The sequence below is a fragment of the Alkalihalobacillus sp. MEB130 genome, from assembly GCF_032335535.1.
Taxonomy (GTDB): domain Bacteria; phylum Bacillota; class Bacilli; order Bacillales; family Bacillaceae_D; genus Halalkalibacter.
Window position 1 is genome coordinate 57,672 of sequence record NZ_JAOANA010000009.1, and the last position, 57,671, is coordinate 115,342.

Annotated in this window: 52 protein-coding genes and 1 pseudogene (1 of these 53 only partly in view); 15 read left to right on the forward strand and 38 right to left on the reverse strand. The window is 37.7% G+C overall.

Going from position 1 to position 57,671, the window contains the following annotated elements:
- From dctP to N0O92_RS10915, 14 genes are all read right to left on the reverse strand, one after another.
- A protein-coding gene (dctP, locus tag N0O92_RS10850; protein ID WP_315614675.1) for a TRAP transporter substrate-binding protein DctP crosses the window boundary here: on the reverse strand, positions 1–654 show its 5' portion. It extends 363 nt beyond the left edge of the window; only the first 654 of its 1,017 coding nucleotides appear in the window; its start codon is at positions 652–654; the stop codon falls past the left edge of the window.
- A 49-nt stretch (positions 655–703) separates the two neighbouring features.
- Complete coding sequence (locus N0O92_RS10855; RefSeq protein ID WP_315614676.1) at positions 704–1,678, reverse strand: TauD/TfdA family dioxygenase; 975 nt, start codon at positions 1,676–1,678, stop codon at positions 704–706.
- 165 nt (positions 1,679–1,843) lie between these two features.
- Entirely contained in the window at positions 1,844–3,160 is a 1,317-nt protein-coding gene (locus N0O92_RS10860) for a TRAP transporter large permease (RefSeq protein ID WP_315614677.1), read from the reverse strand.
- Complete coding sequence (locus tag N0O92_RS10865) at positions 3,161–3,682, reverse strand: TRAP transporter small permease subunit (RefSeq protein WP_315614678.1); 522 nt, start codon at positions 3,680–3,682, stop codon at positions 3,161–3,163.
- 212 nt (positions 3,683–3,894) lie between these two features.
- Positions 3,895–4,872 (reverse strand): catechol 2,3-dioxygenase, encoded by a 978-nt coding sequence (locus N0O92_RS10870; protein WP_315614679.1) that lies wholly within the window; start codon positions 4,870–4,872, stop codon positions 3,895–3,897.
- A 516-nt stretch (positions 4,873–5,388) separates the two neighbouring features.
- Positions 5,389–6,519 (reverse strand): acyl-CoA dehydrogenase family protein, encoded by a 1,131-nt coding sequence (locus N0O92_RS10875; RefSeq protein WP_315614680.1) that lies wholly within the window; start codon positions 6,517–6,519, stop codon positions 5,389–5,391.
- A gap of 512 nt (positions 6,520–7,031) precedes the next feature.
- Positions 7,032–7,979, reverse strand: coding sequence for an ABC transporter permease (locus N0O92_RS10880; RefSeq protein ID WP_315614681.1), 948 nt, complete (start codon positions 7,977–7,979; stop codon positions 7,032–7,034).
- A gap of 4 nt (positions 7,980–7,983) precedes the next feature.
- A complete protein-coding gene (locus N0O92_RS10885) occupies positions 7,984–8,982 on the reverse strand; it encodes an ABC transporter permease (protein ID WP_315614682.1) in 999 nt (332 codons plus the stop codon).
- Between the two features lie 16 nt (positions 8,983–8,998).
- Entirely contained in the window at positions 8,999–10,477 is a 1,479-nt protein-coding gene (locus N0O92_RS10890) for a sugar ABC transporter ATP-binding protein (RefSeq protein ID WP_315614683.1), read from the reverse strand.
- A 107-nt stretch (positions 10,478–10,584) separates the two neighbouring features.
- Positions 10,585–11,577: a sugar ABC transporter substrate-binding protein gene (locus tag N0O92_RS10895; protein WP_315614684.1), complete on the reverse strand. Its 993-nt coding sequence runs from the start codon at positions 11,575–11,577 to the stop codon at positions 10,585–10,587.
- Between the two features lie 165 nt (positions 11,578–11,742).
- The gene (locus tag N0O92_RS10900) at positions 11,743–12,708 is read right to left on the reverse strand and encodes a transketolase family protein (RefSeq protein ID WP_315614685.1); all 966 of its coding nucleotides are present in this window, start codon (positions 12,706–12,708) and stop codon (positions 11,743–11,745) included.
- Positions 12,708–13,577, reverse strand: a complete 870-nt coding sequence (locus N0O92_RS10905) for a transketolase (protein ID WP_315614686.1) — start codon at positions 13,575–13,577, stop codon at positions 12,708–12,710. The genes N0O92_RS10900 and N0O92_RS10905 overlap by 1 nt, the downstream gene beginning before the upstream one ends.
- A 35-nt stretch (positions 13,578–13,612) precedes the next feature.
- Complete coding sequence (locus tag N0O92_RS10910) at positions 13,613–14,659, reverse strand: zinc-dependent alcohol dehydrogenase (protein WP_315614687.1); 1,047 nt, start codon at positions 14,657–14,659, stop codon at positions 13,613–13,615.
- Positions 14,660–14,676: 17 nt separating this feature from the next.
- A complete protein-coding gene (locus tag N0O92_RS10915) occupies positions 14,677–15,462 on the reverse strand; it encodes an SDR family oxidoreductase (RefSeq protein WP_315614688.1) in 786 nt (261 codons plus the stop codon).
- 276 nt (positions 15,463–15,738) lie between these two features.
- On the opposite strand from N0O92_RS10915, the gene N0O92_RS10920 reads away from it, so the two are divergent.
- Positions 15,739–17,355 carry a helix-turn-helix domain-containing protein gene (locus N0O92_RS10920; protein WP_315614689.1) on the forward strand — a complete coding sequence of 539 codons (1,617 nt, stop codon included), beginning with the start codon at positions 15,739–15,741 and terminating at the stop codon, positions 17,353–17,355.
- A 32-nt stretch (positions 17,356–17,387) separates the two neighbouring features.
- On the opposite strand, the gene N0O92_RS10925 is transcribed toward N0O92_RS10920, so the two are convergent.
- The gene (locus N0O92_RS10925) at positions 17,388–18,848 is read right to left on the reverse strand and encodes an aldehyde dehydrogenase family protein (protein ID WP_315614690.1); all 1,461 of its coding nucleotides are present in this window, start codon (positions 18,846–18,848) and stop codon (positions 17,388–17,390) included.
- A 336-nt stretch (positions 18,849–19,184) separates the two neighbouring features.
- Between N0O92_RS10925 and N0O92_RS10930 the strand changes: the two genes are divergently transcribed.
- The 5 genes from N0O92_RS10930 (at position 19,185) to N0O92_RS10950 (ending at position 21,792) form a co-directional block, all read left to right on the forward strand.
- Positions 19,185–20,042 (forward strand): sensor histidine kinase, encoded by an 858-nt coding sequence (locus N0O92_RS10930; RefSeq protein ID WP_315614691.1) that lies wholly within the window; start codon positions 19,185–19,187, stop codon positions 20,040–20,042.
- Positions 20,026–20,649 (forward strand): accessory gene regulator ArgB-like protein, encoded by a 624-nt coding sequence (locus N0O92_RS10935; protein ID WP_315614692.1) that lies wholly within the window; start codon positions 20,026–20,028, stop codon positions 20,647–20,649. Before N0O92_RS10930 ends, N0O92_RS10935 begins: the two co-directional genes overlap by 17 nt.
- Positions 20,650–20,654: 5 nt before the next feature.
- Entirely contained in the window at positions 20,655–20,774 is a 120-nt protein-coding gene (locus N0O92_RS10940; RefSeq protein WP_315614774.1) for an AgrD family cyclic lactone autoinducer peptide, read from the forward strand.
- A 182-nt stretch (positions 20,775–20,956) separates the two neighbouring features.
- Positions 20,957–21,415: a hypothetical protein gene (locus N0O92_RS10945; RefSeq protein WP_315614693.1), complete on the forward strand. Its 459-nt coding sequence runs from the start codon at positions 20,957–20,959 to the stop codon at positions 21,413–21,415.
- Positions 21,416–21,624: 209 nt separating this feature from the next.
- Positions 21,625–21,792: an aspartyl-phosphate phosphatase Spo0E family protein gene (locus tag N0O92_RS10950; protein WP_315614694.1), complete on the forward strand. Its 168-nt coding sequence runs from the start codon at positions 21,625–21,627 to the stop codon at positions 21,790–21,792.
- Positions 21,793–22,083: 291 nt separating this feature from the next.
- Here N0O92_RS10950 and N0O92_RS10955 read toward each other — a convergent pair whose 3' ends face one another.
- The 9 genes from N0O92_RS10955 to N0O92_RS10995 form a co-directional block, all read right to left on the reverse strand.
- Complete coding sequence (locus N0O92_RS10955; RefSeq protein ID WP_315614695.1) at positions 22,084–23,043, reverse strand: aminoimidazole riboside kinase; 960 nt, start codon at positions 23,041–23,043, stop codon at positions 22,084–22,086.
- 83 nt (positions 23,044–23,126) lie between these two features.
- Entirely contained in the window at positions 23,127–23,747 is a 621-nt protein-coding gene (locus tag N0O92_RS10960) for a DUF624 domain-containing protein (protein ID WP_315614696.1), read from the reverse strand.
- Positions 23,748–23,775: 28 nt separating this feature from the next.
- A complete protein-coding gene (locus N0O92_RS10965; RefSeq protein WP_315614697.1) occupies positions 23,776–25,215 on the reverse strand; it encodes a glycoside hydrolase family 32 protein in 1,440 nt (479 codons plus the stop codon).
- A gap of 38 nt (positions 25,216–25,253) precedes the next feature.
- The gene (locus N0O92_RS10970; protein WP_315614698.1) at positions 25,254–26,099 is read right to left on the reverse strand and encodes a carbohydrate ABC transporter permease; all 846 of its coding nucleotides are present in this window, start codon (positions 26,097–26,099) and stop codon (positions 25,254–25,256) included.
- A 15-nt stretch (positions 26,100–26,114) separates the two neighbouring features.
- Entirely contained in the window at positions 26,115–27,041 is a 927-nt protein-coding gene (locus N0O92_RS10975) for a carbohydrate ABC transporter permease (protein ID WP_315614699.1), read from the reverse strand.
- 60 nt (positions 27,042–27,101) lie between these two features.
- Positions 27,102–28,403, reverse strand: a complete 1,302-nt coding sequence (locus N0O92_RS10980) for an ABC transporter substrate-binding protein (protein WP_315614700.1) — start codon at positions 28,401–28,403, stop codon at positions 27,102–27,104.
- A 242-nt stretch (positions 28,404–28,645) separates the two neighbouring features.
- Positions 28,646–29,884 carry an ABC transporter substrate-binding protein gene (locus tag N0O92_RS10985; protein ID WP_315614701.1) on the reverse strand — a complete coding sequence of 413 codons (1,239 nt, stop codon included), beginning with the start codon at positions 29,882–29,884 and terminating at the stop codon, positions 28,646–28,648.
- Between the two features lie 31 nt (positions 29,885–29,915).
- Positions 29,916–31,085: a response regulator transcription factor gene (locus N0O92_RS10990; RefSeq protein WP_315614703.1), complete on the reverse strand. Its 1,170-nt coding sequence runs from the start codon at positions 31,083–31,085 to the stop codon at positions 29,916–29,918.
- Complete coding sequence (locus N0O92_RS10995) at positions 31,075–32,835, reverse strand: cache domain-containing sensor histidine kinase (protein WP_315614704.1); 1,761 nt, start codon at positions 32,833–32,835, stop codon at positions 31,075–31,077. Before N0O92_RS10995 ends, N0O92_RS10990 begins: the two co-directional genes overlap by 11 nt.
- Positions 32,836–33,270: 435 nt before the next feature.
- On the opposite strand from N0O92_RS10995, the gene N0O92_RS11000 reads away from it, so the two are divergent.
- Positions 33,271–34,689, forward strand: coding sequence for an amidohydrolase family protein (locus N0O92_RS11000; protein ID WP_315614705.1), 1,419 nt, complete (start codon positions 33,271–33,273; stop codon positions 34,687–34,689).
- Between the two features lie 46 nt (positions 34,690–34,735).
- Here the strand turns inward: N0O92_RS11000 and N0O92_RS11005 are convergent, their stop codons facing one another.
- Both N0O92_RS11005 and N0O92_RS11010 read right to left on the reverse strand, forming a co-directional pair.
- The gene (locus N0O92_RS11005) at positions 34,736–35,557 is read right to left on the reverse strand and encodes a sulfite exporter TauE/SafE family protein (protein ID WP_315614706.1); all 822 of its coding nucleotides are present in this window, start codon (positions 35,555–35,557) and stop codon (positions 34,736–34,738) included.
- A gap of 26 nt (positions 35,558–35,583) precedes the next feature.
- Positions 35,584–36,606 (reverse strand): ABC transporter substrate-binding protein, encoded by a 1,023-nt coding sequence (locus N0O92_RS11010; RefSeq protein WP_315614707.1) that lies wholly within the window; start codon positions 36,604–36,606, stop codon positions 35,584–35,586.
- Between the two features lie 246 nt (positions 36,607–36,852).
- Between N0O92_RS11010 and N0O92_RS11015 the strand changes: the two genes are divergently transcribed.
- Positions 36,853–38,043, forward strand: coding sequence for a helix-turn-helix domain-containing protein (locus tag N0O92_RS11015; RefSeq protein ID WP_315614708.1), 1,191 nt, complete (start codon positions 36,853–36,855; stop codon positions 38,041–38,043).
- Positions 38,044–38,191: 148 nt separating this feature from the next.
- On the opposite strand, the gene N0O92_RS11020 is transcribed toward N0O92_RS11015, so the two are convergent.
- From N0O92_RS11020 to N0O92_RS11030, 3 genes are all read right to left on the reverse strand, one after another.
- On the reverse strand, positions 38,192–38,677 hold the full coding sequence (locus N0O92_RS11020; protein ID WP_315614709.1) for a hypothetical protein: 486 nt from the start codon (positions 38,675–38,677) through the stop codon (positions 38,192–38,194).
- Between the two features lie 215 nt (positions 38,678–38,892).
- Entirely contained in the window at positions 38,893–40,224 is a 1,332-nt protein-coding gene (locus tag N0O92_RS11025) for a 6-phospho-beta-glucosidase (protein WP_315614710.1), read from the reverse strand.
- Positions 40,221–41,198 carry an N-acetylglucosamine kinase gene (locus N0O92_RS11030; protein WP_315614711.1) on the reverse strand — a complete coding sequence of 326 codons (978 nt, stop codon included), beginning with the start codon at positions 41,196–41,198 and terminating at the stop codon, positions 40,221–40,223. The genes N0O92_RS11025 and N0O92_RS11030 overlap by 4 nt, the downstream gene beginning before the upstream one ends.
- Before the next feature lie 252 nt (positions 41,199–41,450).
- On the opposite strand from N0O92_RS11030, the gene N0O92_RS11035 reads away from it, so the two are divergent.
- Positions 41,451–42,191 (forward strand): GntR family transcriptional regulator, encoded by a 741-nt coding sequence (locus N0O92_RS11035; RefSeq protein ID WP_315614712.1) that lies wholly within the window; start codon positions 41,451–41,453, stop codon positions 42,189–42,191.
- 183 nt (positions 42,192–42,374) lie between these two features.
- Here N0O92_RS11035 and N0O92_RS11040 read toward each other — a convergent pair whose 3' ends face one another.
- Complete coding sequence (locus tag N0O92_RS11040) at positions 42,375–42,944, reverse strand: cell wall hydrolase (protein WP_315614713.1); 570 nt, start codon at positions 42,942–42,944, stop codon at positions 42,375–42,377.
- Positions 42,945–43,234: 290 nt separating this feature from the next.
- On the opposite strand from N0O92_RS11040, the gene N0O92_RS11045 reads away from it, so the two are divergent.
- Together N0O92_RS11045 and N0O92_RS11050 are read left to right on the forward strand one after the other, a co-directional pair.
- The gene (locus N0O92_RS11045) at positions 43,235–44,827 is read left to right on the forward strand and encodes a spore germination protein (RefSeq protein ID WP_315614714.1); all 1,593 of its coding nucleotides are present in this window, start codon (positions 43,235–43,237) and stop codon (positions 44,825–44,827) included.
- A gap of 5 nt (positions 44,828–44,832) precedes the next feature.
- Positions 44,833–46,011, forward strand: a complete 1,179-nt coding sequence (locus tag N0O92_RS11050) for a Ger(x)C family spore germination protein (RefSeq protein ID WP_315614715.1) — start codon at positions 44,833–44,835, stop codon at positions 46,009–46,011.
- A 165-nt stretch (positions 46,012–46,176) separates the two neighbouring features.
- On the opposite strand, the gene N0O92_RS11055 is transcribed toward N0O92_RS11050, so the two are convergent.
- The 7 genes from N0O92_RS11055 to N0O92_RS11085 all read right to left on the reverse strand — a co-directional run bounded on the left by N0O92_RS11055 (position 46,177) and on the right by N0O92_RS11085 (position 53,887).
- Positions 46,177–47,262, reverse strand: coding sequence for a GerAB/ArcD/ProY family transporter (locus tag N0O92_RS11055; RefSeq protein ID WP_315614716.1), 1,086 nt, complete (start codon positions 47,260–47,262; stop codon positions 46,177–46,179).
- Positions 47,263–47,317: 55 nt separating this feature from the next.
- Entirely contained in the window at positions 47,318–48,394 is a 1,077-nt protein-coding gene (locus tag N0O92_RS11060) for a GerAB/ArcD/ProY family transporter (RefSeq protein ID WP_315614717.1), read from the reverse strand.
- A gap of 346 nt (positions 48,395–48,740) precedes the next feature.
- Entirely contained in the window at positions 48,741–49,769 is a 1,029-nt protein-coding gene (gene iolG / locus N0O92_RS11065) for a bifunctional inositol 2-dehydrogenase/D-chiro-inositol 1-dehydrogenase (RefSeq protein ID WP_315614718.1), read from the reverse strand.
- 55 nt (positions 49,770–49,824) lie between these two features.
- Positions 49,825–50,763 (reverse strand): sugar phosphate isomerase/epimerase family protein, encoded by a 939-nt coding sequence (locus N0O92_RS11070; RefSeq protein WP_315614719.1) that lies wholly within the window; start codon positions 50,761–50,763, stop codon positions 49,825–49,827.
- Between the two features lie 87 nt (positions 50,764–50,850).
- A complete protein-coding gene (locus N0O92_RS11075; RefSeq protein WP_315614720.1) occupies positions 50,851–51,819 on the reverse strand; it encodes a sugar ABC transporter substrate-binding protein in 969 nt (322 codons plus the stop codon).
- 439 nt (positions 51,820–52,258) lie between these two features.
- A complete protein-coding gene (locus N0O92_RS11080; protein ID WP_315614721.1) occupies positions 52,259–53,161 on the reverse strand; it encodes a helix-turn-helix domain-containing protein in 903 nt (300 codons plus the stop codon).
- Between the two features lie 108 nt (positions 53,162–53,269).
- Positions 53,270–53,887 (reverse strand): hypothetical protein, encoded by a 618-nt coding sequence (locus tag N0O92_RS11085; protein ID WP_315614722.1) that lies wholly within the window; start codon positions 53,885–53,887, stop codon positions 53,270–53,272.
- Between the two features lie 166 nt (positions 53,888–54,053).
- Here N0O92_RS11085 and N0O92_RS11090 point away from each other — a divergent pair.
- The 4 genes and pseudogenes from N0O92_RS11090 to N0O92_RS11105 all read left to right on the forward strand — a co-directional run.
- Positions 54,054–54,948: pseudogene (locus N0O92_RS11090) on the forward strand (NADH-dependent flavin oxidoreductase); the annotation flags it as partial.
- A gap of 124 nt (positions 54,949–55,072) precedes the next feature.
- The gene (locus tag N0O92_RS11095) at positions 55,073–55,387 is read left to right on the forward strand and encodes an ArsR/SmtB family transcription factor (protein ID WP_315614723.1); all 315 of its coding nucleotides are present in this window, start codon (positions 55,073–55,075) and stop codon (positions 55,385–55,387) included.
- Between the two features lie 85 nt (positions 55,388–55,472).
- Complete coding sequence (locus N0O92_RS11100; RefSeq protein ID WP_315614724.1) at positions 55,473–55,901, forward strand: DMT family transporter; 429 nt, start codon at positions 55,473–55,475, stop codon at positions 55,899–55,901.
- Positions 55,902–55,914: 13 nt separating this feature from the next.
- Entirely contained in the window at positions 55,915–56,379 is a 465-nt protein-coding gene (locus N0O92_RS11105) for a DMT family transporter (RefSeq protein ID WP_315614725.1), read from the forward strand.
- A gap of 86 nt (positions 56,380–56,465) precedes the next feature.
- Here N0O92_RS11105 and N0O92_RS11110 read toward each other — a convergent pair whose 3' ends face one another.
- On the reverse strand, positions 56,466–57,449 hold the full coding sequence (locus N0O92_RS11110) for an NAD(P)H-dependent flavin oxidoreductase (protein WP_315614726.1): 984 nt from the start codon (positions 57,447–57,449) through the stop codon (positions 56,466–56,468).
- Between the last annotated feature and the right edge of the window lie 222 nt (positions 57,450–57,671).

The following is a 57,671-nucleotide window of genomic DNA, read 5'->3' on the forward strand; positions in this document are numbered from 1 at the left end:
CCCGTAAACAAAGCCATCAACGATGCCTGTTTGTAAAGATGTATATACTTCTGAAGGATCAATCATAGCTGAATTAACACCCATCTCATCAAACAACCTATTATAGTTAGGTGCAGATCGAAGTGTAATTGAGGAAAAGTCATCGACACTTGAAATTGGTTCATTTAACCAAATTCGTGGTGAACCAGTTAACCATCTCCCTATATACATTGTATCTAGTAACTTATGACGTTCTACCATGAAATCATAGAAACCATTTTCACGCTCTTCCCATGGTTGAGCTTGTGAAAGTGCTATACTTAACGATTCAGGAGCTAATGATTGATATTGGCCAATGTAAGTAAAATTAATATCAATGACCCCTGAATTTAGAGCTTCGAATTGCTCCCCTACTGGGATAACATCGGCACCTCCTCTCCAGTTTACTTTCACTCTCCCTTCTGTGCCCTCTTCAACTTGATCAATCCAATCTTGAATTGTGGCTGTTAGAGGATGATCTTTTGAAAGAAAACTTACTGCATTCAGAACTAGTTCTTCACCACTATTACTTTCCGCTTCTGTGGAAGGACTTTCTGATGAACTCGAATTACTGTTTTCACTTGAGCAGGCACCTAATAGAAATAATAACGACACTAAATAAATAATTTTTTTCATAAACACTCCTCCTCTAATTTTTCAAGAAACCTTGCTTACCAGTATCATTTTAAGTACGTAAAGGAATGCCACGGCGCCTGGAAAAATTAGATGCAAGTTCTCTTCCATTTGGCATTGCTAGCCATAACCTTAATAAATGCCGTTTGCGTTCTGGTTCTTCATAATCTTCAAAGAATGTACGGGAATGAAGAACGGTATAATTGTTTGCAAATTGGATATCTCCTGGTTCGAGCATCATATCCATTCGAATGTTCTCATCATGAAGAATAGAATCAATTACGTCTAGAGCTTCGATTTCTACTTTGGATAGTTCTAGCCCTCTTTTCTCGTGCCCCGATTCAATATAACCGCGCATATACCTGCAACTTAACTTCCTATTATAATAACTAAAGATCGGTGATAAAGCAGGCATTTTCTCCCCAAGGTGATCAAAGTAGATAGGTCGATAAAGTAATCCAAGATATTCTGGATATTTCTCCAAAATTTCATTATAAACGGTAACAGCACTGACAAGACTGCTTAACCCTCCCGATTTCGCTTTTCGAAGTGAAAGCAAGCCGACAACATCAGATAAATCAGTATGAAAGGGTAGATGAGTATTCGTTTGATAAACACGTACGTTTTTATTCGAAGTGTTACCTATATTAGTGACATGTCCTAATAGTTCTCCTTTTTCATTTTGTGTAACCGGAATCCCCATATGAAGTCCAAGTCCATAATAAATAATGCTCACTTCTTCATCAGTATACTTTTCAATTGGCAGTCCACGAATGACTAGAAATCCTTTCCCATTTTCTAGTTCGTTCACAAAGTACGAAACTTCAGCGGATAAATTCGAGATTGGAAAATCTTTCTTTTTAAAATTAGGTGCTTTTAACCCTTTTTGTTGCACAAAACGTAACGCTTCTTCAAGAGCCATTATCATCTTTGGCGTTAAATAATAAACCCAAGAATCATCCTTAGACAATTCAATTCCTTTCCAAGCTGTTGGACCCACTATTTTTTCTCTTAAAATAGACGTCATAAAAACCTCCCTCTGTCTAATTTCCAATAAAATTTAACTCACTCAAACAATTCGAATAGACTTCTAGTTATACACATCACCCCTCCTTTTAACTATTAAGGTTATATCTTTGAAAAATATCAATCAATTATTGGATTTCAAACTTTGAAATATCTAATTAATTTTTTATTTCATTAGACTAGGCAACCAAAGACTAACGGATGGAAAAACGACTAATATAACCATCAAAAGTAAATTTAATAATAAAAAAGGCAATACTGCTATATAAATCTCAGTCATGGTAATTGAATTTTTAGGCATGACTCCCTTTATAGCAAATAAATCCATTCCAAAAGGAGGAGTAATTGTTGCTATCTGCATATTGAGCAAAATAATTACACCAAACCATAGAGGGTCGTACCCCATTGTATTCGCTATTGGCATTAGGACAGGAAGAGTAATCATCATAATGGATAATGGCTCCATAAAGCAGCCTAGCATCAATAATAAAATTTGTATAAGAATCAAAATAACAATTGGATGAAATTCTAATCCATTTAGTAATTGAACAAGTCCTTGGGTTATACCTGTATAACTCAATAGTTGACCAAAAGTAGTTGATCCAATAATGATCATTAAAATCATCACACTTGATCGAAATGCCCCTGTTAACGAGTCCCATATTTTTGCCCAAGAAAAACCTCCATAAAAAAATGATAAAAGTAATGTACCAACCGCTCCTAAAACAGCACTTTGTGTTGGAGTAGCAATCCCAAAAATAATAAACCCTAACAACAGAAAAATAACGATGCTTAATGGAAGAATGTATTTTATTGTATCCGTTATTTTTTCAACTAAAGGGATATCTTCGACTTCATAACTTGGAGCTAAATGAGGTTGGAGAGAACAACGGATTATAATGTAAAATAAAAACAAGAACGCTAAAATAATTCCAGGTAAAACGATCGCGACCAAAAAGTGTCCGACAGGAATAGAAGCAAGCGAGGCTAATAATACACCGAGTGCCGTAGGCGGGATCATAGAAGCAAGACCAGCACTTCCTAAAATTGGTCCAACAGACATGGAATGACTATAGCCCCTTTTTTGCATATCTGGAACTAAGAGAGATCCAAGCAAAGAAGTACTCGCAACACTAGAACCACTTAGAACTGCAAACAACGTTCCACTACCAACTGTTACAATACTTAATCGACCAGGTACTTTCCCCATCCATTTTCCAATCGTCTCAAACACTTTTAGCCCTAGGCCTGTTCGAAACATAATTTCTCCCATTAAAATAAACATCGGGATAGGTAATAACGAAAAAGTTGAAATAGAGTTAAACATGTTTAACACTAATTGGTTTAATCCTGAACTTCCATTCCAAAGAAAGATTACACCTATGATATTGATGCTTAAGAATGCAAAAGCAATCGGCAATCCAATTGAAAAGAGTATAAACATGCTACCAAAAATGAGAACTAAGCTTAACCACCATTCCATTTAAATGTCCTCCGTTACTTTTGCAAGATCTTTAGCTCTTAGCTTCTTCGCTCCAGCTATAATATTTAGCGAAAATTGAATTGCTAAAAATAAAAAACCGATTGGAATAATTACGATTAAGAGGGACCTAGGAAGTTGTAACATGGTTTCAGTCTTCACACCTCTTTGAAACAATCCCCAACTAGTAATAAAACCACTTATGGTTATGGTGATTGATATAAGAAATCCTATAATGGAATTAATTATTCCAAAAATCACTTGATTTTTAACATTAAATCGGTTGATTAATAAGTCGAAACGTATGTGACCATCTTGACGTAATAACCAGGCAGCACCAAAAAGTGTAAGAAATACTAATAAGTATTCGGTTAATTCTAAAACCCAATTAAAAGAATAATTGAAAAGCTTTAATGAGATGACCTCTAACAAAATCAATAAACTTATCATAACGATGGTTAGTTTACCAAGAACACCCATTAAAGTAAGAAGGGAGTGAAATATTGCTACAATTCTTTTAGTCATAATCAGCCTCCTATCGCAATTTATAGATAGTAGTTACAAACCTTGTTCTACAAGACGCCTTTAGAAGACTAGTTTAACTGATAATAGTCTGAATAATGAATATATTAATTTCATAATTTGAAATTAACCTAAAAACTTCTTTTCTAATCACATACGGTTACAAAAAAGACATGCTTTTTAGCATGCCTTTTTGTAAAATGGGAAAATGGATCTTATGATTTAGAAGGAATTTTCTTATCAATAACAGGCGTACCATATTTAAAATACTCTGATGGAAGCGGCGCACCATACCAAATAATCCCTTTTTCTATTTCCTCTTCTTTCCAAGAGATTGGCTTCCAATCAGGATCAAAAATAAGATATCCACTATCACCAAATAGTTCTACACGGTTTCCACCTGGTTCAAAAACATAAAGAAAATTAGCTTGGCTTACACCATGTTTACCTGGGCCAGCCTCAATTTGATAACCATTCTCTGTAAGTAGATCTGAAATATCTGAAAGGTGCTGTGGATACCCATACCAATAACAAATATGATGTAAGCGCCCTTTTCCACCAGCTTGATCTCCCATAAAAGCAACTTCATGTACAAGCGGACTTACACTTAGCCACGCAGCACCATCTTGGCCATTGTTTAACGCAATATGCTCTCTAAGTTTAAACCCAAGTTGGTCCATCATGAATTCCTTATTCTTTGTTACATCGCTAGCTAGTAAGTTAACATGATCAATTCTTCTAACTGGGACACCGCGTGTTGGTCTTTTTTGCGGGCGGTTTAATAAAGGTGTCCACTTATCTTCAGGTGCTTGGTAATAATCTACCTCCCATAAAATCTCCATATTATGTCCATCTGGAGTTAAGAATTGATAAGCAGGACCATGTCCATAGTCGCCTTCAGACCACCCTTGCCCATAACCTGATTGTTTTATAGCGTTTACACGTCTTTCCAAAGCTTGCTCTGAACTGGCACGCCATGCTGTATGTCCCATTCCAGGCTCTTTCGCCTCAGTAATTTTCAATGAATGGTGATAAAAGTCTTCGTAAGCTCGTAAGTAGACCGATTGACCTTGTCGATATGATTCTTCCATTCCAAGATAGTTCTTAAAAAAGTGTAACGACTCCTCTGGTTTAGGCGAAAAAATTTCAACATGGGCAAGCTGAGCAGTATCAAAGTTAGGTTCTGTTTTCATCATTAACCTCCATAAGTTTTGATTAAGTATATACGTACTTACAAGTCCTTCACGATCGAAAACGCTTCCATATTTAGGATTACTCTTCGCTCATGCCTCCTTCAATAAGTGATAAACTTCCTATTTCCTATGATACTAGTAGGGACTTGTAACGAAAACATAGATATTTCAAATAATGAAATAACAAAATTTTTTTTTGAAAAATAATCTTGCATCTAATATAAAGGGTATATTAGTCCAACACGATATCGATTATATGTCCTATATCGCGAAAAGAAACACGACTTAAACCCGTAATTTTTTAAGATAAACTCTATTTTTCCTATTCTTCATTAAAAGCTTCCAAGCCAATTCCATTTTTATTTACGTTGTAAACCTTATACAAAACTATTAATTAAGCGGTTTAGATTGATTTCGTCAAGAAAATTGAAATACAAAAAGAGAGTCCCTTATCGACAACTCGACAAAGGACAATTATTGGAACTTATAATCGAAAAAGCAGCAATTTACTCCGAATTAAATATATCCAGGCATCGGTGGTACGCCCAAAAATACCGATCCAGCATTGTCATAAATGCCTTCATTAAGGAATGCATGCTGAGTGACGACCATTGCATCTCGTAGATAACGCTGTAGCGGATGGCCATCATAGATCGCCGCGGTGCCGGAAAGGAGATAGGCAGACTGGACGGCGCTAGCACCTGCGCGAGTAGCCTGAACGGCTGCCAGACGAAGCATGCTTGTTTGGTCTGCAGAAACACCGTCACCCTTCAAGATAGAGTCCCAAGCGGAGTCGGTGGCTTCGTAGAAAAAGGCACGGGCTGATCTTAACGAGGCTTCTGCCTTTGCCACAGCGATTCGTAAGTAAGCGCGATCAGCCATCTTCGGTGCTCCGGTGATACTAGAACGATTACCGGCTACTTGAGAGACTTCATTCAGGGCGGCACGGGCTACACCAAGATTGACCACTGCTAGTACCTGTGCTGCATAAGCGACCGACGGATATTGATAAATCGGCTCTTCAATAGAAGGTACACCACCACGGACAAAGGTCCACTCATCAGAAACAAAGGCGTCTTTCACGCGCAGGTCGTGACTACCGGTTCCGCGCATTCCGAAAACCTCCCAGTTCTCAACGATATCCACGTCCTCTGGCATAAGCACAGCCGTGAGCGGCTTTCCACCTTCCCCCGTGCCTATACCAACGCCAAGAATATCAGCGCCCTTGCACCCACTTGCAAACTTCCAAAGCCCGTTTACACGCCAACCTCCCGCAACTTTCTCGGCGGGTTGGACTGGAAACAGACCGCCAGCGAAGGACACGTCTGGCCCATTTGCATAAAGTTGTGCGAGCGTTTCACGCGGCAAAGCCGCAAGATAGATCGCAGCAGACCCGAAGCTCGCCACCCATCCGGCTGAACCATCAGCCTCCGAAATTGTTTCAATCAGCCTAAGGAACTCCGAGGGCGAGCTGGCATCGCCACCAAAGCAACGTGGCGCGTGAGCTCGGTAAACACCCAATTGCTTTAGTTGAGCTATCATGTCTCGAGGTACGTGGCGCTTCTCCTCAAATTCGTCTCGTCGAGAGCGGATTTCAATCAACACACGATCCAACAAGTTTTTATTTTGCATTTCAACAGTCATCATTCATTCCCCTCCCATATGGTTTATTATCCACCTAATAAATATTTGGTTTCTTCAAGAAAACTCAACCAACTTTTGCTTCGAGACGACAGTTTTTCTAGCTACTTACCTTGTCATCTGGGGCGCCTCTAAATAGAATTCTTAAACTAATAGTACATTATTCAGAAAATTACAACCACGGCAGATTAGGTTTGAATCTCCTGTGAAAATTAGTACGATTAGTATCAATGCTTTAAAAAAACCTATTACTGGCCTACCCTTACTATCTGACCTCTTGATATGAGCAATAATCGAGGAATTTTCAAAAGTTAGTTCTCTTGAATTGAACGGGGAGGTACGAGGACGGTTCTTTAGGCATCCGGAATTTGCGCAAAAAAGGCACAACTAGCAGAGATTTCAACTGCTCGTTGTGCTTTTGAATTCTCGTATATACTCCATACATACAAAATTGTTGGCTAAAGAAACTATATAAATTTTCTCTCTTCCAGTAAAAACATAAGAACAAGCCCCATTCACTAATGAGCTACCAACACTTGCTTTTTACTCCTCGCATAAAAATCCCAACCAATGACAAATACCAGTAGAGCCCCTAATATAAAGGTCTGATAGAAGGAATGGACATTTAATAAGCCAAGTAAATTATCAAGAATTCCTAAAATAAACAATCCCATTAACGTTTTTGGTATACTCCCTTCTCCTCCTGCTAAGCTAGTACCTCCAATAACAACAGCTGAGATAACAGTTAATGCTGCACTACTTCCAACAAATGGTGATGCCGAATTTAACATACCAGTTAATAGAATACCTGCAAGTGCTGCTGCCACACTGGAAATGACAAATACACTGATTTTGTAGAACCTTACTGAGATTCCTGTTAGTCTTGCCACCTGTTCATCTCCACCAACTGCGTATACGTTGCGACCGTACTTAGTTTTTCGCAATACATAATCAGCAAGTAAGGTTAGGATCAGGAGCATCACGATCAAATTCGGGATACCCAAAAAGGTTCCTGAACTAATATAGTTTAAAACTGGATCTTGCGCACTTGCTGGACGTCCACCTGAAACAGATAAGGCTAGACCATTATAAAAGAACATCGCACACAACGTAACGACAAAAGAATTTAACCCTAAATAAGCTACTAAGAATCCTGTAATTAATCCAATAATCACTCCTAGCAAAAGCGTTAACAGAATTGCTACAATAATACCGGTCTGAGGAATCATCTTAACCATAAAAATACCTGAAAAGGCCATAACCGCACCAATTGAGAGGTCAAATTCTTTATTTAATATGACAAAGGTCATCGCTAATGCCATGATTCCAAATATACTAAGCTGTGTTACTAAGTACGTTACATTTTGAAATGTCAAAAAGTAAGGAGAACTGACCGAAGCAAAAATGACCATTCCGATTAAAATTAATAGTACCTTTTGACTGTATACTCTCTTTAAAATGGACATTTTGTCACCCCTTCCTAACTAGCTTTAGCTCTTTACGTCTATCAAGTAACAGTGCAGCAACAATTATTAACCCTTTTGCCATCATTTGGTCATAATTACTTAACCCCATAAGAACAAAAACGTTATTAAGTACACCTATAATCAGAACACCGACTAATGTACGAGAAATATTTCCTGCTCCTCCTGCCAAACTTGTTCCACCAATAGCGACAGCAGCGATTACATCTAATTCAAAGCCAACACCGACGACTGGAGAAGCATTCAAAGTTTGAGAGCTTCTAATTAACCCCCCTATCGAAACGAGAACAGCTACAATCATAAACGTAATCGTTCGAATGCGATGAATCGGAATCCCAGATAAACGAGCAGCCTCATGATTGGCACCTGTTAGGTAAATGGCTCTTCCAAACGTCGTATACTTCAACACCACATGCAAAATAATAGAGAAGAAAATTAACGTAACAATAGGTGCGGGTATACCTAGAAATGAGCCATTACCAAACCAAGTGAAAACAGTATCTCGTTCAGGATTTAATGTAAAACCTCCTGTATATAATAAAGCTAAAGAGGCAAGGATTGTTCCTGTACCAAATGTGATCATGATCGAAGCACCAAAGTCCCCTTTAATAAATCGAAGAATAGATCCATTTATTAAACCTACTACTAATGCTACAAGAATAACAGCAAAGATGGCTCCAATTGTTCCTAAGAAGGGTTGGAAACCAACAATTAATACTGCACTTAAAGACAGCATTCCCGCTACAGATAAGTCAAAGAATCTTCCAATAACAACATAGGTCATGCCTATGGCACCTAAACCTAGAACAGAAATTTGAGTTAATATATTTAAAAGATTACCTTTTGTAAGAAAAACTGGTGATAATATTGAACCGATAATGATTAGGATCAATAATGCTAAAACTGGACCTAAGTCAGCTAAATCAACTTTACTCTTCATTCGTTTTAGTTGAGTTTCATTCCTTTTTTCAGTAACTGTTTCCACTGTAACCACCCCTTTCTTAAACTAGTGCTTTTTGAAGGATCATTTCAGGACTTGCTTCAGATCCTGACAATTCCCCTTTTACCTTTCCTTCATGTAGAACCACAATCCGATCACTTAAAGCAATTAGCTCAGCCCAGTCAGAGGATATTAACAAAACTGATTTTCCATTTTTGACTAAGTCTTGAATAACCGTATAAATCTCTCTCCTTGCCCCAACATCCACACCTCTTGTTGGTTCATCGAGTATTAAAATATCTGCATCCGAAAATAAATACTTAGCAACGACTACCTTTTGCTGGTTCCCTCCACTTAAGTTAACGGCTAATTGATGAATGGATGGTGTCTTAATACTAAGCTTTTGAACCAATTCTTTAGACGCCTCATTTTCCTTAAACCAACGGACAAATCCAAGCTTACTTATCTTTTTCAATGCTGCCATTGTAAAGTTTCGATTCAACGAAAATTTTGTAATTAATCCATGTTCTTTTCGATCCTCTGGAACAAGAGCAATTCCGAGTTCAATTGCCTTTCTCGGATTAGAAACCTTGATTTTCTTGCCTTTATATACTAATTCACCTTCATCAAATTTATCGGCGCCGAAGATACAACGAGCGATTTCCGTTCTCCCCGCACCTACTAAACCAGCAATGCCTAAGATTTCACCTTTCTTTAATTGAAAGCTAACATCACGCAGCTTTCCTTTTTGAGTTAGATTTTTGACAGCCAATATTTCCTCTCCAAGCTCGATCGTTTCCATTGTCGGATACTCTTCCTCTATATCGCGACCAACAATTCCCTTAATAATTTCTTCTCTACTTGTTTCTTTTACAACTCTTGTGCCAACCGCTTCTCCATCTCGCATGATCGTTATACGATTACATATGCGGTCAATCTCTTCTAAGCGGTGAGAGATATAAATGACCGTTACCCCTTGTTCAACTAATGTTTCAATTGTTTCAAACAATTGCTTTAATTCTGATCCACTTAATACAGCGGAAGGTTCATCCATAATAATTAAATCGGCATTAAAGGAAAGAGCTTTGGCAATTTCAACTTGTTGCATTTGAGCTACACTCAGATCTCTTACGATCGTAGCTGGATTGATTTCTGTTCCAACCTGTTTTAAATAATACTTTGCTTTCTCATGCACTTCTTTCCAATCCACATTATACTTACTGCCGTAAAGCCTTCCCAAAAATATATTCTCAGCGACTGATAGCATGGGAACAAGGCTTAGTTCCTGATGGATAATGACGATTCCTTTCTGTTGGGCATCGAGAGGAGAGGAAAATTCAACTTTTTCATCCTTAAAATAAATCTCCCCTTCATCTGGTTGAATTACTCCTGAAAGCACCTTCATTAATGTCGATTTCCCGGCACCGTTCGCACCAAGCAGGCCATGGACTTCTCCTTTACGAACTTCTAGCTCTATTTCGTTAAGCGCCTTTACTCCTGGAAATGATTTACTGATTCTCTTCATTTCTAAAATACTCATTCCTATCACCCACTCGTCTTTTTTCTGGCATGAATATTAAACAGAAGGGCTTAGGATTAAAAGCCCTCCTTAAAAAAATCTACAATATTAATAGAACTAAATGATGATTAATAAGTTGGAGTAAAACTATCTAAGTTGTCTTTCGTAAGTTTCCCTAAAGGAACATCGACAACTTTATCGACCTCTTCTCCATTAATAACTTTTAAAGCAACATCCATCTGCATTTCCGCTGTCCAAACTAAATCTTCCGTTACCGTTCCATACATTTCTCCAGCTTCAATTGCATCCACTGCCTCAAATGTTCCTCCTAAACTAATTACCGTAACTTGATCTAGCTTACCCTCTTGTCTTAGAGCTTGAATTGCCCCCATTGCCATATCATCGTTATGAACGAAAATACCATCAAGGTCCGGATACTTCGTTAAGTAGTTTTGCATAATCGATAAAGCTCTTGAACGGTCCCATTGCTCTGACACTTGTTTCTCTAAAATTTCAATATTTGTTCCTTCTAATGCTTGTTCAAATCCTGCCGTACGCTCTGTCACTGTAATTCCAGGATCTCCTTCAATGATGGCAACCTTTCCACCATCCACTAGTGCCTCTTGCATTAATTCAGCAGCAAGATTACCAGCTTTAATATTATCTGGACCGACAAATGACGCAATGTAATCATTAGCAGAAGGCGAAACCGGAAGCGTTCCAACAATAACGTGGATACCTGCCTCTTCTAATTCCTTAACACTCGGTACAATCCCCTCTGGATCTATAACGTTAACGAATACTGCATCTACACCTTGTGTTAGTAAGTTTCTAGCTTGAGTTGCTTGAGTTTGTGGGTCAAATTGGGCATCCATATTAACAATTGTTCCATTGGCTTCTGCAGCAACTTCTTCAATTCTATTTAAAATGACCTGCACTGGTGGAACAGAAGTCGCAGACCACAATGCACCGATAACAAATTCTGAATCACTTGTATCCACGTCTTCTGCTGGTGCTGTATCAGGTGAACTTTGATTAGATGTACTTTCGTTTGGTGCCGCACATGCTGCAATAACAAAAACTGTAAAAATAGCAATCATCATGAAATGAATCTTTTTCATAATATTTCCCCCCAATAAAGTTAGATAACTAAATTCTTTACACGCCCTCCTGGTAAACGCTTACAGTTTCTGGCACTCTCTTACCCTATTCCCCCTTATGTTTCATTAAGATTATTAAAAAATTCAGCTAGTAACGTTATGATACTAGCTGAATTTGATACCTAATTATTTCAAAAAGTTCCTTACTGTTTCAGCGATTCCTTCTGGTGCCATCCCATAATACCGATACACTTCATCCGGCTCACCAAGTACACAGAACTCGTCTGGAAGAGCAATTCTTTTAAATCGACAAGGAATACTAGATTCAGCAAGTAATTCTGCAACAGCCCCACCAAGTCCACCATGGATACTATGGTCTTCTACTGTCACAATACATCCTGTTTCTGACGCTGCTTGTAAAACAGCTTCTTCATCAAACGGTTTAATCGTATGCATATCAAGTACTCTTGCATGAATCCCTTGCTTTGCAAGTTCTTCAGCTGCTTTGAATGACCAATATACACTGCTACCTGTACCAATAAGGGTTAAATCAGAGCCTTCCTTCACTTTGATTGCTTTACCAATTTTAAATTCATAATCATTATTCGCATACACATCTGGCTCAGCTCCTCGTGCAATGCGAATGACCATTGGACCTGGGTAGGTCATAGATTCTCTCACAACTCTTGCACACTGATTGGCATCAGCAGGACAAACAATCGTTAAGTTTGGAACGGCCCGGTAAAAAGCAAGGTCTGCAATCACATTATGTGTTGGACCTCCACCTGAAGTAACACCAGCATGCGTTCCTATTAATCTGACGGGTACATCGTTATAGGCAATATCGGCATGAATTTGGTCCGCAGCTCTCAATGGTAGAAATGGTCCAAATACTTGTGCAAATACGACTTTTCCCGAAAGAGCCAAGCCTGCTGAAACCCCTACTTGATTCGCTTCAGCAATCCCCACGTTAAAACAACGATCTGGATAATCGGCCATAAATTTTCCTACTGTAGAAGAAGGAGCTACATTATCAGAGCAAGTAAAAGCAAACTCTAATCCTTCTTCTGCCATTTTTCGTAATTCTGTCCCATACACTTCTCTAGCAGATGATAAAATTTCGTCAAAATTTAAAGTTACTCTAGTCGTCATTATTGTCTCACCTTCCTTGTATTTTCAATGGACTCAATTGCCTCTTCTAACTTCTCTTTACTTAATGAACCTGCATGCCATCCGACAACATTTTCCATAAATTCTACACCAGCACCTTTTACCGTATTTGAAATGATACAAACCGGCTTTCTTCTTACATGCGGGTCTGATTCAGGAAGAGAATCCAAAGCCTCACAAACTTCTCTCATGTCATTTCCATTTATCTCAATTACATCCCACCCGAACGCCTTTACTTTTTCATCAAGTGGGTCTATTGTAACTGTGTTCGCCGTATTGCCTGACATTTGTAGGTCATTTTTATCGACAATTGCTACTAGGTTCCCCAATTGGTATTGGCCTGCTGCCATAAAGGCTTCCCAGTTTGTTCCTTCTTGAAGCTCACCATCTCCCAAAATACAGAACGTTCTCCACTTTTCACCAGACATTCTTGCACCTAAGGCAAGCCCAGTCGCAATTGGTAAGCCATGACCTAAAGACCCAGTTGACGCCTCAATCGCCTCAATGTATTTACGATTTGGGTGCATACTAAACTTTCCTGTTGCAAGTGTGTTAAAATGCTCAACCATATAATCCATTGTGTACATACCTAAATCTGAATAGATCGTATATAACGTCTCGCCACAATGTCCTTTACTTAAAATGAGTCTGTCTCGATCTGGCATTTCTGGATTTGTTGGATCATAATTCATATATTTATAGTAAAGGGCGACAGCCACATCAACCATCGACAACTCCCCGCCTAAATGACCGGCTGTTGCAATTCGATAAATATACGTACATAAATCTTTTCTAATATCAATAGCTTTATCTTCAAGCTGTGTTACTAATTCAATGTCAACATTCCCCATGTGTCATAACCTCTTTTCTTAGAATTTACTAGGTTTTATTCATCACATTTAATTAATACTTTTGGATACTTTCCACTCATATGAGCATCAAACGCTTCAACACCTTGTGTAAGTGGAAATACTTTTTGTATAAAAGGTTCTAAATCTAGTTTAGGAAGCATTTGGACAGCCCTTGGAAAGGCGTAAGGTGCCACGAAAATCCCTGAAATCGTCAATTCGTTGAAATAACATTTATCATAAAGGTTTAATGGCATTTCATACTCTTTCGGGAACATCGCAATATATAACACGGTTCCTCCTTTAGCTGCTATCTCTAATGCAACATTTGCAGCTCTTGGAGAGCCTGATGCTTCAATCACTACATCAAATCCTCGACCATCAGTAATCGTATCTGATTCTACTTCAACATCCTGGTTAATGGGATCAATGACGTGATCTGCGCCGAATTGCTTTGCTAGATTTCTTCTTTCTTCAATTGGCTCAATAAGAGTTAACGATGTTGCCCCAAAATGTTTAAGCATTTGTAAGGTTAACAGTCCAATTGGTCCTCCACCTGAAATCGCGACACGCTGACCGACCTTCATATTGGCTTTATCAACAATTCGAACAGCAATCGCAACTGGCTCCAATAAACAAGCCTCTTCTAATGAAACGTCATCTGGAAGTTTCCAAACTTGTGACTCATGCCAGACAATCGTTTCAGCCATCCCTGGGCGATTATAATCGAAGAGATTCTCACAAAATTGCTCCTGTCCGTTTAAACAGTAGTAGCATGTTCCACAAAATTTAAGGAAATTTCCAGCCACTCTATCTCCAATCTTTAATCCTTTTTTCTTAGCTTTGGCTCCAAGTTCCACGATTGTCCCAGAAACTTCATGACCTAAACCGAATGGGGGCTTGAGGTCAAAGACTCCTTCCACTAAATGAGGGTCAGACCCGCAGATCGAGCAATAAGCTACCTTCAGCCGCACATCATCTTCTCCTAGCTCCTGTTCCGGAAAGTCTAACACCTCCACTCTCCCTCTTGTTTCTTCATTCGGATCTTTTAAACTTCCTACTTTCGTTACTGCAACCGTTTTCAAAAGAGCACCTCCCTTTATTAAATCGTTGATGCAAACCCTCCATCTACACTAATCGTAAATCCGTTAATATAATCAGATGCACTACTTGCTAGGAACAAAGCGGTTCCCATTAGATCATGCGGATCACCCCAGCGACCTAGTGGAATGCGATCATTAATTTTGTTGTAGTACTCTTTATTTTCACTAATTTCCTTATTTACCTCTGTTACTAGAAAGCCTGGAGCAATCGCATTGGTTTGAATGTTGTATTGGCCCGTTTCAGCTGCAAATACTCTAGTTAAACCAACAATTCCATGCTTGCTCGTTGTATATGGTGGACATTTTTTATCCGCTGTAAAAGCTAGTGCTGAGGCAATGTTGATAATTTTACCTGACTTTTGTTCAATCATCTGATCTGCTACTCTCTTGCTTAAGTAGTAGACTGAGTTTAAGTTAATGTCCATGATTTTTTCCCAAGCTGAATCTGGATATTCCGTAAACTCACCAAACTTACTGGCTCCCGCATTATTAACAAGAATATCTATTTGACCGTACTCCTCTATACATGTATCTACTATATCTTGAATATATTGTTTATCTGTCAAATCACCTTGTAGAAACTTGACTCTTTGCCCAGTTTCTTCAATCAATTGTTTAATTTCTGTAACGTCTTCTGTTAGATGCGGAATAAATAAATCTGCTCCAGCCTTTGCGAAAGCTACTGCGTAAGCCATTCCAAGTCCCTGATTAGCTCCAGTTACAATGGCAACTTTGCCTTTTAATGAAAATAAATTTAACGAAAAATCACTTATGTTATTTTTCATACTAACCTCCTTATGTTCTAATTTTCTCAACATTTAAAGTGTACTTGTGCTACCATTAGTTTGAATACGCTTACAATAAAGTTATCACTTTTTGTATTTCTGTAACTTGTTGTTAAATATATTGTACTGAATTGATCTGTTATTCTGGTGTTCATTTTTTAGCAATAGGTGTTATTTTTTAATTTTTTAGATAATTTTTTTATAGTAGTATTTTCTCTATAGAAAATGTAATACAGATGTTGTAAAATCTATTTAATCTTTTGGAGGGGGTCCCCTATGAGTCTATCAATCATTCTGTGCGCCGAAGATGAAATTTCATCTATTATTACTGAGTACGCTGCTAATAATACGAAAGAATTTTCTATTACTTACGTCACTAATTCCTATGAAACGTGTATTGATAAGGCTGTTGAATTAAAGGCTGATATCATTATTTTTCAGCTTATCCACCCCATTTACAAAGTGCAAAATTTATTTGTTGATTTAATGCACGCCAATATTTCTCCAACCCTACTAGCATTTCATTTAAATCCCGAAAATGAAATCGCTTACTCGGTTACTAGCAATCCAAATCAACATCTACTTAACCGTTTAAAACATTATTTTCAGCTCTCCTTAATTGAAAGATTCAATTGTCGGTTTAATACGATTGGTGAAGCAAAAGATTCAAATCTTATCATGAATTCGAGAATTAAAACATTAGAAAAAGCAGAATATCTCAAAGACATTTTACGAGGAGTTACATATAATGAATTTTTATATTATAAGAAGATAGCTAATCTTAATCTAAATTTATCCGGCTATTATCTGTACATTTGTAATTTATTGGACATCGAATATTCCGATCATGATCTTAATAAAAATATTTATTACTTTGTTGGGGAAGAGTTTGTGAAGGAATCTCAGAATGTGTTAGATTCCTATCATGGAGGAGAAGCCTTTTATATCAATCCACTATTAATAGGAATTATCATAAATGCTGATCATTCTAAGAGCGAGGCTACTCAACAACGTGTTCTACTAGAAGTTACGAATAAACTTAATAAAGTCATGGATATGAAAACAGCGCTAAAGTACAGAAGTACCTATATAAAAAATATTGAAGATATTAGGGAGGGATATGAAGCATTTCACCGACAACAAATTTACTTTTTCTTTTGCCACGATGCACCTTTGATTACTCAAGAGTACATTCATTCAGTGAGGAAAGAAATTGATTATACGGTCATTGATGAAATTCTTAAAGAAATCAAAGAAATTATTAACCTAAATATCACTGATCCAAAACTTATCCAATTAATTAAACAGCTATTCTTAGATTATGTAAAACCAAGTTTAAGCTATAATTTATTTTATTACTGTCAAACCTCATTGTTAAGTGCACTAGTAACCAAATATAGTACCTTGTGCACTAATATGTTTAGTGAAAGTTATTCTCCAAGGGAGTTATTTTATTGCTCCATTGAACAAAGGTGTAACGATTTTATCGAAAATATCATGTTATTAAAAGGAAAGCTTTCGAATAGTTCCATGGTCAAAAATTCGATTGTTCTACAAGCCATTGATTTTATTCATAACCATTATTCAGATGAGATTACCGTAAACTACATTGCCGAAAATCTGAATATTAGCAATTCCTATTTAAGTCAAATGTTTACAAAGGAGATGGGGATCAGTCCCATAAAGTACCTTGTTTCCTATAGGATTCAGAAAGCAAAAGAATTAATTTCATCCTCTAAAGATTTGTTAGTAGCTGACATCGCTTCGAAAGTTGGCTTTTTTGAAGTCAAACACTTTTCGAAAACATTTAAAAAGGTTACAGGATTAACTCCTAAGCAGTACAAGAAAAATTATGGAAAATTTGAGTTCATCACAGTAAAAGGAACAAATTAGTAATCACTACTAATTTGTTCCTTTTTCCTATATTAAAAAGCAAATTGGCGATACTTCGTTTGAACGGATACCCATTTTGTAACAGTAAATTCTTCTACTACCCACGGATTCCCAAAGCGCCCTAATCCACTAGCTTTGTTACCTCCAAATGGAATATACGGTGCATCATTTACTGTTTGATCATTAATATGCGTCATACCGGCATCTACTTGTAATGCAAGCTCTTCTCCACGTTGCAGGTCACTTGTAAAGATGGCTGAGCTTAAACCATGTTCTGTGTCATTCGCAAATTCAATCGCTTGTTCATCTGACTCTGCTTTTATAATCGTTGCAATTGGAGCGAACAATTCACTTTGTGCAAGTTTGCTAGAATTATTAACATTCGTGAAAACGAAAGGCGTCAACACATTTCCAATTCGTTGACCCTCAAGAGCAACTGTTGCACCTTCTCTCTTCGCCTCCCCGATAAAGTTAAGGGCTTTTACCATTTGAGCTTTGTTCACTAGTGGTCCAATAACGGTGCTCGGATCGCTTGTATCGCCATAAGGTAGTGCTTTTGCTCTTTCTACAAACTTCTCAACAAACTCATCATGTTTATCTTGATGAACAATGATACGATTAATAATCATACAAATTTGACCTTGATGGATGAACTTCCCGAACACAGCCGCATCAACAGCACGATCTACATCTGCGTCTGATAATACAATTAATGGACTATTCCCCCCTAGCTCTAGCGCAACACGTTTCAAGTTACGTCCAGCAATTTCGCCAATTTTTCGCCCTACAGCTGTAGAACCAGTGAAACTGATTAACTTGGAGTAAGGATTTGTTAGCATTTCATCGCCTATCTCTTCAATGTCAGTCATAATAACGTTGAGAACACCTTTTGGTAGCCCTGCATGTTCAAATGCTTTTGCAAGAATAATTCCACCACTTAACCCAACTTGAATGTCTGGCTTATGAACAACACTATTTCCTAAAGCAATGGCTGGTGCAATCGTACGCATTGATAAATTCATAGGAAAATTAAAAGGTGAAATAGACGTAACCACACCTAAGGGAATTCGATGAATGTGATTTAACTTTCCATCAACATGACCTGGTACTTCTTTTACGGTATTGATTTCGTCTGCATACTTAATAGATTCCTCAAGAAATTCGAGCGTTAAATGTAACTCAACATTCGCTTTTAAAATCGTTCCGCCGGTTTCTCGACTGATTACATTAACAATCTCTTCACGATTTTCCTTTAAATATTCTGCAGCATTATGCAGTACCTCACGGCGTTCTTCTACCGTACTTTTCCCCCATGCTTTTTGGGCTTCCTTTGCCACCTCAAAAGCTTCTACTACTTGCCCTTTTGTCGCTAATGGGACTTGCATAATTAACGAGTCATCAAATGGGTTGGTAATATCATAGGTTCTGTGACTCTTTCCTTCCGTCCACTCTCCATTAATAAAGCTTTTGTTAAAACTTTCAAAGTTTTGCAATTCAATCACCCTTCCCATCATCTTTTGTATACGCTTACAAAAAATACACTAATATGAGCATCTTTTCGTAAGAGACTTGGCTCTCTTACGTTCTGTCTAAGTTGATTATATAAAAAAGCTTTTTCATTCAGGTGTGTTTTTTTTAGAAATTGGTGTCTGTTTTTATTCTGAGACAATATCTGATGCCACTAAAATTGCAACTACCCCAGTTACAGCTAAAAAGGGCAATGAAATAGCTTTTGCTAGTAAAGCCTTATATAATTAGTTTGTGTTATAATCCTATTAAAACTTACTTTTAAGGAGTAAAATGGCTAATTCTTTTGTTACAAGCCATAAATGATCAGCTCTATGAATTTCACCATTTTAGTAATTATCATTCTAATTCAATTATTATTAGTTTTCTTTGGTATTATTTCAATCGCAGGCTTACAGGATCATGCTCTTGATATCATTGGGATCCCCATTCACTTAATTTTCGTTGTTATTTTGAACATACTATCTCTTTACATATTAGGAAAAATTTTTAAACGCGAGGAGAAACGAAAAGTTTATAATACTGAATCTACTCATGTTGAAGAGTTCCGGTCCTTAGTAACTTCAGTTCGATCTGACCGCCATGACCTTAACAATCACTTAACGGTTATTTCCGGACTAATGAAAATAAAAAAATATGATGCCGCTGATAAATACATTCAAGAGATGATCGGTCATATTAATATTAATAATAAGGCATTAACGATAAAAAATCCTATTCTCTCTTCCATGCTATTTTCAAAGATGGACAGGTATCAAAAAGCAGACATACCTTTTAGTGTGAATATAGCAAACGAAGAAATTGAAACTATTCTATCTTCTACTGATTTAATACGATTAATTAGCAACTTGCTTGATAATGCTTATGAAGCCACACTTGAAATGCCTAATGCAGAACGCAAAATTGGATTAGAAATTGTGAAAGTCAATGAATCAGTGAAATTAATCGTAAAAAATACCTCGATCTTGAAAAAGATTACTGAAAATCATTTTAAAATCGGTTATTCTACTAAATCGGAATTAGATAGAGGATACGGGTTAGCAATTATCCAAGAAGTTACTGAGAAATATAATGGTTTTTTGCACGTCGCTACTAAAGATAATGAAGTAACTATTGAAATCACATTTCCGAAAGTGGTGGAAAATGATCAATCACGTTAGCGAAAGAATAGCCAAAGCATTAGGTATGTATGTTGAGAGAACTACCGAAGTTGATTATATTCGTTACGGTATCGAAATTTTGATAAGAGGCTTTATTAAAATCTTCATTTTACTTACAACTTCCATTCTACTAGGTTTACTTTTTCCAATGCTTTCTGTGCTTTTTACGTTTATTATTTTTCGTTTCTTTACAGGTGGACATCATTACTCCACTTACGTTCGCTGCTTGTTTGCAGGGCTAATTATTATGCTTTTCCTATCGTTTATCTCAAGTAAACTATCGGTTTTTATAGATTTCCGGACGATTTTAGTTTTGTTATGTTTTTCTATTATTACAGGCTTATTTTTAGCTTATAAATACGCCCCATCCAATCATTTTTACAAAAACATGACCGAAAATCAAAAAAGGAAGCTAAAAAAATTCTCGCTATCAGCCATTATTATTTGGGGAGGAGTCATTTACACCTTAACCCTGAAATCTTATCCAACTGAAGTTATATTAGCCTCCCTTTTCGGTTTTTTATTTCAAATTGGAACCATACATCCATATTCTTATTTAATTGTTAATAAAATTGAACACCTGTTAGAAAGGAGGCAAGTCTCTTGAAAAAAATGGCAAAGGTAGCTGTCGGTTGGGTAGTTACTGTCATCGTTCTTATAGCAAAAACAGAAATAAGCACAGCGTCTTCAAGCATGCTATATCAACCTAAACTACCTAAAGATCATGAATAAATAATCTTTTATATGCCCAAATTAAACGATAGCTTTTTTCTAGTCAAATTGTTAATATATATTAGGCCATCTTTCATCAACCAAAAGATGGCTTAATATATGTGGCCAGTTTTTAAAATGCCGGCCCCTCTCAGAAGTCCAACTAATATCATCTATGTCTTACAACAAGAAAGGAGGTCATTATGGAGTGGTTTAGTTTCTTTTTATTATCGTTTCCAGAAGCATTTTTAATGCTCGCAGTTTCTTTTGCTCTTCTTGGTGTTTCAATCAAGGGGAACATAAAATCTATGATTATTTTCTCACTGGTATATGGTGGAGTAGCTTTTACTTTAAGTATTTTTATGATGAATTCCATCAAACCTTTAATTAACTTAACCGTGTTCGCATTATTAGTGGTAATCATTTTTAAGTTTAAAATACTAAATGGTTTTATTATTGGTATCATTGGGTTTCTTTTGTTAGTATTTTTTGAAATCATTTTACTTCTTCCTCTTACACAAATTATTCCATTTGAACAAATTGCAGCGAGTCCGTGGTTACGAATTTTAGCTGGTATTATGACTATACATCTTCCATTGTTAGTCACTCTACTAGTTATTCAAAAGTTTAAGCTAGTAATAAAGGTCCCTTTATTAAAATAATGAAAGTTATGAAAAAGGTGCGAAATTAATTTCCCTATTAGTTTCGCACCTTTTCTAGAATAAGGTAGTTGGAAGCTATTTTGAAAAAAGTCCAAAAAGGATTTTGTCGATTTATAAGAAATGCTGTCGAACTGGTTAACAGGTATCAATGCTAGTATATAATGGTCTATGTTGTACAATTTTATTTCTTAATAGTAGGAGTATGTTTTATGGAAAAAGGGACCTTCATAATAGAGTTGGAATACAAAATTGATACATTACGAATTCATATGATTCAGTTGGCCCAATCTAATGGGTTTAATCATCCTGATACTATTAAGTGTAGCCAAGAGCTTGATGTCTTCCTAAATAAATATCAAAAATTAAAATCAAATTAAAACTCTAATATTACTTATATTGCATAGATGGTCCTGACGACTCCAGAAATAAATAAAAACCCTCTACACTTGTAGTATAGAAGGATTTATGGCGAGGACAAGCTTATTATACTGATAGATAATCACACAACTTTTTTTATTATTAAAGTTATGTCATCACTGCTTGCTTCTCCGTTCTTCAAACAGCTCTCAACTATCTACACCTGCATTTAAACATAAAAACCGCCCCGTTCACTAATGAGCCTCCAACACTTGCTTCTTACTCCTAGCATAAAAACGATAATAAAAGTTTTATATTTGTTTACTTCCATCCAAATACTTCATAACATCCTCTACTCTCGGCAGAGCTGTCATTGCTCCTTTGACGGAGGCTGCTAGTGCTCCAGAAAGACTTGCGAATTCGGCCATTCGCTTTAAATCCCCCATCGATAACTCAGAAAGGGGTTTGTCAGACGTGTTTAAACCATAGAGTAATCCAGAAACGAAGGCATCGCCCGCACCAGTTGTATCTACTGCATTGACCTTCATGGCAGGAACATGGCTCCTCTCCCCGTTAACAAGGATGTAGCTACCCTTCTCCCCTAACGTCACAACGACAATGGGAATGTTGTAGGCAGTGATGGCCTCTAAGCCATCTTCAAAGCTTTTACTCCCAGTAATAAAGAATAACTCCTCTTCTGAAATTTTTACGATATCTACGTATGGAAGCATCGAGGTGATCGTTTGCTTAGCCTGCTCTTCACTGTCCCACAATGACAACCGGAGATTGGGATCATATGAAACAATCATGTTATTCTTTTTTGCTAGTTTTACCGCTTTCCACGTAGCAGCATTGGAACTCCCACTGATCAAAGAAATCGAACCAAAATGAAGGATTTTTGCATCTAGAAAAATACTTTCTTCTATATCCTCTTCTGCTAATAACGTGTCTGCACTTGGATCAATAAAGAATTCAAAGCTTCTTTCCCCATCATCGGCCAATGTAACGAACACGACGTTCGTCCGTGCTTCATCGGTATAGAACATATTCGTTGTATCTACTTGGTAGGAAGCTAATGTCTCCTTTAGAAAATGCCCAAGCACGTCATTGCCTACCTTCCCTACAAATTTGGAAGGAACCTGCAGCTTTGCCAAGCCAACCGCTACATTGGCAGGAGCGCCACCGGGACATTTTTGGAAAGTACTATTCTCTTTATCTAATGGTATAAAATCAATTAATGCCTCACCTAGGGTAATAACCCCACTTTTCATAATAATCCTCCTTGCCTACTCCCTATAATGATTTCCGCACCTATGGCTCGATTGCAACCCTTACCTCTGCTAATATCTGCAGATTATAGATTTACCTGACTCCCTTCCATTATTTTACCCTTAGAAAAGGTGCGATAGCTAAATCGATGGACGATCATTGCTGTTAATGCTCCAATAAAAATAGACGTTATTGATACTAAGAGCACAAGAACAACGGCCGAGCTAGTAATAAGAACAACCGAGAAGGATACAGGTAGATCATAGAATGATAGAATGAATGCTCGTTTTAGAAGCGGTTTTAATTCTGTTATGTTTTCATGTAGCATCACCGGAATGATATATACACTTGTAAATAAATACAATAAAATAATGAAACTAGTTAGTGTAATTAATACCATTCTTAGCAAATCATGAGGAATCGTTAGAAACAGTAGCAGATCGACTAGCAACACAGCTCCTACCATTAACCACATTGCACCGATGAAGAAACTTCGCCTAAAGTTTTTTACAAAGAAATGCATAAATGGGCGGAATACTCTCTCCTCTTCCTCAAGTTGCCACGCTTTCACAACGCCTGCCATTGCCACTGTTGCTGGCACAATGGTAATGACAGGGATGGAGAACAATAGCCAAAGCAAGTTTAAAAGGACAATATTCGTTAGTTTATTAAGTGTTTTTGCTGCTTTCCCATCCCATAAATTCATTTGCTACGACCTGCTTTCTTGTTTTCTTTTACCAAATTCCTTTTAGCTTTGTTACAGTTACCTTGTGAAAAATCACTTCCCCGTTTGTTGCAAACAATTCAATTCTTACATCATTTTCTGTTGGGAAAATAATATCTGTCATGACACTTTCTCCCTCGTTGAGGAACACCTCTAACGAAGCCGTATCAAGAAAGACCTTTACTGTTTGAACACCTTGACCCGCAAATAATGTTGCTGCATCTTTACTTGGAAACTCCGCAGAAAAATCAACTAATCCGCTATTCATACGATCGATTATCCACTCATTTTCTTTCAAATTAAAGGTAATGCCCGTATTTTTTTTATCTCCATGGTTGATTCGTATTCCCCAAGCTTCCGCTTTCGCTTCCTTTACTTGGAGATCTAACTCTACTAAGGAGCCAACCTTTGGCAATGTATATGAATTGCTTTCATTGACAACGACATTTATTTCCTCTTTAGGTTCGTTCACTCTCAGTTGCTCTAGTTGTTTTATCGGTTTCTGAATTAATTTATATTCTTCTTCACTCGTTTTTGCAAGGCTTATCTCACGAGGAATAGACATAGCACTTCGCCATGGAGAGGTAGGAACGTCATTAGCATACTGCCAATTGCTCATCCAGCCAATCCATACAGGCTTTTCCACATTGCTCCATGAAACCGCAGCGTAAAAGTCACGACCAGGATCTGCCCAACGAACCGTTTCATTAGAATCGTCACACGTAAATGTTTTTCCATCGAAATCGCCGATGAAATATTGCACAACGGACCCACCATTTGGTCCACCCGGATTAATGCTGACGATTAACACCCATTTCTTTTCGTTTTCACCTTTTACCTCCATCTCGATTAAATCAGGGCATTCCCAAACACCACCGTGGGCACCGTAGTTTTTCCCAAAGGAAGAAAGGAACTCCCAATCTATTAGGTTGGGCGAACCATAAAACTGAATTTCACCTCCACACGCTAGTGACATGATCCACTTGTTTGTTTCATTGTGCCAAAACACCTTCGGATCACGAAAGTCCTTGATACCTGGATTAGGAATGACCGGATTCCCCTTGTATTTCGCCCACGATCTTCCTCTATCGTTGGAGTAAGCGATGCTCTGCTTCTCATTATCCTCCCCATGATGGGTGAAAATGGCCACTATAACATCCTCTTCCTCCGATGTTCTCAGGCCACTTGTGTTGTCCTTATCGACAACTGCACTACCAGAAAAAATCTGACCTAATTCATCAGGATATAGCGCAATCGGGAGCTCCTCCCAATGAATTAAATCCTTACTTACAGCATGCCCCCAGTGCATCGGTCCCCAAATCGTGCTGTCGGGATGATACTGGTAAAACAAATGATATTCTCCTTTGTAATACACAAGCCCGTTCGGATCATTCATCCAGTTTTCCTTAGGACTAAAATGAAATTGCGGTCGAAATTGTTCACTATACATAATAAGCACCTCTACAAAATATTTATTTCTAACTAGATTTACCCTTTCACACCACTAGAAGTAATCCCCTGCACATAGTAACGTTGGAAGAACAAGAAGATTAAAATGACAGGAATCGTGGTTAACGTTAACGCAGCCATGATTTGACCATATTGAATGTTGTTATCCGTAAATAAATATTGAATTCCAATTTGTACCGTTTGAACCGAGCGATCTGTCGCTGCAATTAATGGCCACATGAAGTCACTCCATTGCGTAACGAACGTCAAAATGGCCGCTGTTGCAAAAACCGGCTTTGAGTTAGGTACAACAATCCGGATAAAGGTCTGGAACGGTGTGGCACCGTCAATTTGCGCTGCTTCCTCCAGTTCCTTTGGAAAGCCTAAGAAAAATTGACGAAATAGGAAAATGTTAAAGGCCGATGCAAGAAAAGGAACGATTAGGGCTGGGTACGTATTAATCCAACCAAGATTATTTACAACAATATAAAGTGGAATTAGTACACTTTCAAACGGAACGACATAAAGTGCAATGATGATAATAAGAATTAAGTCACTGCCCGGAAACTTCAGCTTAACAAGGGCATAGGCACAAATGGAATTGATAATCGTACCAAAGATAACGATCGCCCCTACGACGATTAAACTGTTTTTCATGTAATGAAAGAAGTTTATACTGCTCTCGAATAGAATGGTCGAGTAATTTTCAAAAGTTAAGTGGGTAGGAAGTAACGCTCCAAAGCCCATATCTTTAAATATTTCTGTTTCTGGTTTTAAAGAAGCCATTATCATCCACAACAGCGGGGCGATAAACATGAAACCGAGTAGGAGAATGAGAATGGTGGTGGCTGATTTTTTTACCATTTTTTTTGTACGTTGCGTCATTGTATAGATCCCCCTTTATTGCTTTAATATTTTCTTTAAAATCAATGACGTAATGATTACTACAAGGAAAAACACAACAGCAATGGCAGAGGAATACCCTACATCTCGAAATTGAAATCCATTTTCGTAAAGCATAAATACGAGTGTTTTCGTAGAGTTACTAGGTCCACCATTCGTCATGACATACGGCTGAATAAAGAGACGGAATGCCTGGATTGTTGTAATAATGAGTACAAATCCTGTTACATGCTGGATCGACGGAAGAGTTACGTTACGAAACTTCTGCCACGCATTGGCTCCATCAATGTCTGCCGCTTCGTACAATGTCTCCGGTACATCCTTAAGCCCAGCTAAAAAGATCATCATCTGAAAGCCCGCAGCTTGCCAGATGGACATGAAAATAATTGAATTCATCGCCTGATCTGGACTTAATAAAAATGGTTGATTAGGGATGCCAAATACATTTAATACACTATTAATTAATCCACTCTCCACGTTAAAAAGGAAGGTCCAAAGAATCGCTACGACTACCATCGAGGTAACAACTGGACTAAAGAAAAACACCCTTCCAAGGGAGGCCACTTTTACTTTTTTATTTACTAAAATTGCCAAGACTAGCGCTACACCACATTGAAGTGGAACAACTAGTACAGTGAAATAAAGCGTATTTTTCAATGCTGTAAAGAAGATTTGGTCTTGAAATAGCCTTACATAGTTATCTAATCCTATAAAGGTCTTCCCATCTGGATTTAACATATTGTAGTTCATAAAGCTGTACGTGAAGGCTAAGATTACCGGCAAGATTAAAAAGGTAAACATCAATACTAATGCTGGTAATGAAAATAACACTCCCAGTATTTTCTGTTGTCGTTTGTAGGTCAGTTGACCTTTCTTCTTTTTCATTACAGGGGCCATATTTTTTTCCACATCTGTATTCAACATGTTCCTACCACCTTGTTTTACTTTTAAAAGGCAACCGCAAAGGATTGCCTTTTAAAATTATTAATTATTTCGTGCAATATCTGCTTCTACTTCTGCCACTACCTGCTCTATTTCGGCCTTGACGTCACCACCAAGGAAGATATTCTGTACTGCTTGACCGTATCTTGATGATAAGACAGGGTAAGAAGTAGTTGATGGCCTTGGATGAGCGGTATATAACACTTGATCTTTTAGAACGTTAAGAGGTTCTTCATCCCACTCTGTCATTTCTTCGAAGGAAGAAATTCGTGCTGCTGGCTTATTATCTGATCTTGCTATTTTAATAACATTCTCTTTGTTTAAAATATAGTTAAGAAGTATTGCAGACTCTTCTACATGCTCTGTATTCGTAGACATACCCCAGTTCCAGTCACCAGACGGTGAAACTTGTTCTCCATTAGGACTTCTTGGGTAATAAGTAATTCCCCATTCTGTTTCTGGGTAATTTTGCAGTTGAGCCCATTGCCATGATCCCATTAACATCATCGCGGCGTTTCCATCTTCAAATTCAGTTGGTGTTGGCTGTAAGTTTACTAGACCTTCTGTTGTGAATTTTTGTAAGAATTCTAAAGCTTCAATTGTTTCAGGGCTGTTAATATAACCATCTACCGTTGAGCCATCTTCAGAAATAAAGCTACCATCATTACTCCACACCGTTGGTCCTGAGAAGTAAATAATCCACTCACCATAATCTAGTGTCCAGTTAACTCCATAAATTCCGTTGTCTCTATCCGTTAATTGCTGAGCCGCTTCATAGAATTCATCCCAAGTCCAAGCTTCTTCTAACGTCTTTGGAGGTTCAATCCCCGCATCCGCTAGCATTTCTACGTTATAGAATAATGCCACAGTCGATTCTGTTGCACCTAATGTGTACAGCTGACCGTCGTAGGTTCCTTGCGTAATAATCGAATCTACGAAATCATCTAATTCATCTACAAGTCCTTCAATCGGTTGAATAATTCCCGCATCGGCATAGTTTGCCACGTTAGGACCATCCAATGCCACTAAATCTGGTAATGTTTTGCTTGTTGCTGCCGCTGAAATTCTATCTTCATAGGCATACGTACTCCCTCTTGGTACTAACTCTAGGTCCGCATGAATCTCTCCTGCATATTCTTCATTAAACGCTTCAATAATTTCTTTATAAGCTTCTTGCGTATCTCCTTGTGGATGCCATAAAGTTAAGTTAACCACGTCCCCATCAGCGTCACTACCACTGCCATTTCCACTATTACTACTTGCTTCATCAGAGCCTGATGAGCACCCTACTACTAGCACTGTTATAGCGAGTAGTAAAATAGTGCTTAACCAAAAACGTTTCATTTCATTTCCCCCTAACGATTTTTTGTTTGGCTTACATTTGAAGCCCATGTACTTAATTTTGTTCATTCGTAGCATCTAGCTTTTCTTTTTCTGTTAGCTACAAACTCATTGTATCTATTTTAAAGCGCTTACAAAACGAGACAAAGCTTTGATTAATGTTTAAATTTTTATTATCTTTCGAATAAAAAAAATCCCTCAACAAAGTGAGAGATTTTTGGTTAGACTATTATTCTTTTCAGACATCACCTATACTGATCAAACATGCTATCTAGTTTTTTTAAATAAGCTGGAATGTCACGGTCAAAATAGAAAAGTTGAGAAATTCGCCGATAATCTGTCTCTGCCGCTGTGCCTCCACTCCAATAATGGTTGGGCCAGTTGACACTTTTCCCTTCATTTACACGCTCTGCTAATAAGCTAACCTCTGGCTTGTTCATCTTCACACCATTCACAGCACTTATATTTCCTTCAAAATCAGAAAACCTTTGGGCATTTTCTTGTTCGAGGAGAAAAGCTAGAAATTGTTTTGCTTCCTCTGGATACTCCGTGTTTGCAGCTATGGCAAATCCTCCATCGACACCCCCAAGAATTTTATTATTTTCCGGATCATTTGTAGCTGGAAATGGAAACATTCCATAGTTGATGTTCGGCTCTAATTTCTCCAACTCTGGTAGAGCCCATACTCCACTAACAAACATCGCCCCCTCTCCAATAGAAAACGATTTAATAACAGCATCGGTATCGTAGCTAAACGAGTTGTCTTGCGCAAACTCCAAAACAGCAAGCATTTTTTCTGCAATCTCTTCCCACCTTGGGTCATTTTGAATGTTCACCAAACCACTAGTTAAACTACTCCAATAATTGCTATCAAACTCATTCGCAACTAAATTTAAATTAAATACGCTTACACTCTCAAGTTCTTTATTGGCAAATAATATTGGCTGTTTTTGAGCTAATTCTAGCAATTCCAATGTCTCTATAAACTGATCCCAAGTCTCAGGTATTTCAAGTCCTAACTCGTTAAATGCATCCTTATTATAAATCACACCAACAGCATTTTGAGATAAAGCCACTCCATACATTCTCCCATTAATAAGATAACGGCTTTGTATGTCCTCATCTACCTGCTGGATAAACGTTTCATCGGTTATATCTAATAAATACCCATTATTTGCACGAACAACATAGTCCTGTTCTATCGGATACGTAATAAAAATATCTGGAACATCCCCCCGAGCGATTCGCGTCTTTAGAACAGCCATACCGTCTGGAATGCTAACCTGCTCAATGGTTATATGAGGATTCTCCAATTCAAATTCGTGAATGATTTCATCAAAAAAGGTAACTGCATTTTCTTTTGTTTGAAAAAATTCGATGTTTCTTTGTTCAACCTGCTCTTGAACTTCTCCCTCCGTTGAACAAGCGCTCAAAAATAAACACACAACCAAAACCGTTGAGCCAATCATCCATTTTGTTTTCATTTTGAGCCTTCCTTTCTTATGAAAAAGTACCTTACTCTTTGCTTCGGTATTGGCTTGGTGTCATTTGAAGACGTTTTTTAAAGACTTGACTAAAATACCTTTGATCGCTGTAGCCAACCATATTAGCAATTTCATAGGTTTTTAAATCGGTTGTTTTCAATAGAACACACGCGTGCTCTATCCTTAAGTTTGTTAGATATTCCAAAAACGTCACACCTGTTTTTTCCTTAAACAAAACACTAAAGTAACTGACACTTAACAGCACCTCTTCACAAACTGCTTCAATCCCAATTTCCTTTGTGAAGTTTTCCTGCATGTATCGCTTTGCTTTTTCAATAGCGGCTTCTGGAGAACATTTCGAGCGATATTCATTTTTAATATCCTGCTCGGATACTAGATTCATTTTTAAAAAGGAGGCGGAATCTAACATCTGGCATGTTTCCTGAAAGGAGACAGATAGATTCTGGAGACCTATCACTTCTTTGCCTAAGGCAATCTTCACCAGTGAATCTACTGTTTCTTTAAACTCAATGATTTCCCCTTTCACCTTACTCGCCAAATCAATATCTCGATTTGGATGCGTATAAACCATCACATATCGCGTGCTCTCAAATTTGTAGAAGAAAACCTCTGTGAGGTCTTCACCTCTCTCTTGTTTCACCAAATCTAAAAGGCGTTCTTCAAAAGTGGTTGATGGTTTATTTAGCTCGATCGCTGCGATTGCAAGCTTGTTTTGATTATTTACTGTAATCTTGTTGTCGTATCCGATTGTTAATGCTTCGTAAATCAGATATTTCCTCTGCTCATAGTGCTTTTTCATGTCTTCCTTAAATTTCACTATGACCTTCCCAAGACATTCTTCTAATTCTTCATGATCAATTGGCTTTAATATATAATCAAAGGCATTGTTCTGCAGTCCTTCTCTCGCATATTCAAATTCGTTATAGCCACTTAACAGAATCACTTCTGGCCGATGCGGAAGCAATTGCACTTCCTTTAGTAAATCTAGGCCGTTCTTTTCTGGCATGTTTATATCGGTTATGACGATGTCAGGCTTCGCCTCCTTAATGAGGGAGACTCCCTCTTCCCCGTCATTTGCCGTACCCACTACTTCACAATCGCAAGCCTGCCAATCGATGATTTTCGTTAAACTTCTAAGAATCAATGTTTCGTCGTCTACTAGTACCACTTTATAGGTCATGATGCTCCCCCTCACTTAGTGGAAATGTTAGCTTGATGATCGTACCTGCATTTTCATACGAGCAAATCATTATGCCGTAACGGTCACCATAATATAGCTTCATCCGTTCTTGTACGTTCATTACACCGCAGCCAATACTTTGATTGAGTGTCTTTCTCAATTTGTTGGATTCGTTAAAGGCTGCAAGTACATCCTTAGAAATTCCGCACCCATTATCTTCAATGAATAGAAACCCTTGATTGGTGTTAGAAATACCTCCACGGATGTTAATGAATCCATCCAATTTATTTTTGTCAAAACCGTGTTTTAACGTGTTCTCCACAAGGGGCTGTAATACAAGCTTTAATATATAATGATGCTCTAATTCTTTGTCACAGGTAATCTCAAAGGTAAACCGCTCATTAAAACGGATTTTTTGAATTTCTAGGTAACTGATCGCATGACGTACTTCATCACTGACTCGGACACGGTCATCAGAATTGATACTAATTCGTAGCAGTTTCCCTAGGTTAATCGTCATTTTACTAATCTCTCTACTCCCGTGTAGCACTGCCATCGAATTAATCGATTCAAGCGTGTTATATAAAAAATGCGGGTTAATTTGGTTTTGCAGGACCTTAAATTCCGCCTTTCTCTTACGTTCCTGTTCATCCTTCACTCGGTTTAATAATATAGAGATTTCATCGACCATCCGGTTAAAACTTTTTGCCAACTGATTCAATTCTCTATAAGCAAAGGTTTGCATCCTAGTAGACAACTGCCCTTTCTCCACCTGCTTCATATTTGCTTGAAATTCTGTAATGAAGTGAATGATATTATTTAAAAATAATTGCTTAAAGAAAATCGCAAAAACCGTTACTACAATTACTAATAGAATAGTTATGTTTCTAATAAATTTCGTTTCGCTTGTAATAAAACTCCATGGCTTGACTGAGACTAGGTAAAATGAAGAAATTTCATTTTCGTTAAAGGTGATGGGAATATAAGAAATTAAGCTTTTCTCTTTTTCCCAATGATTGATGAATGTTCCTGATTGACTTACTATCATCTCTTGCGGAAGTGCTATCGTTTCACCAATCATCTCGTGGCTTAAGTGATAAACCACTTCTCCTCTGTCATTGACGATCATTGTTTGCGAGTCGTCCTGCTGAAGAGCTTGAAACACCTCGTCAAACCGGTCTAATCTTACATCAAGAATAAGATAACCTATCGCGTTGAGGGTATTTAGATCTTTGATAAGGCGCCCCTGTGAAAAAATTGGCTTGTCATTTTCCATAAACTTATGACTATCCACAGTCGTTATCCAGACTGGCCTGCCTTCCTCCGCTTTCAACAATTGAAAAAATTCTGATTTCTGAAATTGTTGAAATGATGGAATTTCCGTTCGTTGGAAGCTATATACTTGTCCTACTTCACTATAAAGCACTAATTCATTAAGCTTCGATTGACCATAAAGCAACCCAGCAATGGCCTGACCTTGATTATAAAAATCTAGTAAGGATTTTTCATCATTATACTTAATGAAATCTTGAACCTCCCTCGAAGAGATAATGTAATTGGACAAGGTATTAACCTCTGATAGGACCATTTGTAAATTTAAACCAATCGATTCTAACGTATATACTGTCTCCTCACCCACTTTGTCCTTCAAGGTGGTTGAGGTAACATGATATGATACAAGACCTAAAATAAAGATTGGCAGTAAAATGAGCAATAAAAAAGCTAATAGAATTTTATTTTGAAATTTCATAAAAAACACCTTATTTTCTTAATGGTGGGAGTTTCATATCACATTGGATTATCTAGATAGTAACACAGTTGAAAAATAACGATACCTAACATTCAATAGCAAGGTATGTAATCTAGTAATCCAGCAAGAGGTTAAATTAATTATATTCGTCATCCTTGAGAAAACGGTCTTTCTATCATTATAAATTGTTTAAGCGCTTTCATGTGTGGGTAATCCTTTGATTTATGTTTAAATTTTTCCTGTGTATCAGTGTTTTTGGCAGTGTACGGCGAGACATGCCCTTTAACAAAGTAACATGTTTAATTCCACTACAAAAAATTGGTAATATTATTCGATTTTCGTCATTCATCGTCACTCTCTTCCAGGTTCATTGACGACTTTAGGGCTTCCTGTTACTTTAAGGTTATCTATTAATCATGAGAAAGGTGGAGTTTAATGAGTACTCGGATGTCTATTGATCCAACAATTTTCACAGACGAACCAATGCTTTTTTTGCCTGAGTATGTAATTCTCCGAGGTGGGCCTGTTACGGATTATGCTGTGCTTGTACATAACGGAAAATTTACTGATGTCGGTCCTGCAACTGAATTACAGTTTCGCTACGCTGACACGAAGAAAATTGCTCTCCCTGGCGCTTGCTTAATGCCTGGATTCATTGATGCGCACCATCATCTTACACAAGCTTTCGGTAAAGCCCTAGCTTTTGGGGAACCATCTGAAATTTTCAAGAGAATATGGGTGCCACTCGAAGGCTCTCTTACAGAAGACCTCGTGTATCTTGCTGGTAAACTAGCAGCACTCGAGTCACTTAGAGGCGGATTTACAACAGTTGTCGATGCTGGAACTCGTGCAGAAGGAGATCTAGCTCCGTTAGCTCAGGCGGTGACAGACGCTGGTTTGCGATGTGTTCTTGGCTTAATTTGTAATGATAAGGGCGGCGGTGCTCCTACATTGCAATCACACCAAATATTACAACGAGCTGAGAAGCATTTAGCAAATTGGCAAAGCAAAAGTCTGATTCATCCTTCTTTAGCCATCTCTATACCAGAAGCGGCATCCAATGACATGTTATACAGTGTTGCTTCCCTATGTCATGAAGCAGGCGTGGTATTCCAAACGCATGTGAACGAGCACCTCTCCTCTGTCGAGCGGTCAATCATTGACAAAGGACTGAGACCTTTAGAGCATTTACATTCTGTTGAAGCGCTAGGTCCTCAAACTCTGATTGCCCACGCTACGTTGCTAACACCTCATGAATTACGTTTAATTAAAGAAACAGATACGGCTATCGCTTATAACCCTGTTGCAACCTTATGGAAAGGCAATGCGACAGCTCCAGCAACATCCATGCACGAACTAGGAATTCGATTCGGAATTGGAACAGATAGCACAAGAAGTGACGGGTTCCGCTTATTAGATGCTGCAGAAGCCGCACAACGCTTAGCCTTTGGAATTCCAACTGGTGATTTTTCAACTGGGGGAGGTTGGCCTTGGTTCGACCATGCGACATCAGGAGGTGCAGAAGCCATCTCCCTCGAAAACATAACAGGGGAAATTGCCGCAGGAAAAGCAGCTGATTTTTTAATTATAGATATTAATATTCCTGAATTTCATCCTTCTCGAGATCTTATTTGGGAGCTGACTCGTTTTGGGAATCGCGATCAAATTATGGGGGTATTTGTTGCCGGTGAATTGCGTTTGTGGAATGGTTGGCCACTCGATTGGGACGCTCGATCCTTAATGCGCGAGGTATCTAAGCTGGTAAATGATGCAATTGAACAAGCCCCCATTAAGAAGCTTCACCCAACCTCTACTGAACACCGAAAATTATTTCAGTCTTATCGGAAAACATAATAAAAAAGATTTCTTCCCTTCAACAATTGAAGGAAAGAAATCTTTTTTAATTCGCTTTGGAAACTTGCCCTGAAGGAACTTTTTTTCTCCAAGGATAGTTTTTAATTGTATTTTGTACTCCAATATAGAGCAATGCAACGACAATCAATATTCTTAAAATCGTACCGTGAGTGAGAATGGCCATATATCCTCCTGCTAAACCTCCGATAAAAGCTGTACTTGTTAACAATGGAACAATATGAAGGGCCAAGTTATCTTGTTTATATTGCAGCCAAGTACCTAGAATCGTTGTTGGAATAATCGCAAGGAGCGAAATTCCTTGCCCCATATGCTCACTTACTTGTAATAAAATAACCGTACCCGGCACTAAAATGGTACCCCCTCCCGCTCCAAATAGTCCACTTGAAAGTCCTGCTATAAGACCAAGCACAACCGCCATGATCATTGTATACAGTTCACCTGTAGAAACAAAAGGATCTAGTGGCGAAACAGGGAACATATATAGACCAGCCAGTGATAATAGAAACAAACCGAAAAGGAAGCTCAGCATTTGTCCTTTGACATATTTCATAAGATGCGTACCGGCAATGACCCCTGTTAAACAGCCAATCATTACTTGGAAACTAATCGTTACGTTCACTTGACCTGATGAAAAATAAAAACCAAGAGCAGCTACTCCTGAAGCAAATGCAACAGGAAGTGCTGTAGCATGTGACTTATGTGGACTAAGACCAAAGACCGCAATTAAAAAAGGGATGACGAGAAACGATCCTCCAATTCCAAGAAGTCCTCCGAAAAATCCTCCAAAAAGGCCAATCAAACTTACTTTCATTGCAAAATGTTTTCGTTTATGGTCATGTGTAAGCAAGAGATTCTCCTTCTTCTTTTTATTTGTTATTCATTCGGCAGAAATTCCGTTGTAAATAAGTCAGTTACATCAATATTTGATTCGACAATCCCTATATCTTTCAATTGATTTAATAGTTTCGACCATTTCCCCTCAGACATATATCCTACTCCGTGTTCAGCTGCATCACTTCCATAAATTAAGTCAATTAATGCCTCCGATCCATAAGCCATTGCTTCAAGATCATAGTCTGGATTGGCTTCTTGAATAACTGGATTGATTTCATCGTAATTCGTTTTATAGTAGTCCCAACCTTGTAAGCTAGCTTCAATATAGGCCTTAACCGTCTCATAGTTTTCTTCAATATAATCTTCTGTTGTGAAAAGTACATTTGCATACGTTTCGTAGCCTGAATCATCAATAAACAAGTAGTCAACTTCTACTCCTTCTTGCGCTAAGTTATACGGAGCAGTTGTCACAAATGCTTGACTGACAGACTCTTCATCAGCAATAAAAGGACCAAATTGTCCTGTGAACGCCATTTCTTGAACATCATTTAAATTGTAGGCATTTTGAATGTATTCCCAATACATAACTCCTGGTGCAACATAAACTGTTCTTCCATCTAAATCAGAAAAATCGTTTATCGGTGTATCTTTATGAAACAGTAAGATTTGTGGATTAGATTGCAAGATCGCAGCTAAACCGACAACCGGAATCCCTTGATCACGTGCAGCAATGAGTGCATCTGCAGGTGCCATGCCAAAATCAGCCTCACCCGATGCAACGATTTGAACAGCGGATACTTGTGGGCCACCAGATTCTATCGTCATATCTAATCCTGCTTCCTCATAAAAACCTTTTGCTAAAGCTGCATATTGCCCTCCGTGGTCTGGCTGTGCAAACCATGATGTAATTTGTTTTATTTCTGTTAATTCTTCACTGGCTTCCGCATTCGTTTCTCGAGATTCAATTGATTCAGGAACATCACTTTCAGCAGCACCTCCACAACCCGATAACATGAAAGAAAACATCATTCCTAAACTTATTAAAGCGCCAATCTTTTTCATTTTCATTCCTCCCTTTACTCCTACCGATAAGTATAAAATAGCATTGCATATTCAGGCATTCAATAAAGATTAAGAGATTCATGAGGAGTGAGTAAAATTGACGAACAACGATGAATAAATCCATTTAATCCCAAATCCACTTACTACTATAAACATGAATGGTATGTTTTCTGACGTAATCATGCCTAGCTCACTTAAAATTTACTATACTGTAGGAAAGGATTACTAAAAGGAGAGCCATAAGCAATGAATGATTTAGACCTTATCACCATGCAGGAAGCGATTGACCTATTACAAGTTAGTCGTTCAACGATAGACAGATGGCGTAAATCAAAACGCTTGCCTTTTATAAAAATTGGAAAGGAAATTTTCTTTCATAAACAAGAACTTAATCAATGGGTTCGTCAACACTCAAAGGTAAAAGACCCTATAGAAACCGAACAAAAATATGGGTCAGCGCAGAACACGATCACTATTGGATATCAAAGTCAAACTGCCCATATGTGGAGCCCATTATTAATGAAGAAACTTGGTTTTTTTGAAGACGAACTTGCTAAATTAAATCTTGCACGCCCATTTCATATCAATTGGCTGAATGCGAGTAACGGGCTAGAGTTAATAGAAGGAATGATTGCAGGAAACGTCCACATCGCTTCATTAGGAGACTATCCTATTATGGTCAGCCATCAGTTAAGTACGGTCTTGCCTAATTTTAACCCTGTCTTACTTGCTTTTGATGGGAAAACGCCTCAAAGTGAAGGGATTTCACTCGTGCTTCCTAAAGATCTTCACTTCCGCGACCTAAACGACTTACATGGTCACACTCTTGCCACCGTTATGAATTCAAGTGCCGGTCATAGGCTAAATAGACTTCTGTCAGGGGTAAAGGCAACATGTAACGTTATCAATCAAGACATGAGCTTAAGTTATTCAAACATCATTCAAAGAGGTGTGGGAGCAAGTGTTATGTGGGAGCCGTATGTAAGTCTATCTAAATTACAAGGTGCCTCGACCATCCATTTGGATGGACTTATCGATGACTATTTAACCGGTATTATCGCTCTCGATCATTGGGCTCAATTAAATGACGGCATTGTCATAGCCTATCTAAAAGCCCACATGCGCACACATCAATTTTCCAGAGATTACCCAATCAAAGCAGCCATGTTGTTAAGTGAATTAACTGGAATATCTCAAAAAATTACTACAAGTATTGTTTCAAAAGTTCGATGGGATGCCGCTGTTTACAAACAAGATTTAAACACACTAAGAAACTTAACCTTATCAGACCAATGCCTCGCTGGAAATCTATCGAGGTCCGATGGGTGTATTCCTTATAGAGGGTATTATTTATATGAAGCTTCTAAAAAATTACAGTTAATGAGGGTCACCGATCGACCAATAGAAGGAGAGTGGAATTTAGAGTATTTGTACTAGGAGGATATTCATCATAACATCACTTTCTTGGTGGTATATACTAGCCAATACGGCAGGTCTCAATCGAGTACCGAGAAACCTAAAAGGTTCCCGTTCACAGCATTTTACTGCACTGCGAATAGGAACCTAATTCTTTAATAACCTCTCATCAATCATACCCTCCAGTCGGTTCCGGAAGTGATTGGTACTCATCTTTCGGATAAATAATCTCCCTGTTTATGAAATTCATCGTCTCTTCCCATTTAGTAAGCGCACTTGACTCGCAAGCTGTATTCCACTTTACGTGATAATCTTCACCATCTATTGTCATGGAAAGTTCGTACCTATTATGTGGCTCCATACATGTTGAACCACCTTTCTCATCTGGTAATCCCAAAACATTTGCACTTCTAAATTTTTCATAAATGACTTCTATTTCTTCGTTGGACAGGATCATATCTGTTGTTACAGTGCCGTCCACTACCAAATCTTTTTTGTAAGTATTTTCATATGTATTTAATTCATTTGCTGCTGTCACCCCGTATTTTAAAGAAAAGGCGAAGTCAGTGGGCTTCTTTTCGGGTAATGCTTCATTCGTAGAGATACAAGCACTGAGGATGACCAACATCGGTAATAAGAATAAAAGTCCTCTCATTTTTCCCTCCTTACAGTTCTTTTCCTATTAGACGATCGTTAGCAAAATAAGGTTTCTTTAAACTAGCTCTGTTATTGTGTTTCATTATCATTAATTGACTCGAGAACAATCTTTGTTAATATGTGAAATGATTTCTTAAAATCCCACCTTAATAACAAATAACTTAAATATACTTGCACTTAATCATTTAAGTACAAGTATATTCGATAACAAAGTTAATTAGTTTGGTGAGCCTTTTTTTCAAATTGGGGTAAATATGATTTATTTTCTTCTATGATGTCATCTACAATTTGTTTTGCTAGATTTACTGAACCCACTAGCGGATGAATCGTCAGTGCTTGAATTGCCGCTTCATAGTCCCCTGTCACTCCTGCCTTAACAGCTAACTCTTCGTAAGCTTTTACAACTTGTAATAGTCCACGAATTTGTGGTGGGATTGGAGCAGTCAGTTGAATAGGATGTGCCCCCTGTGCATCAATCACACAATTGACTTCTACAGAAACGTCATCCGGTAAACAAGAAATGATTCCGTTATTCATAACATTAACTGTTTGAATATCTCCTCTATTGTTATAAATAGAGGAAATTAAGTCCAAAGCAGCCTCCGAGTAATAAGCTCCTCCTCTTTCTTGTAATTGCGGTGGTTTACTATCTAAGCTTTGATCCTTATAAAGTTCAAAGAGCTCAGACTCTACTTTTTGAACAATTGTTGCTCGTGTTCCCTTCGTCTTCACTGCTTCTAATTGTTCCTCTAACATGGTTTCTTTCATATAAAAATAACGGTGATATGCGCATGGCAATGCACCTAAAGCTTCTAAAAATGATTGTTCCCACCCAAAATCAGGAACGTTTTTCATGGTTAGTCCTGTCTCTCCTGATGCTTTTGATAACACTTCATTCGTAATATCCTTTCCACCTACTACCACTTTAGTTGTCCAATTTAAGTGATTGATTCCTGCCATTTCAATAAAAACATTTGAAGCATCTGTTTTACATAATTTTGCAATTTGCATCTTCGTCCCGATTGGAATATTACAAAGGCCAATTGTTTTGACATTCGTATGTTTTAACACTGCTTCTGTAAGTATCCCTGCTGGGTTAGTGAAATTTAACAGGGTCGCATCAGGAGCAAGTTCTTCAATATCCTTACATATATCTAAAACAACCGGAATCGTCCGTAATGCTTTAGCTAATCCACCGGTTCCTGTTGTTTCCTGTCCGATACAGTTGTATCGCAAAGGAATATGCTCGTCACGAGCACGTGCCTCTAATAACCCTACGCGAATTTGAGTTATAACAAAATCCGCACCCTTTATTGCCTCTCGCCGATCAAGCGTAATTCTCAACTTAATTGGAATCCCCGCTTTATCAAACATTCTTTTAGCAAGGTCCCCAACAATGGTTAATTTCTCACGCCCTTTTTCTATATCTACTAAATACAGTTCCTCCACAGGTAATTCATGATATCGTTTAATAAAGCCCTCAATTAATTCAGGAGTATACGAAGATCCTCCTCCAATGACTGCAACTTTCAACCCTTTGCTCATCCCTCATAACCTCCATACGATTCAAAGCTCTGATACATTTCTTTTGTCACTGTTATATTTAATTGATCCATCGCCAATAAGAGAGCCCCATACACCGGTTCTATCGTTGGGATAATTAAGTTAATTTCAGGATATTCACTAATAATAGAACGCTCAATGGATTCGAGTAGGTATGTATTTTTCCCCTTTTGTAAAATACTCCCTGTCAAAACAACCGGAATCGGACTCTCTAGATTGCCCAACCTTTTTATAACAGATTTAGCAGCTAACCCAAGTTCTTTTCCCATATTAGTTAATATTTTTATAGCGACGGAATCTCCTTCTTCTGCCGCATCGTGCAAAACCCGAGTCAAATCATTAGGTACAGTAAATATGTCGTTATCTAAAAAGGCATTAACCAATTCATTCATTGATGGATAGTTTAAAAATTCAGGAACCTTCTTTGTGAGTATTGAAGGATCTTCTCTATGCTCCCACGAACGAACCGCCGCCCGAAATGTTTCTCTTGCCATTTGTCCTCCACCAGCAAAGTCACCATATAAATAGCCAAATCCACCGGTTTGAACCATTTTTCCATCTTTATTTCTTCCTGCAGCATTTGTTCCAGTTCCACAAACTAAAACAACGCCAACATTATCTGCTGAACCTGCTCTCAGCCCCTCCATTGTGTCACACACTAAATCCCAGTTAGAAAATGCTAAATTTTCAAGAGCTGGAAGCAATATAGAAAAGTCTTTTTCTCGATCTGCACCAGCTAAGCCAAATTGCACAAAATCGATATTACTTTTGTTTAATCCCGCCATTTTTAAAGCGCTTTCAATAGACTCGTTTATATTGGCAATCGCATGGTTGATACCATTTGATTGGTGATTCCCACATTCCGATATACCTTTCCCTACCATATTTCCTTTTTCATCGCAGATTACAGTAAATGTCTTACTCCCTCCACCATCTACTCCCATTAAAAAAAACACTTCGTCACCCCTTTTACATCTAGTCTGATAGAAAGCTAGGTAGCTAGCCGCCCTAACACGGATACTATTATAAATAAAATACAATATAACTAGTGTTCGTGTATTTTACACTTCTTATTTGTTATTATGATTATAGATTTGTTATAACAAATATGTCAATAATATTTCCCTTGTATTTCAGGCACTAGTATATAATGTGTTTTATACTTGTTATAACATATATTTGATTTATACTACTTTCGGAGGTATACCATGGGTCACGATAAACAAGAGACTTCGCTGTACTATATTGTTAAAAATTCAATTTCTGAAAAAATACAATCCGGCATTTACAAAGTTGGAGATAAACTTCCTACAGAGATGGAGTTATGCACAGAGTATAATGTAAGTCGAACAACTGTAAGGATCGCATTAGATCAATTAGCCCTAGAAGGTAGGATAGAAAAAGTTCAGGGAAGAGGAACATTCGTATCTAAACCGAAGATAGTCCAATCACTCTCTTCTGCTTGGAAAGGATTTTCTAACCAAATCCTAGAACAAGGGTATAAACCTAGAACCGAAATTTTAGATTTACGCGTAATCCCAGCAGATGGAGCTCTCGCAAAGAAGTTACAACTTAAGGAAAATGACCCTGTTAATAGGCTTGTCAGAATGAGGTTTGCTAATGAGGATCCTTTGCAATATGAAACATCATACGTGCCATGGCACTTTGCCCCTGGACTTATTAATGATGAGGAAGATTGTAGAAGCTCTTTATTTAAGTTACTTCAAACAAAATACAATATTAAAATTTATAAAACAGTTGAAGCTATTGAACCTGTATTAGCAGATAAGAAAATAAGTGAGGATCTAAAAATCACAAAAGGTACTCCTATTTTTTCTTTACAAACACTTACTTACAATAATGAACAAATTCCAATTGAATACTCTGAAGCTGTTTTTAGAGGAGATCGTTCTAAATTTACAATAGAAAGATTTTACGATTCAAAATAGATATAGTAACATGATTATACACTTTTCTATTTCATCAAAATGTACCCCTCATACTACATCTTAAGAGAAGTAGGGAAGGGAAATTCATCCAAAAATAAAAACTGCAGTTCATTGTAGACAATGGACTGCAGTTTTCTTTTGATATTCACATGAAGCGATACATCACTCTCACCGATCCACAAATTAAATCGCAAATGCGTGGTTTCCTATTACCTTCACGACTTCACGAGTAAAAATCCAATCACTTGTTGCTGTTTCAGGATTATAGAAGAAGACTACATCCCCTTCGTCATCACGATCAAGCAAAGCTTCCTCTACAGCATCATATGAATCCTGGTCTGCCGGTTCATAAATTGAATTATTTTGGACAGGTTCGAATGCATTTTTTTCATAAATAACTTCCTCAACTGTATCAGGAAATTCATCATGTTCAATACGATTCAGGACGACAGTTGCTACTGCTACTTTACCGTCATACGGCTCTCCTTTCGCTTCTGCGTGAACAAGTTGAGCAAGTAAATCCATTTCTTCATCAGAGATAATTAGAGCAGCATCTCTGTTGGCTATTAAGGTCATGAAAGGATTGGTCTCATCATCAAAACATGCGCTTTCCGTTTGATTAATACCATATTTTACACATAATAATCCCACAGCGTCACTTGATAATTCCACTTTAGCGTTTGCTTGAGTCGTAGTATATGATGAACCGATTACTAAGATCGTTGTTATTAGAAAGAAAAAGATGTTTTTCATTTGTTAACCTCCTGTTTTTTGAATGATACAGGCTCATCTAAAAAGGCTAACAGGTTTCTCTAGGTATTTCATTAGTAGATGAATGGTAAGTTTACCAATTGGTTTGGCCGTTTGGTACACCAGGTTCAGTTTATTCCAATGTCCTATGTTTGATGAGAAACCTTTGACACTATTCATTCTTGTCCTTTGGTCGTTTTCTTCATTCTCCACAGTTTTTCCAACATATTGTATTTTTCACCAACGAATACAAACAATAAAGAAACAAACTCATTTTTGAAAGAGGAATGAAGATGATTAAAAAGTTCCGAGTAGCAAAAAAGATTCAATCGTTGAAACATTCTTCAAAGTCCGGAAAGAATGTCTCTCAGCCTATAAATTTCCTTCATAGAAACATCGAGAAGAATCTGACAACAATGCAGAATTCCTTAGGCACAAGCACCGATATCAAATACCGCGAATTTCAAGCGCATTATTACCAGTCCATTAGTGTATTTATCTGCTTTGTTGATGGGTTAGTGAATGAAGACGTTATTAATATGCACATAGTTAAACCATTACTAGAACCCAACATTCATTCAAATTCAGCCCCAACTGAAGATTATTATACATATATAAAAAAAAGAATTATAAGTACCTCAAGTTTAAAAGAATCCAATATATTAGACGATGTTACAGAGGGTGTATTATCAGGAGAAACTGCCATTTTTATTAATGGCTTTGATCATGTACTTCTTGTAGGAACACAAGGATTTGAAGCAAGGAGTGTTGAACAGCCTGATACTGAATCAAGTGTACGTGGGTCACGTGAAGGGTTTAATGAAGTACTCAAGGTAAATACATCCCTAATTCGCAGAAAAATAAATAACCCTAACTTATTTTTTGAAGAGATGAAGATCGGAAAACAAACAAAAACGAAGATTCGGATTGGGTATATAAATGGCATTGCAGATTCAAAAGTTGTTGAAGAAGTAAGAAATCGACTTGAACGAATTGATACGGATATGATTTTAGAATCAGGCTATCTCGAACAATATATTGAAGATCATCCTTATTCTATCTTTCCAACAGTCGCAAATAGTGAAAAGCCTGATAAAATAGCAGCAAAACTGTTAGAAGGACGCGTGGCGATTTTTTGTGATGGGACCCCTTTTGTGTTAACCGTCCCTCATTTGTTTATTGAGACACTGCAAGTGGGCGAGGATTATTATTCACGGCCATATTTTGCTTCCCTATTGAGGCTGTTTCGTGTATTAGCTTTGTTATTAACGATTGCAACACCTTCTTTATTCGTCGCTATTGCCACATATCATCAAGAAATGGTTCCCTCTTTGCTTCTAGTAACCATGGCAGCTGCGGAAGAAAAGGTTCCATTTCCTGTCTTTATCGAAGCCTTAATGATGATTATCGTTTTTGAATTACTGAAAGAAGCAGGGGTTCGGATGCCACGACCTGTTGGATCTGCTATTAGTATTGTCGGGGCTTTAGTTATTGGTGAAGCAGCTGTTCAAGCAGGGATTGTTAGTGCACCGATGGTCATAGTTATTGCCCTTACCGCTATTTCTGGTTTTGTTGTCACAGCATTAACCGATGCCGTTGTCTTATCAAGGTTCTTTCTCCTATTTTCGGCTGCTTCATTTGGTTTTTATGGTATTTTAATGGCAACTCTTGTCCTACTTGGTCATATGTGCTCACTTCGTTCTTTTGGTTCACCTTACCTAGCACCGATTGCACCTATTATACTTAGCGAATGGAAAGATGCTCTCATTCGCCTGCCATTATGGCTTCAAAAATCCAGACCTCAATCTGTTACTAGGAAGAAGTCAAAAAGAGAAAAAAGCCTTAAGAATCAACCGAACCATCCTCAAATTCAAAAAGGAGACTGATAAAGTTGGGTAAAGCTTTTGTTCTCACCTTACTTGCTACTCTCGTCTTTATATCTGGATGCTGGGATCGTCAAGAATTAACGGAAATTGGTCTTGTAGCAGCTATGGCTATTGATAAAGATCCTGAAACAGGACTTTATGACCTTACAGCTCAATTTTTACGACCAGCAGCAGAAAGTACATTGACACCATCACCGGACCGTCCCTATTTAATGGTTTCCACTACTGGTGATACGATCATTGAAGTCATGCGTAAAGCAAATCAAACGATCGATCGTCAAGGCTTCTATGCCCACAATAAAGTGATTGTTATTCATGAAGATGTGGCCAAAGAAGGGATCACCCCTATTTTTGATTCGTTTAAGAGAGAAAAAGATATTCGAGGGCATGTTTGGGTTTGCGTTGCTAAAGATACTTCCGCCAAAAGTTTATTAGATATTAAAGCCAACAATATTTCACGTATTCCCGCTGACTATTTAGAAGGCTTAATTGATCAGTCTGAATTGAGCGCAGCTTCCATAAATGTACTTAACTTCTACAAACAAACACTAGGAAAAGATAGAGATCCTGTAGCAGGATTGTTATCCCTTGAAGAAACTGACCATGAACCATTTGTACGAATTAAGCTTTCAGGTGGTGCTGTTTTTAACAACGATAAATTAAAAGGATTCTTAGATCCCATAGAAGCAAGAGGATATAATTGGATAACGAAAAAAAAACTAAATCAAATGGCAACCCTTACTGTCCCTTCTCTATTAGAAGAAAATAAAATGGTTACCTTGCTCATCCAAGAATTAGATGCAAAAATTACACCGACAGTAAGCGGAGGTAATCCATTCTCCTTCGTGATCACAGTTAAGCCAAAAGGGCGATTGGCTGAATCACAAGCAACAAATGGTGCAGACGATCGAAAAGCAATCCTTGATTTCTTGGCAGATATAGAGAAAGAGGCAGAAAAGAAAATAGAAGAAGAAATAAAGCTGGTCGTAGATAAAGCACAACAAGATTTCAAAGCAGATATATTTGGATTCGGAAGAGAGTTAAATAAAGACTACCCTGACGTGTGGAATAAAGTTGCAGAAAATTGGAATGAGATATTCACTCAAGTACCATATACCGTACATGTCGATGTGACGCTTGATAATACAGGGTTAATCCAAGGGACCATTGAAGCTGAAGAATAACCCTTTAGTTTCAATGGTCTTTTCGTTTAAAGAGGCGAAAAACCCCATGATAAAATATAATGAATACTAATATCAATGCATATAGACTTCCCCCTACAAGCAGGATAGCCGAAAGAAAATCATCTTTTAACACATTCATAATGGAGGGCATAAGAAGTCCCCTTTCTAATTTGAAGATCCGTTTTCCTTTTTTATAAACATAATAACCAGTAACAAAATAGGCAGAAAAGCAAAAATTAAAATGGAGTAGATTCCAAGTTCATCCCCTATCAGTCTTTGATCTAAAAAGGCTGGAAAGCGGTAAACAGTGAACAGCGGAAAAATGAGACCAACAATGGTAAGAAGTCGTTTTGGACTTGTTCCTTTATAAACCCATGTCATAGCTAAACAAAAAGCCCAAAAATGCAGTGCCGTTTTATAAAATCCGCCAATAAACATGATAAAGACAGCTACACTATCTAAATTTGTAATAATATCAGCGATGTTTATGACTAGTATAACTTCTAACAAAGGAATTTCCGCTTTACCAGCTAGCTCTGTTCCTAAAACAACTACCATAACGATCAATGATAAGGTTAACAAAAAGGCTGAGAGACCTACTGCTAAAAAAGCTATTTTACGTATTGATTGCGGTTTCGCAGCATAGTGCCAAAACATAAGGAACACAACCATTTCTCCAAAGGGAAAGGCAACGACTGGATGTAACTCTGCGATAACGGGCTCAATGCCATCGCCTAAAACAGGCTGAAGTTCAGTGATTTCAAACTCTCCCGATAGCACAGTAAATGTATAAATCAATAAAAGAAACAGAATAACATACGGTGTTAGAATTTCTGCTGTTCTTCCAAGTACCTCAAACCCTAAATGTAGAATGTAAATCAAAACGATTATAAATAAATACAGGAGCACAATAAGAGGTGTCTCAGGTAATGTAGTCAATTTTATCATGGCTCCAAATTCAAAAAAGTTATGACTTGCTTGACTAAAGAAATAAAGGCCAAACAGGATAAGTAACGGTGCTGCCAACTTTTTCCCTAATAAGTGCTCTAAAATTTCCGAGAAATTTTGATCTGGATATCGATTAGGGAACTCGGTGTAAACCCACAAAAGGATAAGTCCTATTAACGTAGCGAGTACTATGACAATCCATGCATCTTGTTTGGCACCTATTCCTAGAGCAAACAACGTTGTACTGCCAACTTCAAATAGTAAAATAAGGATAAACAGCTGTATATTTGAGATACGAATCATAATAGGTCTCCTCATATTTTTAAAGAAATACGTTCCTATCATTCGCAGATCTCAGTCATTTTTGGGTCCTTTCTTTTAGAAAGATGATCATTAAAAGCAAAACAGGAAGAAATGCAAATAACGATATTACATATTGATTACCCAATCCTATCCATCTTTGATCTGCTAGTGTCGGAAAACGTATAAGAGAAACAATCGGTAGTAGAAGTCCAAATATAGAGACAATCCATTTCGTTTTTGCACGTTTAACCAGCCATGTTACCATTAAAACAAATCCCCAAAAATGTAATGCCGTCTTATAAAATCCCCCTATAAACATAATGAACACTGCAAGACTATCTAAATTAATAATGATGTCAGCTATATTGATCGCTAATATTGTTTCAAGTAAAGGGATTTCTACTTTCGCCGTCAAGTCAGGTCCTAAAACGGATATCATCGCAATTAATGAGAGTAGTAACATTACGATAGAAAACCCAACAGCCAACAATGCCATTTTCCTAATTTTTTGTTTGTTTTCAATATAATGCCAAAACATAAGGAACAAAATTAATTCACCAAATGGAAAACCAATATGTTTCACAGCCTCTTCCAAGACAGGCTGAAACCCATTTCCTAACACAGGTTGCAAAGCTGTAAAATCGAATTCACCTGAAAGTAGCGTAAAAATATAGATTGAGATTAAAAATATAATGACGTACGGAGTTAATATTTCCGCCGTTCTTGCCAATACTTCAAAACCTTTACTAAGGATATACATCATAACGAATACAAACAAATACAGAAGCGCAGGTAGTGGCGTTTGCGGCAAAGTAGTCAATTTAATTAGTGCACCAAATTCGTAAAAGTTAAAGGTTGCCTGACTATAAAAATAGACACAATATAACAATAGTAAAGGGGGTGTAAGTTTCTTCCCTATGACGTTATGAAGAACTTCAGAAAAATTTTGATCCGGATACATTTTAGCTATTTGTGTATAAATTAATATAAGAAAGAATCCAATCATTCCTATAAGTAATACAACCATCCATGCATCTTGTCCCACTCCAATTCCAATGGCAAAAAGAGTTGTACTGCCAATTTCAAATATTAAAATAAGGATAAATAATTGTATAATTGAAATCCGTATCATATCTATTTCTCCTTAAGAATGATCTAGCCCCTTCATTCTTCTGAAACTTTTTGCAAGATCCTAGAACCGCTTTCTACCTTAAAGTGCATACCTCTCCCATTTTCACCATAAAAAGAACGATTTATAACAAACAATAGTAAAAAAGAACTAGCCCCTGAGTAAACCATATAAGGTTTCTCAGGGGCTAAGACCAGTCGTTACTTTAAAATATATTAGTGCTATTAGTTGATCTTGTTCAACCTAAGCATCCTTACTTCAACTAAGAAATAAAATTTTGAAACGAACGTCCCTACGCGTCCCTCGAGTACATTCAAACGCAAAAGGACTTGTATCATCGTAACTGTTTTTATTTACCTAATGTACTTCCTTGATCATAAAAAGCTGGGCGCTCTGGCATTTCAATCGGCACAATCGCCCGAGAATGTTTCGCTTCTACACACGCATCCGATGTAACCGCAACAACATAGCCATCCCAAGCAGAAGGACCATTCATTTCCCCTTTCGCAGTTGAATCAATCCATTCTTGTAATTCAACATCATAGGAATCAATAAAACGATCTTTCCAATCTACATAAATGTCTGTCGAAAGCTTAGCTTCACTTCGCATCAGAACGCTTTGTGGTTCAGGGAGATTGGCGATTCCTGTTTCACCAACAATTTGACATTGAATGTCATACCCATATTTACAATTCACAAACACTTCCACATCGATGCGAATCCCTTTTTTTGTTTCTAGCAAGATCATATGAGGATCTTGAAGATCATTCTCTGCAAAACGTGTGCTTCTTGGTAGAATAACTTGACACGAAATATAATCATCATCTAATAACCAGCGTAATACATCGATTTCATGAACAAATGAATCGGTAATGGCCATATCCCCGCTGAAACCTGGAGCTGTCGGATTACGGTGGGCACAATGCACTACTAAAGCCTCCCCAACCTTGCCTTCATCAAATACTTTTTTTAATTGACGATAACTTTTATCGAAACGACGCATGAAACCAACTTGTACAAGCTGTTTTCCATGTGCAACCTCAGCATCTACAATTCGTTTACATCCTTCTGCTGTTGTTGCTAATGGTTTTTCGCAGAATACCGGTTTACCGGCAGCGATAGAGGCTAGAACAAATTCTTCATGTGTGGGTCCCCATGAAGTAACGATAATTGCGTCCACATCATCCGCTTTAATTACATCATGTCCATTTTCATAAATTTCCGCTTGAAGTTGTAACTCATTTACTACATTTTTCGCTGATTCAGCATTCACGTCTGTCACAGCAACAATTTCTCCTCCCGTAAGGTCATTTGTAATACGACGGATATGATCTCTCCCAATAGCTCCTGTCCCAATTACACCAATTCTTAAAGTCATAATAAAAACTCCTCCTAATCCACTTTTGTGTTTTCTCTATATCTTCAACCCACTATTACAATCTCGGTAAACAATCTTTTAATAGATCGACAGACTTCTTAACTCCTGTAAAAGGCTCCATCGTTAAATCTTCCATTTCAATCACAATTGGTCCTTCATAACCAGTCATTTTAACCACTGTAAAAAATTCCTTCCAGTAGCCTGCATCATGCCCGTATCCAAGAGCAACATAATTCCATGACCGAGTTGAGAAGCTCTCCATTGGTTTTATATCAAGGAGCCCATGAGCATCATTGATTCCACGTTCAATTCGGACATCTTTTGCATGCACATGATAAATAGCGTCTCCTAATGTTCTAGCTGCCGCAATTGGATCTCCCCCCATCCAGAAAAGATGACTTGGATCCAAATTCATTCCAACCATATCTCCTACTTCATTTCTCAATTTTAATAAGGTCTCTGGGTTATGAACTAAGTTATATCCTAAGTTTTCAATAGCGATCTTCTTAACACCAAGATCTTTTGCCACGTTTACAGCCTTTTCCCAATACGGAAATGCCACTTCATTCCACTGATACTCTAATGCTTCAAAGTGAAGAGGAATAATTGGATGAGTGATCCAATTTGGAATTTTATCATTCGGCCCGCCACTTGGGCACCCAGACATCATCACAACCGTTTCCACCCCTAAAAGACCGGCAAGCTTAAACGTTTTTTCAACAACTTCTGCATGAGCTTTTCCTGCTTCTGTTGGCTCCAACTGATTTCCAGAGCAATTTAAAGCAGCAATTTCAAGTCCCCTACTTTGTATTGCATCTAGAAATCTCGCACGTTTTTCTGCACTTTCTAATAAACCGTCTAAATCCAAATGAGGTGCTTTCGACCAGTTTCCACACCCTAACTCAAGTGTTTCTAACCCTAATTCGGAACACGCATCAAGCATTTCTTCAAATGGCATATAGCCAAGAATATCTGTAACCAATCCAGCCTTCATTATCTTTTCCTCCATTTCAAAATATACCGAGACAATGGAGGAAAGGGAACCTGAATGGAATCCCTTTCACTTCTCCATCTTTACCTCTTACTCATATTTAGCAATATACTCATCTACTTGGTCTGGAACGACTAGTTGGAAAGGAACCATCATGGTTTCTACTTCTTCACCATTCGCCGCCTTAATTGCCGTTCGTATACTTTCGGTACCTTGACCCCTAGCATCCTGGAATACAGTAACTGTTAACTTCCCGTCTTTCATAAATTGTAATGCAGCAGGTGTAGCATCAACACCAGCAACCAGAACGTCATCAAGTTTACCAGCTGCTTCAAGTGCTAAAATAGCTCCAATTGCCATTTCATCGTTATTCGCGACAACTGCATCAATCTCTTTGCCAGACTGAATCCAGTTTTCCATCAACGTCATTCCTTCGTCACGATTCCAATTCCCTGTGCCTTGAAATACAATCTCCATATCAGGATTTTGCTCAATAATTTGCTTGTTTCCTTCCGTTCTCATAATTTGAGCTTCATGACCCATTTGACCTTCCATAATGGCAATGTTTCCTTTACCTTCAAGTCTTTTTGCTACCTCTTCCATTTGAAGAATTCCAGCTTCAATAGATTCCGAACCAACGTATGCAGTCGCCTTATCTACTCCATCGAATGTTTGATTTGCAACAATGATAGGAATACCTGCTTCATTCACTTTGGCCAAAATGTCAGCTGCTGCCACAGTATCTACTGGTGTTAAAATGATGGCATCAACACCTCTGGCAATAAAGTTTTCAATTTGATTCATTTGTTTCGCACTATCATTTTCCGCATTCGAGTAAATAAATTCGAAGTCAGGGTAATTCTTTTGTTCTTCTTCCATTGCCTCAATCATGTATGTGCGGAACTCAGTAATATTTTGTAATGAAACCCCGATCACTTTTTTATCTTGACTTGATTCAGAACCACCTTCAGATGAAGCTCCTTCATTACCACCACAAGCTACAAGGATGAACGACATAACCAAACTGAGAATGAATACAAAACCTTTTTTCCTGTTCATTTTTAACTCCCCCTAAGTGAATGCAAATAATGAAACCGCTTACTTCGTTCTTCCTAGTAAAATCTTTTTTAGGACGCTATATTCCCCCTATCTCAAACGGTTGGATAATCATTTCAAATGGAACCAGGTGCTTAAATTTGATTATAGGAATTAAGGCGTTACTTGTATTTATCTAAAGCAGACTTACTTTTGTCAATTACGGACATCCAAATGACTAAAATCATCGAGATTATAAAATTACAACCATCATCGAAATAATTATCCATAAAATTAACACTGTCATTACACTGTTTCAAACTACCCTAATAGATAATCCAATTTACTACATAAGAAAGCCATTTTGCCTTATCGAGACATTTTCTTGTCTAAAAAGGACATAAGGACATATTGTAACTAAATCTAAAAAACGATCCCTCCAACCAAATAGTTGAAGGGATCGTTAGTAATCAGTAAAAGATGTTCTTTTCACATTTGTATAGAGAGAGCGAAAACGCCCTGGTGGATTGCGCATAATGGCTCTAAACACTCGAGTAAAATGATGAACCGAAACAAAACCACTTTCCTCTGCAATATCCTTGATAGTTAAATCAGTGGTTTTCAGTAAAGTTGCGGCCTTTTGAATCCTTTCGTGTTGTATAAACTCAGAGAAATTCAACCCTAATTGCGTAACAAATAATCGAGATAAGTGACGCTCAGAAATATGGAATTGTTTTGCAACTTCTTTTAATTTTAAAGAATCAGTCAAATTATCCCTAATATAAAGTTTTACTTGATTAAGAACAACAGAGGAAGTCTCTGGGATACTTCTTTGACTACCTGTATAAGATGATGGAGCAAAGGTTTGAATTAATGAAGATATGAGTGAATAGGAAAGAGTCGTTAGGTTTTCCTCCAAAAAAGGTTGTTGTAATTTGGTCGCCTGTTGGAGTAATGACTTCCATAGTAACGCTACGGTTGTATCCTCATTTATCTTAACGACAACTTGAGAGCTTCCCTTAACACCATCCATCATTTTGATCCATTCCTCACTCGACTCAGATTCCACTAACTCGAAGGCAACATATACAACTGAAATTCCCTCTTCACTGGTAATCTGGTGAAGCACCTCTGGTCTTGATAAAAATATTGTATTAGCTTGAAGTGGATACGTTTTGCTATCGTCCATATACACTCCATTACCATCAAGAACATAGTGAGCCTCAAAGAATGAATGTTTATGAACTAAATTATTATAATGCTTTGGCATCCCTCCCCAATAATGTACATGAAATATAGCTCCGTTTTGTTCTATTCGATGCACATATTTATTCAACGCAATTTTGGCAGAAACGTAATTAACCAAGTAGAACCCTCCTTAGTTAGAAGCATAGTGGCTTCAATTTAAGCATTTGCTGCGAATGTAACTAGAGTCTTTTCACGTAAACCTTTATTTTTAACATGAATTAAGCTTCTAATGTTTTATAGATTTTTTCACTCTTTTTAGTTGAGGAGCTGTTAGGTATGTTTCTCTTTTTCGTAACACCTCCAAAAATTCCTCTTTATTTTCATCAGTTACGGCTAAGAGCGTACTTTCCGAGTGCTGAGGAATTTCCTTTGTTCTGCAATTCTCAAGGTGATTGAGCAAGAACGGAAAAATTGCATCATTGTTTTCCTTACTAACGGCTGCTAACTTCGCAAGTGTCAAGACACCTTTATCATTGGTAATAACTGAACCTATTTTCATCGCACTTTTTAATGTGTCAAGATGCGCCATAATGGTTTCTGATGCTGCTTCAGCGATCGTAGATAATGCCATCATTGCGCCCCACACCAAGCGGTTATTGCGGCTTTTTAGCAACTCTATAAAATTCATGGCATACATGCCTATAAGTTCTGGTTTAACTTGTCCAATTTCATACGCTACCTTAATACAATCGTGTTGAATCTTTTTATCCTTGCAAGAGAGGTTTTCAATTATTTCTTTAATGGCTGCATGATTTTCTTCCTTAGCCAGCTTATGAGCTAGCTCAATATTCGGCTCTTCATCATTTCGACCTAACTGAGAAGCTAACAGGTTCATTACTGACATGATTATCCCTCATTTCAGATTTATTAATGGTTCTACATTATTACATTAGGACCCTTGTACCATTTTACATAAAGTTGATCTGTTTGGTTAGCATATTAAAAGTTTTATCTCTCAAAATGTGACTGATAACAAAAATGGAGGAACTTTAAACATGAATCAAAACAATATTCCAAGTTTAAAGCGCTTGGCCTATGCTATTAAAGGACAAGGAGCAAAAGCCATTTTACAAATCTTTCATGGTGGAAGAATGTGTCCTCCGGAATTGGTCCGAATGGGAAATTGTCAGTGCAAGTGACGTCCCTGCAGAAAAAGGCGGAGTTTCAACAGACGAACCGGATGTAAAACCAAGAGCGTTAACCGAAGCTGAAGCGGAAGAAATCATTCATGCATTTGGCGAAACGACTCGGCGTGCAATTGAAGCAGGGTATGACGGAATTGAAATTCACGGAGCAAACGGCTATTTAATTCAACAAATCTTCTCGCCCCATTCAAATCTCCGTGAAGATCGTTTTGGCGGCAGTTTAGAAAAACGAATGGCCTTCCCTCTTGCTATCGTCGATGAAGTTAAAAAAGTCGTCAAAGAACATGGTAGCTCCGAATTTATCATCGGATATCGTTTTTCTCCAGAAGAGCCAGAAACACCTGGAATTACGATGGCCGATACACTCAAGCTAGTCGACACCTTAGCCGATAAGGAGTTAGATTATCTGCATGTTTCCTTAACTGAATTCTTTTCTAAGCCAAGGAGAGGTGTGGAGGATGTCAATAAAACGCGAATGGACTATCTTCTTGAAACCATCAATCAACGCGTCCCACTCATTGGGGTCGGGTCCATTTACTCTGCTGAAGAAGCTCGTAAAGCCTTTGACACAGGTGTTCCTCTGCTAGCATTAGGGAGAGAGCTGATTATCGATCCAGACTGGGTCCAAAAAGTTTCAGAAGGAAAAGAAAGCGAGATCGTCACAGAGCTAGACAAGAGCAAACAAAAAGAATTGGTGGTTCCTGACCCATTATGGAAGATCATTACCAATACACCCGGATGGTTCCCAGGGGTTTATTGAAAAAGAGCCAGACTTCTAATGATTTTGAAGTCTGGTATTTATACGTAAAGTGTTTGATTCATATTCCTCACGAAAGATTTCCGCTAATTGACATATCGAAAAAATCCGATATATAATATGACCTATGGAACCAATCGATGTATTTAAGGCGTTATCAAACAAAACTAGACTTAACATTTTACAGTGGCTGAAGGAACCAGAGAAGCATTTTCCTAAACAAGGCGCTCACCTGCCAAAGGAGGTAAGTTATAAAGGGGGAGTATGTGTAGGAGACATTCAAGAAAAAGCCGAAGCTTCTCAATCTACGGTATCTCACTACTTAAATATGATGCAGAAAGCTGGTCTTCTTGAATCTGTTCGTTATGGTCAGTGGACGTACTATCGAAGAAACGAAGAAGCCATTCGTCAGTTTGCTGAATATCTTAAAACAGAAATCTGAGTGGGTTGATTTCTGTTTTTTTATGAATTGATATATCGATTATTCTAGATATCTAAAAATCAAGAACTCAGGAGGAATTCATGTAATGCGTTACATCTCATATTTATTAGCATTATTAGCAGGCGCAGCGCTCAGTTTTGAAGGAGCTATTTACGGTGAATTAGGGAAAACGATAGGAAAGCTCGAAACAAGTTTTTATAACTTCTTTGTGGGTTCAATCATCCTCGGATTATTATGGCTTTTCTTTGGGAAAGGTAAACTTTCCTATGCCGTTGAAGCACCTAAATGGACACTACTTGGTGGTGTCTTGGGGGTTGTTTATTTAACATCTATTGTAATTAGTGTTCCATTTGTTGGTGTTGGAATCACTATGGTTGCAGTCATTATTGGTCAATTGGTCATGAGTATGGTGATTGAACATTATGGGTGGCTTGGAAGCAAGAGATCTAAAATCAATAAAGAAAAAGTAGTAGCTATTATCTCAATGATTATAGCACTTGTTTTAGTTTACTAGGAGGTATAAAAAAATGGGTTTATTAATGATTCTATTCACCTTTTTAGGTGGGATCACATTAAGCGCACAATCAGCTATTAATGGTACATTCAGTCGTAAAGCAGGGACAATTGAAACGACCTTTTTAACTTTTCTAACTGGAACTATGTTTCTAGCCATTTTTATTCTCTTTTTTGGTAATGGAAATATGTTTGCCATTTTAGAGATACCTAAATGGCAGTTAAGCGCCGTGTTTTTAGGGGTAATGTTTTTACTTTTTATTATCGCCGCTGTTCCTAAAATTGGGGTTATTGCAACCAACATTACCGTTATCATTGGTCAACTTGTAATTGGCATTGTTATTGACCATTTCGGCTGGTTCAATAGTTTAGTCATTCCTTTAGATATGAAACGATATTTTGCATTACTATTTATGATTATTGCTCTTTATTTTATCTATAAAGGAAATAAACGCGCCAGCGAAGAAATCTCTGCGTGATCTAGTAAAATATTTCAAGACGCTGCAATCATTAAGAATAAGATTGCAGCGTTTTTTTATTAGTTGAATAATCTAGCCAAAACATTCTATCTAGATGCCTGCTCTCCGATAATACTATCGAGACGACTCAATCCTTTTTCTGCTGTAGTCACCATCCCATCAAACAACTCCTGTACGGTTGGAATATTTTTGATTAGACCAATTACCTGCCCTGCCCATCCGTAACCTTCTACATCATTACCATTATAGATATAATTTAGATTTGCATTACCGCTAATCACATCTTTGAGGTCTTCATAAGTTGCACCTTCCTGTTCACGTTTTATAATACTCAATGTAAAATCACTTTTTAGAACTCGTCCCGGTGCACCTAATGTTTTCTTAATAATCACTGTATCTGTTTCATTTGCATGAACGATTGCCTGTTTATATTTCTCGTTCGCTTGAATGCACTCCTTCGTTGCAATAAATCGAGTCCCCATTTCAATACCTTCTGCACCAAGGGATAACCCTGCAAGTAATCCACGTCCATCACCAATACCTCCGCTAGCCAATACAGGAATTGATACAGAATCTACGACACGAGGAATAAGCACCATTGTACCAATATCGTCTCGGCCTAAATGTCCTCCTCCTTCCTGTCCAACCGCCATCACAGCATCAGCACCTAATTCTTCGGCTTTTTTTGCTTGCCTAACCCCTGCTACAAGGACAAGCGTACGAATATTTTCTCCTTTTATTCGATCAAAGACAGGTTGCGGATTCCCTCCCGTTAATGAAATAGCTGGTACCTTTTCCTCGATTGCAACTTCAAGCAATTCCTGATAGTTTCCACCGTTGTCGTGCTTTGCAATTGCAAAATTCACACCAAATGGATGATTGGTCAGAGTCCGTACTTTACGGATTTCTTCTCGCAATTTTTCTGGTGTACCAAGTGTTGCTGCAGTAATTTGCCCAAGTCCACCAGCATTGGATACCGCAGCTGCCAGTTCTGCATAAGCAAGGTATGCAAGTCCCCCCTGAACAATTGGGTATTTAATTCCGAAAATCTCAGTTACTCGTGTTTTCATATTCTCTCCCGCTCCTTTTCAGGTGTTTTATGTAATACACATTTGACACAAAAAGTGGGTTTCCTGCAATTGGAAAACTGATGTTACACGTAACTAGATTCTTTCACAAAAGCCTTCCGGAACTGAACGAGCTTTAATTCACGAAATAGGTTATCTGAGTCAAGGTGATACCAATACTATTGCTACCTAAAATGGATACTGGGAAAAGTTTTATCCTCTACC

Coding starts and splice junctions, on each gene's coding strand:
- N0O92_RS10855 (WP_315614676.1), bottom strand. CDS start 1,678: ATGACGTCTATTTTAAGAGAAAAAATAGTGGGTCCAACAGCTTGGAAA.
- N0O92_RS10860 (WP_315614677.1), bottom strand. CDS start 3,160: ATGGAATGGTGGTTAAGCTTAGTTCTCATTTTTGGTAGCATGTTTATA.
- N0O92_RS10865 (WP_315614678.1), bottom strand. CDS start 3,682: ATGACTAAAAGAATTGTAGCAATATTTCACTCCCTTCTTACTTTAATG.
- N0O92_RS10870 (WP_315614679.1), bottom strand. CDS start 4,872: ATGAAAACAGAACCTAACTTTGATACTGCTCAGCTTGCCCATGTTGAA.
- N0O92_RS10875 (WP_315614680.1), bottom strand. CDS start 6,519: ATGATGACTGTTGAAATGCAAAATAAAAACTTGTTGGATCGTGTGTTG.
- N0O92_RS10880 (WP_315614681.1), bottom strand. CDS start 7,979: ATGTCCATTTTAAAGAGAGTATACAGTCAAAAGGTACTATTAATTTTA.
- N0O92_RS10890 (WP_315614683.1), bottom strand. CDS start 10,477: ATGAGTATTTTAGAAATGAAGAGAATCAGTAAATCATTTCCAGGAGTA.
- N0O92_RS10895 (WP_315614684.1), bottom strand. CDS start 11,577: ATGAAAAAGATTCATTTCATGATGATTGCTATTTTTACAGTTTTTGTT.
- N0O92_RS10900 (WP_315614685.1), bottom strand. CDS start 12,708: ATGACGACTAGAGTAACTTTAAATTTTGACGAAATTTTATCATCTGCT.
- N0O92_RS10905 (WP_315614686.1), bottom strand. CDS start 13,577: ATGGGGAATGTTGACATTGAATTAGTAACACAGCTTGAAGATAAAGCT.
- N0O92_RS10915 (WP_315614688.1), bottom strand. CDS start 15,462: ATGAAAAATAACATAAGTGATTTTTCGTTAAATTTATTTTCATTAAAA.
- N0O92_RS10920 (WP_315614689.1), top strand. CDS start 15,739: ATGAGTCTATCAATCATTCTGTGCGCCGAAGATGAAATTTCATCTATT.
- N0O92_RS10930 (WP_315614691.1), top strand. CDS start 19,185: ATGATCAGCTCTATGAATTTCACCATTTTAGTAATTATCATTCTAATT.
- N0O92_RS10935 (WP_315614692.1), top strand. CDS start 20,026: ATGATCAATCACGTTAGCGAAAGAATAGCCAAAGCATTAGGTATGTAT.
- N0O92_RS10940 (WP_315614774.1), top strand. CDS start 20,655: ATGGCAAAGGTAGCTGTCGGTTGGGTAGTTACTGTCATCGTTCTTATA.
- N0O92_RS10945 (WP_315614693.1), top strand. CDS start 20,957: ATGGAGTGGTTTAGTTTCTTTTTATTATCGTTTCCAGAAGCATTTTTA.
- N0O92_RS10950 (WP_315614694.1), top strand. CDS start 21,625: ATGGAAAAAGGGACCTTCATAATAGAGTTGGAATACAAAATTGATACA.
- N0O92_RS10955 (WP_315614695.1), bottom strand. CDS start 23,043: ATGAAAAGTGGGGTTATTACCCTAGGTGAGGCATTAATTGATTTTATA.
- N0O92_RS10960 (WP_315614696.1), bottom strand. CDS start 23,747: ATGAATTTATGGGATGGGAAAGCAGCAAAAACACTTAATAAACTAACG.
- N0O92_RS10965 (WP_315614697.1), bottom strand. CDS start 25,215: ATGTATAGTGAACAATTTCGACCGCAATTTCATTTTAGTCCTAAGGAA.
- N0O92_RS10970 (WP_315614698.1), bottom strand. CDS start 26,099: ATGACGCAACGTACAAAAAAAATGGTAAAAAAATCAGCCACCACCATT.
- N0O92_RS10975 (WP_315614699.1), bottom strand. CDS start 27,041: ATGTTGAATACAGATGTGGAAAAAAATATGGCCCCTGTAATGAAAAAG.
- N0O92_RS10980 (WP_315614700.1), bottom strand. CDS start 28,403: ATGAAACGTTTTTGGTTAAGCACTATTTTACTACTCGCTATAACAGTG.
- N0O92_RS10985 (WP_315614701.1), bottom strand. CDS start 29,884: ATGAAAACAAAATGGATGATTGGCTCAACGGTTTTGGTTGTGTGTTTA.
- N0O92_RS10990 (WP_315614703.1), bottom strand. CDS start 31,085: ATGACCTATAAAGTGGTACTAGTAGACGACGAAACATTGATTCTTAGA.
- N0O92_RS10995 (WP_315614704.1), bottom strand. CDS start 32,835: ATGAAATTTCAAAATAAAATTCTATTAGCTTTTTTATTGCTCATTTTA.
- N0O92_RS11000 (WP_315614705.1), top strand. CDS start 33,271: ATGAGTACTCGGATGTCTATTGATCCAACAATTTTCACAGACGAACCA.
- N0O92_RS11010 (WP_315614707.1), bottom strand. CDS start 36,606: ATGAAAAAGATTGGCGCTTTAATAAGTTTAGGAATGATGTTTTCTTTC.
- N0O92_RS11015 (WP_315614708.1), top strand. CDS start 36,853: ATGAATGATTTAGACCTTATCACCATGCAGGAAGCGATTGACCTATTA.
- N0O92_RS11020 (WP_315614709.1), bottom strand. CDS start 38,677: ATGAGAGGACTTTTATTCTTATTACCGATGTTGGTCATCCTCAGTGCT.
- N0O92_RS11025 (WP_315614710.1), bottom strand. CDS start 40,224: ATGAGCAAAGGGTTGAAAGTTGCAGTCATTGGAGGAGGATCTTCGTAT.
- N0O92_RS11035 (WP_315614712.1), top strand. CDS start 41,451: ATGGGTCACGATAAACAAGAGACTTCGCTGTACTATATTGTTAAAAAT.
- N0O92_RS11040 (WP_315614713.1), bottom strand. CDS start 42,944: ATGAAAAACATCTTTTTCTTTCTAATAACAACGATCTTAGTAATCGGT.
- N0O92_RS11045 (WP_315614714.1), top strand. CDS start 43,235: ATGATTAAAAAGTTCCGAGTAGCAAAAAAGATTCAATCGTTGAAACAT.
- N0O92_RS11055 (WP_315614716.1), bottom strand. CDS start 47,262: ATGATTCGTATCTCAAATATACAGCTGTTTATCCTTATTTTACTATTT.
- N0O92_RS11060 (WP_315614717.1), bottom strand. CDS start 48,394: ATGATACGGATTTCAATTATACAATTATTTATCCTTATTTTAATATTT.
- iolG (WP_315614718.1), bottom strand. CDS start 49,769: ATGACTTTAAGAATTGGTGTAATTGGGACAGGAGCTATTGGGAGAGAT.
- N0O92_RS11070 (WP_315614719.1), bottom strand. CDS start 50,763: ATGAAGGCTGGATTGGTTACAGATATTCTTGGCTATATGCCATTTGAA.
- N0O92_RS11075 (WP_315614720.1), bottom strand. CDS start 51,819: ATGAACAGGAAAAAAGGTTTTGTATTCATTCTCAGTTTGGTTATGTCG.
- N0O92_RS11085 (WP_315614722.1), bottom strand. CDS start 53,887: ATGTCAGTAATGAACCTGTTAGCTTCTCAGTTAGGTCGAAATGATGAA.
- N0O92_RS11095 (WP_315614723.1), top strand. CDS start 55,073: ATGGAACCAATCGATGTATTTAAGGCGTTATCAAACAAAACTAGACTT.
- N0O92_RS11100 (WP_315614724.1), top strand. CDS start 55,473: ATGCGTTACATCTCATATTTATTAGCATTATTAGCAGGCGCAGCGCTC.
- N0O92_RS11105 (WP_315614725.1), top strand. CDS start 55,915: ATGGGTTTATTAATGATTCTATTCACCTTTTTAGGTGGGATCACATTA.
- N0O92_RS11110 (WP_315614726.1), bottom strand. CDS start 57,449: ATGAAAACACGAGTAACTGAGATTTTCGGAATTAAATACCCAATTGTT.